This window comes from Microbacterium sp. MMO-35 (assembly GCF_037147555.1).
Classification (GTDB): domain Bacteria; phylum Actinomycetota; class Actinomycetes; order Actinomycetales; family Microbacteriaceae; genus Microbacterium.
Map to the genome: position 1 here is coordinate 1 of NZ_JBBCVH010000014.1, position 56,739 is coordinate 56,739.

Genomic DNA, 56,739 nt, shown 5'->3' on the forward strand with positions numbered 1-56,739 from the left:
CACTTCCCTCGGCAACCTCAGCCCCGTGGAGTTCGAACGACTTCACATCCCCGCCGCCACCGCGGCATGATCAACACAAACAACCCGTCCGGAAAAGCGGGTCAGGCTCCCGTTGCCCAAATGCTGCTCGTTGAATGGAGGTCAGCATGTTCTAGCACCCGACTCAAGTGGCAGTCCTTCGCTTCTGGGATGATCTGACGGCGACGCCGGTCGGTTACCTAGGCTCAGAACATGGACGCAATCGAAAGGGACGGGATTTACGGGGAGTCCGATACGTTCCTGCCCGTCGCGGATGTCGAAGCGGCCGAGCGTGAAACCGCGGGAACGACCCAGCCAGTCGATGACGAGTCGTTGCCCGATCTCGATCAGGAACGTGCTCGTCGGCGACCTCGCTAGGCCGCACGGGCGGGAACGGCTCCCCGGAATGCTTGGAGCGCCGAGGCGACTCTGTCTCGCAGGGTCGGTGGCTTATCTGCGCCCGGCGTCTGGGTGAGTTCTCGGATCTCGCGCATGGTGCTCACGTAGGTGGAGGAGACCGATTTGGCCGCGTACCCGGTTGCGGCGCCCTGAAGGGTCCAGTTCAGCAGGAACTGGGACGTCCGCTTTCGTGGCCAGAACGTCGAAGCGGCAGAGGATGCGACGACGGCCAGCACGCTTGCTCCTGCGGCAACGCCGGATGTGGTGAGTACCTCGAGGGCGAGCATGAGGCCTGCCAGGTAGAGCCCGGAGGGGATCATCCAGGCCATGACCTTGCTTGTTCGGTCGCGTGCGGTGCGGAAGGTGTGTAGACCGTGCACGCTCGCGAAAGCGAGCCCGAGCGCGATCAGCCCGTACAACAGGAACAAGACCACGATCGATCCCGTCGGGCGAGTAAGAATCAGCGTCATCCCGATCCCGATCAGGCCGCCGGTGAGGGTGTGGACGGTGACGACGAGCAACATAGGTTTCCGGGACCGCCGGCGGAGGGTGTTCAGGCGGCCCTTCGCCCAGTCGCGCGAGCGTTCCGCAGAGGCCAGGCGTAGTTCTCGTTCGAAGACGATGAACCCGCCGAGCTGGATGGCGAGGAAGAACATCACCCCCGCGACGGGCAGGATCACGAATAGCGCCCCCGCCTGGGACGGGTCAGCGATGCAGGCGGCGAGGATCAGGACGAGAGCGGGAACGAGGGCGCCTGTCATCGCCTCGGCGACGAACCCGAGAATGCGGCGGGTCCTGGCAGCGGTCGCCGGGTCAGCGACGAGTTGCCCGCCGATCACGATCGCGTAGAAGCCGAGCAGGATCGGAATGTAGGCGCCGAATGCCCAGCCGATGTGCTGCAGAACCACCGCACCCGCCGCGGGGGCAAGACCCATGGCACGGTAGACGCCGTCGTTGCCACCGGGAAACGCAGCCAGGACGAACACGATGAACAACCCCAGGACACTCATCCCGATGATCTCCGTCACGGCTTCTTTCACCGGACGGGACGGCAACAGATCTTCAACACGCGATGCGCTCATGCCCAAAACGCTATGAACGACCACAGACATCGCGTCCCTTCCACGCTGGAACAGAGAAGGAAATCGGAGTGTAATGATGCGGCAAGCGGCGGTGTATCTGCGGATCTCGCAGGACCGCACCGGCCTGCAAGCCGGCATCCAACGCCAGCAAGAAGACTGCGCCGCCCGCGCCGCGAAGCTCGGCTTCACTGACCCGCAGGTGTTCATCGACAACGCCGTCTCCGCGTTCGATGGTGGCCGGCGGAACGGGTACGAAGCACTCGTCGCCCAGGTGCGGGCGGGGGTAACGCACATCATCGTCTGGCACGTCGACCGCCTCTACCGACAGCCCCGCGAGCTCGAAGACCTGATCGACCTGGTCGAGCAGCACCCGGTGCGGATCGAGGCCGTCCGCGGTGGCGGGTTCGACCTGAACACCACCGAGGGCCGCCTCATGGCCCGCCAGCTCGTCGCGATCGCCGCGTACGAGTCCGGGCACAAGTCCGACCGCGTCAAACGCGCCAACAAACGCCTCGCCGAGCAAGGCGCCTGGCACGGCCCTGCCCGCTACGGATACAGACCCGGCGGCGTCCTCATCCCGGAACAAGCGGCGGTGATCCGACAGATGGCCGACCGGTTCCTCGCTGGCGAATCCCTCCGCTCCATCACCGCCTGGCTCAACCGCTCCGGCATCCCGCCCCTGCGCGCGGGTTCCGGGACGTCGGGGCTGTGGCATCCGTACACGGTGCGCAGCGTGCTGTCCTCCGCCCGCATCTCCGGGCAACGCGCCTACGCCCCCGACACCCGAACGGACCCCGCGGGCGGGCGGGAGATCCTCGGCCCGGGTGATTGGGAACCGATCATCACCCCGGAGGAGACCGCGCAGATCCGGGCGATCCTCGCCGATCCCACCCGGCGCCGTACCACAGCGGCACGCCCGACCCTGTTGGGCGGGATCGCGCGCTGCGGGAAGTGCGGCGCCGGGCTCACCATCACGGGGAAGCTCTCCGCGACCGGTGACTCGCAGCGGTACACCTGCCAGAAGGATCCATCGCGTCCGGAGCGTGGCGGGTTGAGCATCAACGCCGCCCACCTCGACGACTACGTCACCGAACGCATCCTGCACCGCCTCAGCCATCCGAGAGCCGGCGTGGACAGCGCCTCAACCAGCGGGCTGCTGCGGCAGATCGTGGGGATCAACGCCCGGATGGCCCAGCTCGATCAGGACTACCAGGACCGCCTCATCACCCGCCGCGAGCACCGCACCGGGGTCGAGGCTGCCACCACGGCGCTGCGCGACGTCGAGCGGCGCCTCGTCAACGCTAACGGGGCGATCGCGCTCTATGCAGCGCCGATCGGGAATCGGCACGCGCTGGAGGTGTGGTGGGATGCTCTCGATGTCATCGACCGGCGCGCGGTGGTCACGACGCTGATCGCCCGCCTCCGGATCGCTCCTGGCCGGCCTGGGCGAAGCTTCGACCCGGGCCGGGTCCGCATCTCTTACCGCCCCTGATCATCACCGTCCGCGGCCCGGCGCGGTCATCGCACGTCTGCGAGGCTGACGTGCTGGCTGTGCCGCACCGGAGTGCCCCATCGCAACGACGACTGCTCTGCTCTACTTACGGATCTCTGCGAACCGCACCAGCGAACACGCTTCCATCGAGCAGCAGCGAGCCGACTGCACTGCCCTGGCCGCCCAGCTCGGCTACGCGCGCACGGTCGAGTTCGTCGACGAAGCCGCCTCCGCCTACCAAGACCGCACACGCCCCGCCTACCAGCAGCTCCTCCGACACCTCGAGGCATCCGAACGGGAACCGTGGTCGTGTGGCACCTAGACCGCCTCTACCGCAAACCCCGAGAGCTCGAACAACTCCTCGACCTCCTAGACGTCCGCCCCATCCGGGTGGAGTCGGTACAGGGCGGGTCCTTCGACCTCAACCGGCATGAGGGACGCTTGTTCGCCCGGCAGCTCGTCGCGTTCGCGAACTACGAATCCGCCCACAAAGGCGCCCGCGTCGCCCGCGCCCAGCAACACCGTGCCCACAACGGGTTCCTGCACGGGGGAAGCCACTACGACGGGTACCGCGACGACGGCTCCTTGCATCCGGTCGAGTCCTCCGTGGTCCGCCGAATGGTCGAGGACAACCTCCTGGGGCTGTCCCCGACTGTCATCGCCCGAGCGCTCACCACCGACGACATCCCCGCACCCCGGGCGGACGGATGGCACGCGACCACCGTCCGGAACATGCTCGACAGCGACCGGCTCCACCAGCGACGGCGCAACCACGACGCCGCCCGGCCCGTTGCCGGGGGCTGGGAACGCCTCCTCACGGAAGACGAATCTGCGCTCGTCCAGGTGAGCCTGCTCGTGCCACGTCGAGACGGTACCCGCTCGTCCACGACCCTCCTCGGCGGGATACTCCGCTGCCGGCGGTGCGGCAATCGCATGGTCTCCGGCGCCACCCGCCATGGCAAACGCGTCTACATCTGCAAGACGGCCACCGGGCGATGCCACAGTCCCTGCCTGCCCGCCGACGACCTCGACGCCGAAACCGAGGCAGCCGCACTGACCCGATTCGCGAACGCCGACAGCCCGAAGCCGCCGCGTCCACGCAACATGCTCGAACGTGCTCTCACGGCCCGCCTCCAACTGACCGCCCTGGCCGCCAGCTTCGGCCGCGGAGACCTCGCCCATAGCGAGTTCCTCACGCGGCGCCGCCCTCTGGCAGACGATCTCGACCAGGTCGGTCGTGAGCTCACCGCTCACAACCGACTGCGGATACTCGCACTCCACCCGTCCGACCTCGCGCGGCGTTGGGCGTCCCTGTCATTTCGCCGCGCCGCGGTCTGTGCACTGTTGCCTTCGACCAGACAGCGGCGAACTTGACGTTCTTCGTCGAGGCGAGACCTGCGGCGCTTCCCATCTGAACCGGGCGCTCAGCTCAATCGTTGCCGAGTGAGCAGAACTGACTCGAAGGGTTCTGAGGAGAGTCGCCATCGCCACGGGGGCATCACAGCCAGGATTCGCGATTCTGCTGACGTTAGTGGCGCTTCCTCTTTCCGCGCAGCCTCTTGGTTGGCCGGCGCGCGGACGGTGGGGTGGGCCTGCTGGCTCGCCCAACGGGCTGCAGGCCCATCGCTACCACCAATCGGTCGAGACCCGGATCGGAACGCGGAGGATTCGTCAGGTAGATGAACTCGAGAAGATCCCCTTCTGCGCTGAAGAGCAGACCGTACGCGCGATCGGACTGCAGCTGGTACCCCTTGACCCGCACGTACTGAGACAGCTGATCGCGGTAAGCAAGGCTGTTCCCGGTCTCCGGAGCTACTCCAACGAACACGGTGGGATGCCCCCACATGCCCGCGAAAGACATGAGCATGTCGTGGTAGCTGCGGTCCGCGGAGGTCCTCCGACAACACTCGCGGATGCCCTTCACAAGCCGTGTCTGCGCTTCACCGGCAAGGCCGAGCAGATCAGTCGTGCATCGCAACCAGCCGGGCTCACCCAGGTCAGCGATCGAATCGAGAACCGGGACGATCTCGGCAGCGATGTTGAAAGTGGGTTTCGCGGGTCGCGGTTCAAACTCGGGAATCTGATCACGCAGGTACCACTCGCTCAGCGGTTGGCAGTGATCGGCGACCATCGTCCCGACTGCGCTCTCGTCGCGCCGCCTTCTGTCCCGGGCCTTCGCTGGAGGGGCGGATACGTGTTCACGCCGCACTTCGTCCGGATCATCGTCGACGTATAGGTCTCCGCCGAGGAACAACATGAAGAGATCGAGTTCATCGGCCCCGCGGTAGAACGTGGCGACTCCGCTGTCAGTCCGGCGTCGCAGATACAGGAGAAACTCACTGGGCCGATCGCAGATCTCTGCGATCACCATCAGGTCATGCAATGACGCAACCCAGGGAGGCCGCTGCTCAGCGAGCAGTCCGGCGGCCTGAAGATCTCCGATGGCGACACCGAGCGGACCGACGTCGTCCAGCAAGACAATGACTGAACGCACTTCGCGGACCTGCGACAGGTCTAGCCATGAGTCCGGCGTGAGCCAGACGCCTCCGTTCAGTTCGATCAGTCGTTGCAGTCGCACGGCTTGATTGTTGGCGTCGCCGATTGTCGCCTTCAGATCGGATTCGAGTCTGCGAACGTCGCCACGTCGAGACTGACTAGCAACGGACTTCGCCTTCACCTCGACAACGATCGCGACGTCGTCGACCAAGAAGAGACCGTCTCCCTCGACGCGGTCCGCCACGAGGTTCACGTCGCTGCATCCTGCGTCGAGCCCAGCCTCGCTCCGTCCCTTCTTCGGCGCGTAGTAATGGAACCCCGAATAAAGCGCCGCGCACCCGAGAACACGTTCGAGACTCGCGATGGCAAGGCCCTCGCTGACCGACTGCCGAGCCCGCTGATCGTAGCGCCGCATGTCGGACGCGTGCGGCGCGAGTGCTCGCTCAAGTACACGGCGGAGCGAATCGAGCCCAGGATCGTTGACCGTGGACACGAAGCCACCTGCACCGTCCGCGATGAGCGGAGTGATGAGGAACGGGTTGGTGGCTGTGAGGAGATCGAAGACTCTCGTCCCCGCAGCGACCGAATCGTCGAAGACTTGGGAGTACGAGTTCAGGACGGTGAGAGCTTTCGCCTCGTCTAGCTGTCCAGCTTCGGCAAGTTCGCTGGCGCGGATCGTCGCACGCTCCCCGGGCAGGAACATGAAGTCGATCATCGCTTCTCGAAAGCGGGCGATCACTTGTTCTGGCATCTCTTCCGCAGAGACGCCCTGGTACTCGAGGATGATGTCGCCGGTCTCATCACGGAGACTCGTCATCCGATCTGCAGAAATAGCTTTCAGCGCATCACGGACACCCACCACGTCGTCGTAGCCGTAGCCTAGGTGCTGATTCATGAGCCCCTCGGCCACAGGATGCTGGAAGAGACGACGCTCCTGCTCATCTCGGATGTGGTCGTACTGAAGGTTTCGAATGTTTAGCACGGCCGCCTGGTACTCCGACGCAAGACGCGCCAAGACATGCTCGCTGAGATAGGCCTCATACTGCTGCCGGTATGTCGCCAGTCGCGCGAGCCGCTTGGCGCGCGCGTGCAGCTCTGCGATCTGCTCGTGCGGACGGGTCTCCTCACGCGGGACATCGCTCGGCTTCCGACTAGAGCGAGAAAGCAGCATCGCAGCCACCAACTCCACGGCCAACGCAGACCCCCCTGGCATCGTCACTCGTGGATCGGGAACCGGGGGGAACTCACGCATCCGCATCAGCTCAATCACATCGAACGCGTCAGCCTCCGCAACAAGATCAAGCATCGCGGAAGTCTCAAGCTCCACCTGCTCGCGAAGAACCGATCGCACGTCCGCGACGGACTCGCAGCCAGAGAACAGAGACAGCTCTCGCGCCGGGTCCCCGAAGTCCTCGACATCGATATCACCAAGCACTCGCCCGAGCCTTGCCGAGCCCCCACTCGCTCCAGCCCCGATCATGCCCGTCCCTTCCAGCCCGCCTCCGCGTGGCGGCGGTGATAGAGCTAGTCAAGCTGCACCCCAGCCCCGACCGCTTTGACACGCTAGGCGTGTCAAAGATCCCATGTGGTATTCCCGGCATGGGTCGGACCCGAGATGATCACGCTGCGCCCGCCCCGCATCGCCTCGGCGAGCAGTGCGGCCGTCGCCGGGGGCAGCATCCCCTGCGCGACGAGGGACTCCAGGCTCCGATAGCGCGGCACGAACTTCCGGATGTTCACCGCCCAGCCGTCGCGGACCACAAACCATCGCGTGTTGCAGTGAATGCAACTGTTCACGTTTGCAAACGACGCCTATTCGTCTTGTTCGGTGCCGAACTGCTCTGACCATAACAGCGCGATCTTGCGGATGCCGAGTCCTGAGTTGACATGGTGATGCACTGTCCCATACTTTGTTGCATCTAATGCAAGACTTTGGGGCTTCTCCAGCGGCGCTTCGACTGATCACTTCAGCTTCGAACGTCGCGCTGGCGAACCCTGAGGAGCAGGTCTTCAACGCGATGATCGAGGGCTGGCGGAACCAGCAGTTGTCACGGGGGCTTCGTGATCAGACGATCCGAAATCGGACGGCGACGGTGACCCGGTTCCGTGATTTCGTGGACAAGCCGCCGTGGAAATGGACGGTGGCGGATGTGGATGAGTTCACTGCGGAGTCCGGTGGCCGGACTCGGACGCTGTCGACGATGCGCGCCAATCATGGGTCGATCCGTGGGTTCTGTGACTACCTCACGAACCCGTTGTACGACTGGATGGAGATCTGCGATCGCGAGTTCGGGGACGTCCCCTCGCAAGTGTGTCTGCCGTGGAACACAGTGGCGCACCGGTTCGAGTTCGAAGGCGATGGGAAGCGTCGCCCGTTCACGTATGACGAGGTGGAGCGCCTGTTCGACACGGCCGACGCCCGCGTTGAGCTGCTCGTGGCGTCGGGCCGCAAGGGCGCGCTCGGCGCGCTGAGGGATGCCCAGTTGCTGAAGACGGTGTACGCGTTCGGTCTGCGCCGCACCGAGGCGGTGATGCTCGATACCGTCGATCTGCACCACAACGCGAAGATGCGCCAGTGGGGGCGCTTTGGTGCGATCCATGTGCGGTGGGCGAAGGCCGCGGGCGGCGGCGCACCACGACGGCGCACGGTGCTGCTGGTGCCGGAGTTCGATTGGTGGGTGCCCGGCATGCAGCAATGGCTCGAGCAGGCCCGGGAGCGCTTCGCGCCCGGAGATGACCTCGACGCGCTCTGGGTGACCGAGCGCCGCACGCGTCTGTCCGCCGGTTATCTCGACCGAAGATTCGCGGAGCTGCGGGACGAGGCCGGCCTGTCGAAGGATCTGACGCTGCACAGCCTCCGGCATTCCTATGTGACGCACCTGCTGGAGTTCGGCTACGCCGATCGATTCGTCCAGGAGCAGGTCGGGCACATGCACGCGTCGACGACCTCGATCTACGCCTCTGTCTGTTCGGACTACAAGAACCGGGTGCTCGCCGAAGCCCTGAAGGCCCTCATCGAAGGAGAAGCTGATGACCATTGAGCTCGATACCGGATGGAATCTGCGCAGTGTGATGGCCTCGCGCGGGATCTTCCAGACCTCCAAGCTGAAGCCTCTGCTCGAGGACCGCGGCATCGACCTGTCCCGAGAGCAGGTGTATCGGCTGGTGACGCAGCCACCCCAGCGGGTGCGTCTCGACGTCCTCGCTGCTCTGTGCGATGCGCTGGAGTGTTCACTCGACGATCTCGTGACGATCACTCGCCGGGAGGCCTCGGCCCCGGTTGCCGTGGGCGAAGAAGCGACGCGCGGGTCGATTGGCGATCTCCGCCCCGTTCGCGCGACGATCCGCCGGCCGCGGACGAAGTAGCCGCGGTGGCGAAGCCTCCGCAGCAGCCGCGAGTCGCGGAAGTCGTCGACCTCGTACGCCCCCTTGTTCCCGAGATCTCGCCCGAGCGTCTCGTCGAGATCGTGCATTCAGTCGCGCCGGTGCCGCTGACGCAGCGGCTTCTTGAGCTTGCGCTGATCAAGCAGCCGGGGGTCCTCGAGGGGCGGCATGCGAACGTGCCGGTGACTGTTCAGGACCTGGCCCGTGCGCTCGTCGACGACGGAGCAGGCATGGTCGTCCTGCCGACGTGCGAGTCGTGTGGCCGCGCGGTCCGTCTGCCACACAAGACACCGAACGGTGGTCGGCACTGCTCCCGATGCGAGCGGAACGCCCGGTCGGTTTCCTGCGCTTCCTGTGGCCGGGTCCGACCCGTGCAGCGCACGATCGACGGGCAGCGCTTCTGCCGCGACTGCTGGCGAGCCGACCCTCGATCGTTCGGCGACTGCTCGCGGTGCGGTCAGCATGCGACGATCATCGTCCGCCGCCCGGAACTTGTCTGCCTGGCCTGTTACACCGCACCGATCAAGACCTGCGGTCTCTGCGGAGAGCCTGGCCGCGTCGCCTCCCACCTTGACGGGCGACGGGTCTGCGCGCGTTGCTACTACGCGATGCGCAGACCCCAGCCCTGCCCCGAGTGCGGGCGCAGGGTGTTCCTCACCGGGTTCATGAATGATCAGAAGGTCTGTGCTGACTGCGCGGGTGCGCCGGTAACGATGGCTTGTCCTGGCTGCGGCTCGATCGAGGAGATCCGCAAGCATCACCTCTGCGTCGAGTGCCGCAGGCCCATCGCGATCCAGCAGCTGCTCGCCGACGACACGGGAGAGATTCGGACGGATCTTCACCCTCTTGCGGACTACCTGCTCACGCATCACAGCAAGGCGGCGTCGCTGGAACGCTGGCTGCACAAGAGTAAATGCGCGAGCGTACTCCGCGAGCTCGCGGACGGAGCCCTGCCGCTCACCGCCGAGGCGATCATTACCCGAGCCCAGTCAGGACAGGCCGTCGCGTTCCTCCTCTCGCTTCTGGTCCGCTCAGGAGTGCTCCCGGCGCTCGACGTCGAAGCAACACGCTTCAACCACTGGCTCAACGACTGGCTCGACGACATCGACCACCCCGAGGACCGGCTGATCCTCCGCCGCTACTGCACCTGGGAGCTCCTCCGGTCCACTCGAACCCGCAGCCAATCCAGCCCCGCCGCCGGCTTCCAGAGGCAACGAGCCGCGCTGAAGTACTGTGCCGCGCTCCTTGGGGAGATCCGGGCGCAACAGGAGACACCGGCGACGTTCCCGCAGCGCCGGCTCGACGCCTATCTGACCGGTTCGCCCAGCCAACGCGACGCGCTGGCACCGTTCACTCGCTGGCTCCGAAAGCACCGGCTGAGCACCCTTCGGGTCGAATTCCGAGCCCACCGCCTCGAAGGGCGAGACTACGCCTCCGACCACCGCTGGCAGATGGCCCGCAGGTTCCTGTCCGATCCTGACCTGGACCCGAAGACCCGGGCCGCAGGTCTCCTCGTGCTGCTCTACGGAATACAACTGACCCGCATCGTCACGATCACACGGACACAGGTCAATACGAGCTCGCAGCCCGTAACACTCACCGTCGGAGCCGGGCCGATCGAGCTCCCCGAGATCCTCGGCGACGCCATCGTCGAACTTGTCGATGCTGCCCAGCACCACCCAGAAGGATGGCTGTTCCCCGGCAGGAACCCCGGCCGTCACCTCACCCCGGGCCCGCTGAGCCGCCGTCTTCGCACCGAAGGTTTGCTTGCCGGGAGCGCCCGCACGACAGCGCTCATCGAGCTCACCCGGCAATTGCATCCCCGGATCGTCTCGGATCTCCTCGGCATCACGACGGCGTCCGCTGCATCATGGTCGCGTCTCGCCGGCGGTGAATGGTCCGACTACCCGGCGCTTCGTTCCACCCACGCCTGAACGAGCATCACACGTCCGAGCCGGGGCCGGAAATCGCTTCGCGCAGCTGATCGACGGTCGGTGACCCTGCCAGCCCGGCAGGGGTGCGGAACACTCGACAGGCGAGCCCCACCGGCGCACCCTCCTCCGCGAAGGGGTCCACGCCGTTGACGAGGACGGTCGGAGACCCGTGAAACCCGAGGCGGGCGGCGTCCTCGGCGGTCTCGACTCGCTGATGGGCGACGCGGACATCCGCTCGACCCTCGACGACCTGAGCAAGCCGGTGATCGAGCACCTCCCAGTTCGGGCAGCCGTCGAAGTACTGCAGTGTGATCTCCATGAAGGTCCTCTCAGTTCTCGGTGCCGCGGATCATCAACAGCGCTCCGGCGATCGCGGCGGTGACGATCACGATGTCGGCGACGTTCCCGATGAACCAGTTGCCATAGGCGAGGAAGTCCACGACGTGCCCCCGAGCGAATCCTGGGGCACGGAAGAGCCTGTCGCCGGCGTGCGAGGCGGCGGCCCCGCCGAGCGCGCCGATGACGATCGCCCACCCAGGGCGTCGGACGCGGAACGCGAATACGATCGCAGTGACGGTGGCCGCGACGGCGATGAGAGCGAACACCCAGGTGGAGCCCTCGCCGAAGGAGAACGCCGCTCCGGGGTTGTACGCGAGCTGCAGGCCCAGCAGGTCGCCGACCAACGGGATCCGCTCGTGCTCCGACAAGGCGGCCTCGGCCCACGCCTTCGTCCCCTGGTCGACCAGGACGACGAGGACGGCGATCAGCAGCGCCCAGGCCGTGAGCCGCCAGCGCCCTCTCTGCGACTGCTCTTCCGACGCCCGCTCAACGTCAGTTTTCGCGTCCGGGGTCATGCGAGGACCTCGAAGAGGCGGACAATGACGCCGGATTCGATCAGGATGAACAGGCCCAGGCCGATGAAGACGACGGGAACGAGCCAGTGCTCGACGCGCTCGAGCGTCTCCGTGACGGCCTTGTGGGTCCCGATCAGTCGGCCAGCGGCGCACCAGACGGCGACGAGGATCAGGAACACGACGATCATGATCGCGACGTCGCCGGGGGTGCTGGTGCGGAAGATCGGCGTGTAGAGGGAGATGTTGTCCGCCCCGTTGGCGATGGTGATCCCCGCTACGCCCCACAGCCCGACCGCAGTGATCTTGTGGTCGTCGTCATCGTCGTCTCCGTTGCGGCGCAGGCCGCGCACGAGGGTCCAGATGCCGATGCCGAGCGGGATCAGGCCGAGGAACCCGACCCATTCGTCCGGGACGATCGTCAAGCCGAGGGCGGCGACCACGCTGATCACGACCAGGGTGATGAACCCGAGGTACTGGCCCGCGACGATCTGCCAGGGTCGTGGGCTCCCGCGCCGGGAGGCGAGGAAGAGAACGGTGAGCACGACGATGTCGTCGATGTTGGTCGCCGCGAACAGACCGATCGCGGAGCCGATGGTCGCGAGCATCAGCTCTCCAACCGTGGGGTGCGGGTACGGGCGGCGCGCAGCCCGTTGAGGATCACGATGACCTCGGCGATCTCGTGGACAAGGACGACGGCGGCGAGACCCAGGACCCCGAACAGGGCGAGCGGGAGCAGCGCGGTGATGATCAGCAGCGACAGGATGATGTTCTGGTTGATGATCCGCCGTCCCCGGCGGGCGTGGTCGAACGCCCGCGGGATGAGGCGCAGGTCGTGGCCGGTGAAGGCGACGTCGGCGGACTCGATCGCGGCATCGGAGCCGGTCGCGCCCATCGCGATGCCGATGTCGGCGGCCGCGAGGGCCGGAGCGTCGTTGATGCCGTCGCCGATCATCGCGACCGATCCCGCCTTCGACAGCTCGCCGATCGCGGTCGCCTTGTCCTCAGGACGCAGTTCCGCGCGCACGTCATTGATCCCGGCCTGCGCAGCCAGTGCACGAGCGGCGCGGGCGTTGTCGCCGGTGAGCATGGTCACCTCGATGCCCTGATCCGCGAGGGTGCGGACGACTTCGGGGACTTCTGGTCGCAGTTCGTCACGGACGCCGATCGCGGCAACAGGTGCCCCGTCACGGTGCACGATCACGACAGTCATCCCTTTCTCCTCGAGAACCGCCACCCGGTCGCCGAGCCCAGCGGCGTCAAGCCAGCGGGGGCTGCCGACTATGATCCTCGCCCCGTCGACGGTGCCTTCGATGCCGTGCCCCGCCTGCTCGGTCACGCCGGCAGCCGCCGGAACACCCGGCGCTGCCGCGGTGATCGCCGCAGCGAGAGGATGCGTGCTGTGCTGTTCCAGCGCTGCCGCCCAGGCGAACGCCTGCGTCTCGGTCACGCCGTCGGCGGTAAGGACGGCGGTAACCGTCGGCTCGTTGCGGGTCAGGGTGCCGGTCTTGTCGACAGCGACGTGCCGGACAGCACCGAACCGCTCGAACACCGCACCCGACTTGATGATCACGCCGAACTTGCTCGCCGCGCCGATCGCGGCCACGACCGTCAGCGGCACCGAGATCGCCAGCGCGCAGGGAGAGGCGGCGACCAGCACGACGAGCGCGCGGGTGATCCACACCTCCGGGTCGCCCAGCAGCGACCCGATCAGCGCAACCAGCGCAGCGAGAATCAGCACGCCCGGCACCAGCGGGCGCGCGATCCGGTCCGCGAGACGCGCCCGCTCGCCCTTCTCCGTCTGCGCCTGCTCCACCAACTCGACGATGGTCGTGAGCGAGTTGTCTGTGCCCGCCGCCGTCGTCTCGACCTCCAGCGCGCCGGAGCTGTTGATCGCGCCGGCCGACACCGCATCCCCGGGCCCGACCTCGACCGGGATCGATTCCCCGGTGATCGCCGACGTGTCCAGGCTGGAACGCCCCGCACGAACGATCCCGTCGGTCGCGATCCGCTCGCCCGGACGAACGACCATGACCTGGCCGACCGTCAGCTCCTTCGCCTGCACCTCCACGGACCCGCCGTCGCGCAGCACGGTCGCGGTCTCCGGAACGAGCTTCAGCAACGCCCGCAGACCCCCGCGGGCCCTGTCCATCGCCTTGTCCTCCAGGGCCTCAGCAATCGAATACAGGAACGCCAGCGCTGCGGCCTCCTCCACGTAGCCGAGGATCACCGCGCCGACAGCGCTGATCGTCATCAGGAGTCCGATGCCGAGCTTGCCCTTGAACAGCTTCCGGATCGCACCGGGCGTGAACGTCGACGCACCCAGCAGGAGACCGATCCAGAACAGCACCAGCGCCGGGATCGCGAGGCCGGACCACTCAAAGACCAGACCGGCCAGGAACGCGACACCGGAGAACACCGGCACCATGACCCTCCGGTCCCTCCACCAGGGCCGCTCGGCCTCCTCGTGTTCCTCGCCCGCCGTGGCGGCAGGCTCATGCTCGCAGCCGCACGCCGCGCTCACGCGTCAGCCCCCGCTCCGCAGCACCCCGGCACCGTGCACGCCGAGTCCACGCACGGAGCGTGCTCGTCGACAGCCAAGGTGACATCCACCAACGCGACAAGCGCGGCGGCGAGGTGCGGGTCGGCGATCTCGTAACGGGTCTGACGACCCTCCGGTTCGCCGACCACGATCCCGCAGTCACGCAAGCACGTGAGATGGTTCGACACGTTCGAGCGCGTCAGCTCCAGCTCGCGCGAGAGCACAGCCGGGTAACTCGGGCCATCGAGCAGGGACATCAGGATCCGGGAACGCGTCGGGTCTGCCATGGCCCGGCCGAGCCGGTTCATGACATCGAGGCGTGAAGCAATGGTCAGCATGCACTGAACTATACAGTATGCGCTGATCAATCACGGATCGGCCGGTGGCCAGCCACCACCCGGAAGCCAGCCGACATCTGGTCAATTCGCGACTCAACAACAATCGGCGCTACCAGTATCCGCGATCGCGACGTGCAGACGGGATCCGTCGGGGAGCGATGCGTCGACGAACGGCTGCCCGATGTCCACACGGCGCCCCGCGGTGTGCAGCATCCGTTCGACCACGTCGCGCAGCTGCGCCTCGCTCACGGCGATCGGCACGCGTTCGCTGCGCCCCGCGCGCGCGACAAACACCTGCGACGGGCCGTTCAGCCAGATCTCCTCGACCGTGTCGTCGTCGAGCAGCGGCTGCAGGGGCCCGTACCCCGCGACTCCCGCCAGGACATCGCGCACGCAGGCGTCCTCGTCATCGATCGTCGCCGTGCCGCGGGCGAGGGCCTGATCGTTGTGCCGGCGCACCTCGAACTGGGCGATCCGACGCGCCTCGCCGGGATGGAGGGACGGATCCGTGCGCTCGGCGCGCAGGCGTGCACGCACCCTCTCGGTGACGGCGGCGGTGGTGAGGCTCACCCCCGCATCGTGGCAGGATCCGCGGATCCGCCTCGGAAGTTATCCACAGGCCTCCGCGGACGGAGGCTCAGCCGGCGCGGGCGACGTCGTGCAGCGCGTCGACCATCGGCAGCAGCTCCGGCTGCTCGGCGGCATCCGCGAGGACGCGCTCCAGGGTCTCGTCGTGCACGGGACGGGCGCGCTCGTACAGCTCCTGCCCGCTCGGAGTGAGCTCGGTGTAGATCCCCCGACGATCGTCGAGGCACAGGATCCGGGTCAGCAGCCCGCGGTCCTCGAGACGGTTCACCAGGCGCGTGGTCGCGCTCGGGCTCAGGGCGGCGGCGCGGGCGAGCTGCTGCATGCGCATATGCCAGCCGTCCTGGCGGCTCAGCGCCTCCAGCACCGTGTACTCGACCACGGAGAGCCCCGCCTCCGCGGACAGGGCGCGCTCCAGCTCCGCCTCGATCATGGCGTGCAGAGCGGCCATCGTGCGCCATCCGCGGGCACGGATCTCGACGGCGTCATCGGCGATGCCCATGGATCCTCCAAAGTAGTTGCTTGCGCTTTTTATTTGCGCGTGCAAGTATTGTCATCACCGACGCAAAAGACCGCGTCTGCAACTATCTCAACGGTACCAGGAGTCCTCCCATGCCTCTCGGCCTGATCGCCCTCGCCCTCGGCGCCTTCGGAATCGGCCTCACCGAGTTCGTCATCATGGGCCTGCTGCCCGAGGTGGCCGCCGACTTCGGCGTCACCGAGGCCGCCGCCGGCTGGCTCATCTCCGGCTACGCGCTGAGCGTCGTCGTCGGCGCGCTGTTCCTCACCGCCGCCACCACGCGCCTCCCCCGCAAGCCCGTGCTGCTCGGCCTCATCGTGCTCTTCATCATCGGCAACGCGCTCACCGCCCTCGCGCCCGGCTACGGCCTCGCCATGGTGGGCCGCATCATCGCCGCCCTCACGCACGGCGCGTTCTTCGGCATCGGATCCGTGCTCGCCGCCTCGCTCGTCCCGGCCGCGAAGAAGGCCGGTGCGATCGCGATCATGTTCACGGGCCTCACCGCGGCCAACGTGCTCGGCGTGCCCTTCGGGACGTTCCTCGGCCAGCAGCTGGGCTGGCGCGCCACGTTCTGGGCGATCGCCGTCATCGGGGTCGTGGCCTTCGCCGGGATCGCACTGCTCGTCCCCGCCACCCACGACATCCCGCCGACCCGCCTGCGCGATGAGCTCGGCGCCTTCCGGTCAGGGCAGGTGTGGCTGTCGCTCATCGTCACCGTGCTCGCATACGGAGGCATGTTCGGGGCCTTCACCTACATCGCCTACACGCTCACCGAGGTCAGCGGCTTCGCATCGAGCATGGTGCCGTGGCTGCTCGTCCTGTTCGGCGTGGGTCTCTTCCTCGGGAACTGGGCCGGCGGCAAGGCGGCGGACCGGTCGATCGACATGACCCTCATCATCTTCATCGCTGCCCTCGTCGTCGTCCTCCTGGGCTTCGCGCTGGTCGCCGCGAACGGGCCGGCCACCGTCGTCGCGCTCTTCCTCATGGGCGGCTTCGGGTTCGGCACGGTCCCCGGCCTGCAGTCGCGGATCATGGGCTATGCCGCATCGGCCCCGACGCTGGCCTCCGGAGCGAACATCGGGGCGTTCAACGTCGGCAACGCCCTGGGCGCCTGGGCCGGCGATGTCGGCATCGCCGCGGGCCTCGGCTACACCTCCCCCATCTGGATCGGCGCGGGAATCACCGCGCTGGCCCTCGTCGTGATGGCCGTGGCAGCCGTGGCCGCCCGCCGAGGCGGCGCCGGCGCGCGCCGCGACGCCGGCCACCACCACGACCGCGACTCCGGTCCCCGCGGGCGCCGGACGCTGATCCCGCTCCCCCCTCGGCGACGCCCCCCTCGCCACATCGACACTCTTCGCAAACCGACAGAAGGACGAACGACATGACCGTTCCCACCATCACGCTGAACAACGGCGTGGCCATGCCCCAGCTCGGATTCGGGGTCTTCCAGGTCCCCGACGACGAGACCACCGCCGCCGTCGCGAGCGCCCTGCAGACCGGCTACCGCAGCATCGACACCGCGGCGATCTACGGCAACGAGCGCGGCGTCGGTCGCGCGATCGCCGAAGCCGGCATCGCGCGCGACGACCTGTTCATCACCTCGAAGGCATGGAACGCCGAGCAGGGCTACGACGCGACCCTGCGCGCCTACGACGCGAGCCTGGAGAAGCTGGGCCTGGACGCCCTCGACCTCTACCTCATCCATTGGCCCGAGCTCGGCGACGGCGACTACGCCGGCACCTGGCGCGGACTCGAGGCGCTCTACGCCGAGGGCCGGGTGCGCGCGATCGGCGTCTCCAACTTCGAGCCGGTCCACCTCGCGCGGATCCTCGAGACCGGATCCGTCATCCCCGCCGTCAATCAGGTCGAGCTGCACCCGGCCTTCCAGAACCGCGCGGTGGTCGCAGCGGACGCCACCGCCGGCGTGGCGACCGAGGCCTGGAGCCCGCTCGCCCAGGGCGCGGTGCTGCAGGATCCGGCCGTCACCGCGATCGCCGCCCGGCACGGCCGCACGCCGGCGCAGGTCGTGCTGCGCTGGCACCTTCAGCAGGGTCGCGTGGTGATCCCGAAGTCGGTGACGCCGAGCCGCATCGCCGAGAACTTCGACGTGTTCGGCTTCGACCTCGACCCCGCAGAGCTCGCCGCCGTCGACGCGCTCGACCGCGACGGACGCACGGGCCCGCACCCGCACGAGTTCCACGGCTGATCGCCCGACGAAGCGGGTGGATCCGGTCTCAGTAGACTGGATCCACTCGCGGGAGTGGTGAAATTGGCAGACACGCAGGATTTAGGTTCCTGTGCCTCCGGGCGTGTGGGTTCAAGTCCCACCTTCCGCACATGAGCGCCGGGGCGGCCGCAGGCCACCCGCCGGCGCCCTTTCCGTCCCGTGCGCCGCACTCCCAGCCGGACGAGACCTGGCCGCTCTAGACTGCAGAGCAGCCGGCATCTCGGCATCACTCCAGCGACGACTCCACGGACGGGAATCACCTGTGCACCACGCCGCCCTCATCCCCTGGCTCGACCCGAACGTCATCATCAACGGCGCCGGCCCCTGGGCGCTCGCCGTGGTGCTGTTCATCATCTTCGCCGAGACCGGTCTGCTCATCGGATTCCTGCTTCCGGGTGACACGCTGCTGATCATCTCGGGTCTGCTCACCCACACGAACCACGTGTTCGGGGTGGACATCTGGGCCGTCGGCCTGCTGATCGCGCTGGCGGCGTTCCTCGGCGGCGAGGTGGGCTATCTGATCGGGCACAAGGGCGGTCCCGCGGTGTTCGAGCGCAAGGAGTCCGGCCTGTTCAGCCGGAAGAACGTCGAGCGCACGAACCACTTCTTCGAGCGCTTCGGCGGACTGACCGTGATCCTGGCGCGCTTCGTGCCCGTGGTCCGCACCTTCGCGCCGGTCGCGGCGGGCGTCGGGCACATGCCGTGGCGCAAGTACAGCCTGTACAACCTCATCGGCGCGCTGATCTGGGGCTTCGGGCTCACCTACGTCGGCTACCTGATCGCGTACATCCCCTGGATCGCCGACCTCGTCACCAAGTACATCGACGTGATCCTGCTCGGCGTCGTCGCCCTCACGCTCGCGGTCACCGTCTGGCACTACCTCAACGAGCGGCGCAAGGCGAAGAAGGAGTCCGCCGCGGGGATCCCGGCCGTCGAGCCGGAGATCTGAGCCGGGCTCAGCCCGCGTCGCGGACGCCCGCGTCGCCCTTCTCGGAGGATGCGGCGCGTGCGGCCTTCGACTTCTCGACGCTGGCCCGCAGGGCCTCCATGAGGTCGATGACCTCGCCGCCCTTCTCGGCCGGCGCGAACGTCTCCTCCGTCTCGAACGCCTCCCCCTTCTCGATCTTGGCGTCGATGAGGGTGCGCAGCTCGACCTGGTACTCGTCGACGAACGCGTTCGGATCGAAGTCGCCCGAGAAGCCCTCGACGAGGCTCGCGGACAGCTCCAGCTCCTTGTCCGAGATCGTGACGTCCTCCGTGAGCGCGGGGAAGTCCGCCTCGCGCACCTCGTCGGCCCAGAGCAGCGTCTGCAGCACGAGCACGTCGCCGCGCACCCGCAGCGCCGCCAGGCGCGTCTTCTGCCGCAGCGTGAACCGCACGATCGCCGTCCGATCGGTGGCTTCGAGGGTCTTGCGCAGCAGCACATAGGCCTTGGGGGACTTCGAGTCCGGCTCCAGGTAGTACGCCTTGTCGAGCGTCAGCAGATCGACCTGGTCCGAGGGCACGAACTCCACGACGTCGATCTCGCGGCTGCGCTCGGCGGGCAGCGACTCCAGGTCTTCCTTGGTCAGGACCACGGTCTGCGTCTCGTCCTGGTAGGCCCGGTCGATCTCGGAGTAGGCGACGGTCTCGCCGCAGATCTCGCACACCCGCTTGTACCGGATGCGCCCGCCGTCCGCATCGTGCACCTGGTGCAGCGCGACATCGTGGTCCTCCGTCGCCGAGTACACCTTGACCGGCACGTTGACCAGGCCGAAGGTGAGCGAGCCCTTCCAGATCGTCCTCATGGCACCAGTACACACCACGCGCACGGGGGCGGGATAGCCTGACGGCATGGCAGAGGGCCCGCAGTTCGTGCGCATCGGCGAGCGAAAGCTGCGCGTCACGAACCTCGACAAGGTCGTCTATCCCGAGACCGGCACCACCAAGGGCGAGGTCATCGACTACTACGCGCGGATCGCCCCGCTGCTGCTGCCGGTCGTCGAGGGACGCCCCGTCACGCGCAAGCGCTGGGTCGAGGGCGTCGGCACCGAGGCGGATCCGCAGGGCTCGTTCTTCGCGAAGCAACTCGAACCGGGCGCCCCCGGGTGGATCCGCCGCCAGGAGATCCCGCACTCCGGCGGCGCCAAGGACTACCCGCTCGTCGACGAGGTCGCGACCCTCGTCTGGATGGCCCAGGTCGCCGCGATCGAGCTGCACATCCCGCAGTGGCGCTTCGCCCCCGACGGAGGCCGGGGCAATCCCGATCGGCTCGTGCTCGACCTGGATCCGGGCCCCGGCGTGACGCTGGCGCAGTGCGCGGAGGTCGCCTTCCTCGCCCGCGGGATCCTGGACGGGATGAGCATGGACGCGGTGCCCGTGACGAGCGGCAGCAAGGGCATCCACCTGTACGCGCCGCTTCCCGGCGACCGCACGAGCGACGAGATCTCCGCCTTCGCGCACGCCCTGGCGCGGGCGATCGAGACCGATCGGCCCGACCTCGTCACGAGCGTCATGACCAAGACCCTGCGCGCAGGGAAGGTCTTCCTCGACTGGAGCCAGAACAACGGCAAGAAGACGACGATCGCGCCCTATTCGCTGCGCGGCCGCCCCCAGCCCTGGGTCGCGGCCCCGCGCACCTGGGAGGAGTTGCAGGATCCGGACCTCCGCCAGCTGCGGTTCGACGAGGTGCTGGAGCGGGCCGAGCGCGGGCTCGATCCGTTCGCCGCGATCACGACCGCGGCTCCGATGCGGTCCGCGGTCTCGACCCGGGCCGCGACGCCCCGTTCCGGGGCATCGGACGCCGGGGAGTCCGGCCCCGCTCGCACCCGCAGCACGCCCCCACGCCTCGACGCTCCCGAGGCGGAGACGCCGGACACCCCCGTCCCCGTCTACTCCCCCATGCTCGCGGAGCACGGCACGCCCGGCACGGCGCGCGGGCTCGGCTGGGCCGAGATCAAGTGGGACGGGATCCGCGCGATCGGCACCTGGTCGGGGGGCCGCTTCCGGCTCCGGGCCCGCAGCGGCACCGACATCACGGACCGCTATCCCGAGCTCACCGCCGACGGCGCACCGGGCTTCCCTGTCGGGGAGGCCGTGGTCGACGGCGAGATCGTGGCGTTCGACGCGGCGGGCCGGCCCAGCTTCCACCGCCTGCAGGATCGGATGCACCTGACCCGGGCGCGCGAGATCGAGCGCGAGGTCGTCCGCACCCCGGTGCGCTACCACCTGTTCGACCTGCTGCGCCTCGAGGGCCACGACCTGACCCGTCTGCCTTTGCGGGATCGCCGGGAGCTGCTGGAGCAGATCGCGACGGACCTCCCCGCACCGGTGATCGTGCCGCCCGTCTTCGACGATGTGGACGCCGCCCTCGCGACCAGCGCCGCGCTCGACCTCGAAGGAGTGGTGGTGAAGGATCCCGCCTCCGGGTATCTTCCCGGCGGCCGTTCCCCGCGGTGGCAGAAGCTCAAGCTCACCCGCACCCAGGAGGCGGTGATCGTGGGGATCCGGCCCGGCAAGGGCGACCGCGCGGGGCGCATCGGGTCGCTGCTGCTCGCCATCCCCGAGCCCGCGCTGCCGTCGGGGCTGCGCTACGTCGGACGCGTCGGGACCGGCTTCACCGACCGGGCGCTGCACGACCTCGGCGCACGGCTGGAACCGCTCCGCTCCTCCGCGCCTGCCGTGGACGGCGTGCCGGTCGCCGACGCCTCGGACGCGCTCTGGGTGCGCCCCGAGCTCGTCGGAGAGGTGGAGTTCGCGAACTGGACCGACGACGGCGTGCTGCGGCACGCGCGATGGCGCGGACTGCGGCCCGACAAGCGCCCGGACGAGGTGGTCGTGGAGGGCTGAGACCCTGCGAAGCCCTCAGGCGTGCACGGCCTCGCAGTCGCCGGCGCTGCCGGATCCCGAGGCGTCCGGCTCGATCTGGAACGTGGAGTGCTCCACGTCGAAATGATCCGCGAGGCAGGACTGCAACTGCGCGAGCAGACCCGACGCGCCCCCGTCGGCGAGTGCCGCGGGCTGCACGGACACGTGCGCGGTGAACACGGGCGCCCCGCGGGTGAGCTGCCACACGTGCACGTCATGCACGCCGGTCACACCGGGGTAGTCGAGAAGGTGCTGACGGATCTCGCTCACCGCGGTGCCCTTCGGCGCCGACTCGGCGAGCACCGAGAACACCTCGCGCAGCAGCGAGACCGCCCGCGGGATGATCATCGCGGCGATGATGAGCGAAGCGATGGCGTCGGCGGGCATCCAGCCCGTGGTGATGATGACGATCGCGGCGACGATCACCATCGCGGAGCCGATCAGATCCCCCATGACCTCCAGGTACGCGCCGCGCACGTTGATGCTCGTGCGCTGCGCGGCGCTGAGCAGCCACATCGAGACGCCGTTCGCCACGAGCCCGACGGCGGCGACGGTCAGCATGAGGGGACCGGCGACCTCGACCTCGGACGGATGCAGCAGCCGCGAGACGCCCTCGAACGCCACCCAGGCAGAGAGCAGGATGAGGATGATCGCGTTGACGAGCGCTCCGAAGACCTCGGCGCGCTGGTATCCGAAGGTGCGCCGGTCGTCGGCGGGACGGGCGGCGACCGCGCTCGCGATGAGCGCGATGACGAGGGCGGATGCGTCGGTGAACATGTGCGCCGCGTCGGCGAGCAGTGCCAGCGACCCGCTGAGGATCGCCCCGACCACCTGCACCAGCATGATCGTGCTGGTCAGCGTGAGGGAGATCGCGAGCAGGCGACGGTGACCTGCGGAGCGGATCCCGGAGGCGGGGGCGTGATCGTGCATGCCTCCAGGGTAGAGCCGAGATCCCCCGGTCGGAGGCGTTTTCGCCTAGTCGGGAATGGGGATGATTCTCACTAGCGACCGACGCGGCCCTGCCGGGCCGCGACCGCCGGGCTCAGAGCTCGGCGAGCAGCGGCACGAGCGCCACGAAGGCGCGCGCGCGATGCGACTGCGCCTGCTTCTCGTCGGAGGTGAACTCCCCGACCGTGCGCTCGGGATCGGACTGCCCCTCGGGCACGAACACCGGGTCGTAGCCGAATCCGCCCTCGCCGGCGGGGGCGTGCGCGAGCCGGCCCGGCCACTCGCCGCGGACGGTCCATTCCCGCAGGTCGGGCAGGGCGAGCGCGATGACGCTGACGTAGCGGGCGGCTCGGTGCGGATCCGCGATGTCCCGGAGCTGGTCCAGGAGGAGCTCCCGGTTCGCGACGTCGTCCTTCTTCTGCCCCGCCCAGTACGCGGAGAACACCCCGGGCGATCCGCCCAGCACGTCCACCGCGATCCCCGAGTCATCGGCGAGCGCCGGGAGTCCCGTGTGCGCGGCCGCGGCGCGCGCCTTGATGAGCGCGTTCTGCTCGAAGGTCACGCCGTCCTCGACGGGCTCCGGTCCGTCGTAGCCCACGACCTCGAGATCGGGCCGGGTCGCGGCCACGATCTGGCCGAACTCGGCGACCTTGTGCGCGTTGTGCGTCGCGAGGACGATCCTCACGCCCGCTCCTCCGCGAGGGTCGCCACCTGGCGGTCGCGCAGGTCGGCGCAGCCGTTCACGCCGAGCTCGAGCAGGGCGTCGAGCTCGCGCTTGTCGAAGGGGGCGCCCTCGGCGGTCCCCTGCACCTCGACGAAGAGACCGCGTCCGGTGACGACGACGTTCATGTCGGTCTCGGCGCGCACGTCCTCGACGTAGGCCAGATCGAGCATGGGCTCGCCGTCGATGATGCCGACCGAGACCGCCGCGACGGAGTCGTGCAGCACCTGGGCCTTCTGCCCGATGAACTTCTTGCGCCGACCCCACTCGATCGCGTCGGCCAGGGCGACGTACGCCCCGGTGATCGCCGCGGTCCGGGTGCCGCCGTCGGCCTGCAGGACGTCGCAGTCGATCACGATGGTGTTCTCGCCGAGCGCCTTGGTGTCGACCACGGCGCGCAGGGCCCGGCCGATCAGGCGGGAGATCTCGTGCGTGCGTCCGCCGATGCGGCCCTTGACGCTCTCGCGGTCGTTGCGGTCGTTGGTGGCCCGCGGCAGCATCGCGTACTCGGCCGTGACCCAGCCCTTGCCCTTGCCGGTCAGCCAGCGCGGCACGCCGTTGGTGAACGACGCCGTGCACAGCACCTTGGTGTTCCCGAAGCTGATGAGGGCGGATCCCTCGGCCTGGGCGCTCCAGCCGCGCTCGATCGTGATCGGGCGGAGCTGGTCGACGGTGCGGCCATCGGCGCGGACGGTGGACTCGGTCATGGGATCTCCTTGAGGTGGGGAAGGTCGATGACGCCGGTCTGCACCAGCCGCACGCCGCGCACCTCCTGGCCCATCAGGCGGTTGGCGAGGGCGGTGAAGTCGTCGGCCGAGGCGCCGGTCGCCTCGTACACGTAGCGCGGGCGGGCATCGGGCGAGGCGAGCAGGTCGCCGCGGACGAGCTGCCGGTACACGTCGCCGGCGGTCTCGTCGTCGCTGGAGACGAGCGAGACGCCCTCCCCCATGACGTAGCCGATCGCGCCGCGCAGGAACGGATAGTGCGTGCAGCCCAGCACGAGCGTGTCGACCTCCGCATCGCGCAACGGCGCCAGGTACTCCTCGGCGACCCGGAGCACCTCGGGGGTGTCCGTGATCCCCGCCTCGACGAACTCGACGAAGCGCGGGCATGCCGCCGTGAACACGGCGAGGTTCTCATTCACCTCGAGCATGTCCTGATACGCGCGGGATCCGATCGTGCCGATCGTGCCGATCACGCCGATCCGGCCGTTGCGCGTGGTCGAGATCGCCCGGCGGACGGCCGGGCCGATCACCTCGACGACGGGCACGTCGTAGCGCTCGCGGGCGTCGCGCAGCATCGCCGAGGAGGCGGTGTTGCACGCGATCACGAGCATCTTCACGCCCTGGTCGACAAGGGTGTCGAGCACTTCGAGCGAGTAGCGGCGCACGTCGGCGATGGGCTTCGGCCCGTACGGCGAATGGGCCGTGTCGCCGATGTAGACGAAGGACTCCCGGGGCAGCTGCGCGCGGATCGCGCGCGCCACGGTGAGGCCGCCGACTCCGGAGTCGAAGATCCCGATCGGCGCGTCGTTCATGATGATCCAGCCTAGTCGGCGCACGCGTCCCCACGCGCAGGTCGCGCCCCGCGCCCGTATGCTGATCGCCATGACCGCGTCCAGCGCCCTCAAGACCGATCGCTACGAGCTCACGATGCTGGAGGCGGCGCTGCGCGACGGCACCGCCTCGCGGCAGAGCGTGTTCGAGCTGTTCTCCCGGCGTCTGTCCGGCGGACGCCGCTTCGGAGTGGTGGCCGGCACCGGGCGCCTGCTCTCCCTGCTTCGCGACTTCCGGTTCGGCGACGAGGAGCTGCGCTACCTCCGTGACGCGAAGGTCGTGGACGCGGAGGCGCTCCGCTACCTCGAGGGCTATCGCTTCTCCGGCACGATCCGCGGCTACCGCGAGGGCGAGCTGTACTTCCCCGGATCCCCGATCCTCACCGTCGAGGGCACCTTCGCCGACGCCGTGATCCTGGAGACCCTGGCGCTGAGCGTGCTGAACCACGACTCGGCCGTCGCGACCGCGGCCTCGCGGATGAGCATCGCCGCCGGAGAGCGCCCGCTGGCCGAAATGGGGTCCCGGCGCGCCGCGGAGGACTCGGCCATCGCGGCCGCTCGGGCCGCGTTCATCGCGGGCTTCGGCGCCACCAGCAACCTCGAGGCGGGGCGCACCTGGGGCATCCCCACGATGGGCACCGCGGCGCACTCGTGGACCCTGCTGCACGACAGCGAGGAGGACGCCTTCCGCGCCCAGATCGCCGCGCTCGGCACCGGCACGACGCTGCTCGTCGACACCTACGACATCCGGCAGGGCGTCGAGACGGCCATCCGCGTGGCGGGCACGGAGCTGGGCGGGGTGCGCATCGACTCCGGCGACCTGCCGATCATGGCGGCCGAGGTGCGCGCGCAGCTCGACGAGCTCGGCGCGACCGGCACGCGGATCACCGTGACCAGCGATCTGGACGAATACGCGATCGCTGCCCTCGCCGCGTCGCCGGTGGACGCCTACGGGGTCGGGACCTCGGTCGTCACCGGCTCCGGCTACCCCACCGCGAGCATGGTCTACAAGCTCGTCGCCCGCCAGGGCGCGGACGGAGGCTGGGTCGCGGTGGCCAAGGCTTCGGCGGACAAGGCCTCGAAGGGCGGGCGCAAGGCCGCGTTCCGGGTGCTGGCCGACGGGGTCGCGCAGTCCGAGACCGTGCTCGTGGCCGACGGCTTCGAAGAGCTGGGTGCGCAGGACCACCCCGACGGGCGTCCGCTGCAGGTCACCCTCGTCGAGGGCGGCGAGATCGACACCGCGTTCGAGGGACCCGCCGGCACCGTCGCGGCCCGCGAGCACCACCTCCGGGTGCGGGAGGAACTGCCGGTGCGCGCCCTCGCGCTCAGCAAGTCGGATCCGGCGATCCCCACCGTCTTCGAGGACGTCCGCTAGACCCGGGCGTTTCCCGATCGAGAGGCGGAGCGACGCGTCGAAAGGTCGTCAGCCGACCATCGACTCGTAGATCTCCTTGCAGGTGGGGCACACGGGGAACTTCTCCGGATCACGACCCGGGGTCCATTTCTTTCCGCACAGGGCCCGCACGGGCTTGCCGGTCAGAGCGGACTCGAGGATCTTCTCCTTCTTCACGTAGTGGGAGAACCGCTCGTGGTCTCCCGGCTCCTGGAGCTCCTCGTTGAGGAGCTGCTCGAGTTCGCGATCGAGGGTGGCGACGCCGCCCTGATCCGGGGCGTCCAGCGGGGTACTCATGACGGCGAGTCTAATCGCGCGGCGCCGCTCGGGCGCCGCGCGATCGAGGATCCGTGATCCGCTCAGACCGTCTCGACGAACTCCATCAGCTCGGCACCGCGTCGATCGAACGCCCAGGCGCCCGTGCGGACGCCCGCGGCGAAGACCAGCACGCCGGTGACCAGCCCGGTCCACAGCGCCGGCGCCGTCGACGCCGTGTCGTCGGTGAGCGCGTGCCACGCCAGCAGAAGGGTGGGCAGGCTCAGCACCACGGCTCCGATCAGGGCCCCGGCCTGGCCCAGCGCGCCGCCGCGCGAGCGCTGCGGCTGCTGGAACGGGCTGTCGCCGGGACGGGACACGCCGTACGGCGCCACCGCCGAGACCACGCTGGAGATACCGAGGCCGGTCAGCAGCAGGCTCGTGACCACGCCGATGAGCACCGGGAGCAGCGACCAGCGTCCGATCACCGCGAGGGTGACCGGGATCGCCACCGCGAGCGTCGGGACGGCGATGAGCACGACCGGAACGAGGCGTCCGAGTCGATCGGGCACCCCGCGGACGCCGCTGGCGACGTGGATCCAGAACGCCGTGGAGTCGTAGGCGACGTCGTTGTGCGGCAGCCATCCGAAGAACAGGGCCATCACCGCGACCGGCAGTGCCGCGGCGACCGAGATCGGCACACCCGCGACGAGCAGCGGCACGGCGGTGAGCACTCCGGCGACGGGCACGATCACGACGTTGATGATGTAGCGGCGATCACGCAGCCAGTACACGAGGCTCCGTGCCGCCACGGCGCCGAACGCGTTCGACGGCAGCAGAGCGAACCAGCCGAGGCCGGGTCGCTCGCGCACCGCAGTGGGCCGCTCCCGGGTGGTCAGGGCACGGTGCACGAGCGCGAGCCAGCCTGCCGCGACACCCACGACGCTCAGCACGGCGACGACCCCGGCCACCCAGGCGGCGCCGGTCTGCCCTGCGGTGACCAGGAACGGGAAGGCCGCGGAAGCGCCGAGGGGCGTCATTCCGAGCACCGCGGCCGCCGAGTGCAGGAGCGGCGGAACCGCGCCGGCCCAGCCGAGGGAGGCGACGAACACGCCCACCGGCACGGCCACCACGATCACGGCGAGCGCGAACAGCGCGGTGAGCTCCCGCGAGCGCCGCTCCGGCAGCAGTCGAGCACTGAGCGCCATCCCCGCCCTCGCCGCCAGCACCGCGGTGGCGAGTGTGACCAGTCCGGACAGCACGGCGACCGCCCACGGCGCGCCGAACGAGATCGCGACCCCGACCACCGCCCCCTGGACCAGCAGCAGGGCCAGGCTCGGCACGCTGACCAAGGCGGCGAGCGCGAGGATCGCCGGGAGCCGCCGCTCGTCGACGCCGAAGACGGCGAAGCGGCGCGGATCCAGCTGATCCACCGAGCCTGCGAGGATGGGCGCGACGAAGAAGCCCAGCACCACGGCCGAGCTGCCCAGCACGATCACCGTGTGCGCGGCAGCCTCCGAGGTCTGCGACAGGCTGCGGATGGCGATGACGGCGACGGCCGTCGCCGCGGCGGTGAGCAGCAGCGCCGCCACCGTCCTGGCCACCCGGCTGCGATCGCCGCGCAGGGCGCCGAGCGCGAGCATCAGCCTCAGGCGGAGAACGTGTGCAACCACTCCAGGCCCTCCACCTCGCCGGCCGAGCCGGACAGCTCGACGAACCGCTGCTCGAGGGTCTGGCCCGCCCGCACCTCGTCGACGGTGCCCTCGGCGAGGACCTCTCCGCCCACGATGATCGCGATCCTCTCGCAGACCTGCTCGATCAGGTCCATGCCGTGACTGGAGAGGATGACCGTGCCGCCGTGGGCGACGTACGCACGGAGGATGTCGAGGATGACGCCGGACGACACCGGGTCGACCGACTCGAACGGCTCGTCCAGCACCAGCACGCGCGGGGAATGGATCATCGCACCGGCGAGCATGATCTTCTTGGTCATGCCGGCGGAGTAGTCGGAGACCACCCGGCTGAGCGCGCCGGTCAGATCGAAGGCGCGGGCGAGATCGGCGACGCGCTTCTCGACGACATCGGCGGCGAGGCCGCGCAGCAGCCCGTAGTAGTGCAGCAGCTGTCTGCCGGTGAGCCGGTCGAAGGTGCGCAGCCGGTCCGGCAGCACACCGAGCGCCTTCTTCGCCGCGGCGCTGTCGGTCCTCTGGTCGATGCCGCTGATCAGCACCGTCCCCGCGTCCGGGCGCAGGAGCCCCGCGATGATCGACAGCGTGGTGGTCTTGCCCGCGCCGTTGGGGCCGACGATGCCGTAGAAGGATCCCGCGGGGGCGGTCAGGTCGATGCCGCCGACCGCGACGGTGTCCCCGAAGCGCTTCACCAGCCCGCGGACGACGAGCGCCTGCCCCTCGTGCGACGCCGATACCCGGTCGTCTTCGCCCGGAGCATCAGGCTCGGGCGCCGCCGGCGCCGGAGCGGCCGCGCTCTCGGCGCCGATCCCGACGGGGTCGGACGGCTCGTCCGCCACGGCCGGATCCGATGCCGTCGTGCTCTCCGGCGCGGTCGGTGCGACCGGCGCCTGCTCGGCATCCGTCACCGCTGCGTCCGCCGTCGCCTCCGCCGCCCTCGACGTGGCTTCCCCCACCGGCCCAGCCGCCCCAGAATCGCTGTCCACAGAAGCATCATGCCCTGCGGCATTCCCTTCAGGCGAGGGGTTCTCGACGGTCTCGTCCGCCGCAGGGGCCGCCTCCTCCGCGGAGGAGGTCGCCTCGTCCGCGGAGGTGGTCGTCTCCTCCGCGGTGGTGGTCACCTCGTCTGCGGTGGTGGTCGCCTCGTCCGCGGAGGTGATCGTCTCCGCGGTCGTGGTCGTCTCGTCGACGGTCGTTGCCGGCTCGGCGGGGGCGGTGGGCGCCTCACCCGCGGTCGCGGTCGCGGCCGCAGCAGCAGCGGCAGCGGCAGCGGCAGCCGTCGGAGCCTTCCGTGGCGCCCGCCGGGCAGTCGTGGCCTTCGGGGTGGTGCTCTTCGCCGGGGTGCGCTTCGCGGCCGCGGTCCTCGACGCGGTGGTGCTCTCCCCCGCGGCGGCGCTCTTCGCGGCGGCGGTGGTCTTCGCGGACGTGGTCTTCGCGGACGTGGTCTTCGCCGTCGTGGCCTTCGCGGCGGTGCTCTTCGCGGTCGTGGTCCGCGGTGTCGTGGCCTTGGCCGCCGTGGTCCGGGCCGTCGAGGTCTTCGCGGCTTGCCGCTTCGGCGCAGCGCCGGCACCTTCGTCCGCGGCGCCCCCCGACGCTGCGGCGGGTGCCGTCGCACTCTTCGCGGCCGTCGCCTTCTTCGTCGTCGTGCGCGCCGTCCGCGCGGGAGCCGGCGTCGCGGCCTTGACCGCCGCGACCTTGGCCGCCTGCGCCTTGGCGTTCTCGGAGGCGGCCTGCGCCTTGGCGGCGGCCGCCTTCTCGTTCGCGGTCTTCGTCGCGGCGGTGCGCGCCGCGGTCGTGCGCGCTGCCGTGCGCTTGGCCGTGGCCGAGCGCACGGCAGCGGCCTCCCCTTCGGCCTTCACGCGCGCGGTCTACGCGGCCGTCTCCTTTGAGGTGCCGGAGGCGGTCCGGCGAGGCCTCGAGGGAGGAGAGGAATCCTTGGGCGCACGGGGGTCATGGGATGCTCCGGTCATGCCTTTCACGGTATCAACCGACGGCGACGAGGACGGGGGCGACGACCCGAACCGACGTGATCGGGGCCGGAACCGGATCCTCTGACGAACCTGGGAATGCACCGAGCACTCGATAACGGAATGGCATCTCGCCCCTCCTCCGCATGTCCCGCGCGGGGCGGATCGATACCATGGCTTCTGGCACGAGGAAGTGTCCCATCGGTGACTTGACCGTGAACACACGTAACAGGAGCATTTCTGTGACTCTTCAGACCATCATTCTGGCTGCCGGGATGGGCTCGCGCCTCGGGCGCTCCCTCCCCAAGCCGCTGACCGAGCTCAACGACGGACGCTCGATCATGCAGCAGCAGCACGACAACATCCATGCGGCCTTCGGCGAAGACGTGCGCATCACGACCATCGTCGGCTACCGCGCCGAGACGATCATCGAGGCCTTCCCCGATGTGAACTACGTGCACAACGAGCGCTACGACCAGACCAACACGTCCAAGAGCCTCCTGCGCGGTCTCTCCGCGACCGGACGCAGCGGCGTGCTCTGGATGAACGGCGATGTCGTCTTCGACCCGCGCATCCTCGGCCGCGCGATCGCGTTCATCGAGCGCGACCAGTCCTTCGTCACCGTCAACACCGCCAAGGTGAGCGACGAAGAGGTCAAGTACACGGTCGACGCCGAGGGATACATCAAGGAGCTCTCCAAGACCGTCAAGGGCGGCATCGGCGAGGCCGTCGGCATCAACTACATCTCCTCGCGCGACAAGCAGGCGTTCCTGCGCCAGCTCCAGCGCGTCGACGACCAGGACTACTTCGAGCGCGGCCTCGAGCTGGCGATCGTCGAGAACGGCCTCCTCCTGGAGCCGATGGACATCTCCGACCTCTACGCGGTCGAGGTCGACTTCGCCGAGGACCTGGAGCGGGCGAACCTGTTCGTCTGACCCCTTCCCTCCGAGCGGGCCCGTGCGATGAGCACGGGCCCGCTCGCGTTAACGGCCGATCTTCAGACGGAGCCGTCCTAGGCTCTGGTCCATGGGGAAGAGCGATGCGAAGCGCAGCAAGCGCGACCAGTCCGTGCAGCGGATCCACTCCCTGCCCGACGACGCCCCGTGGGCCGGCGGGCTGCCTCCGGCGGGATCCTCCGAGCACCCGATGCACATCCGCGGTCTCGACCGGGTCCTCGCCGTGCAGCGTCCGCTCGTGCTCGCGCACATCCGCAGCATCCGGCTGCGGCACCCCGACGCCACACCGTCGCAGATCATCACACTGCTGGAGCGCCGTTACCTCGCCGCGGTGACGACCGGAGGAGCCGCGGTCGGCGCGACGGCCGTGATCCCCGGCATCGGCACCGGGGTCACCCTCGCGCTGTCCGGCGTCGAGACCGCCGGGTTCGTCGAGACGACGGCGCTGTTCGCCCAGTCGATCGCCGAGGTCCACGGCATCACCGTGGAGAATCCCGATCGCGCCAGGGCGCTCGTGATGACCCTCATGCTCGGCAAGGAGGGCGTGGATCTGATCCGCCAGCTCGCCGGGCAGGCGACGGGCAAGGGCGCAGGCCGTCCCGCCTACTGGGGCGAGCTCGTGACCAAGTCCCTCCCCCGGGCGGCGGTGGGTCCGCTGGCCGACCGGCTCAAGAGCATGCTGATCAAGCAGTTCGCCGGCGTCGGCGGCGCCTCGTTCCTCGGCAAGGCGCTTCCCTTCGGCGTGGGGGCGGTGATCGGCGGCGCGGGCAATCACGTGCTGGGGCGGCGCGTGCTGACCAGTTCCCGTCGCGCCTTCGGACTCCCGCCGCAGACGCTGCCCGCCGAGCTCGAACCGCAGGAGGGCGCCCAGCGCATCGAGCGCAGGATCGCCCGGGGTGCGCAGCTCGCAGGCGCCGCCGTCGCCGGAGCGGCCGGATCCGCGGCGCGCGGCGTCGGCGTGGTCGGCCGACGCGCGGCGGAAGTCGTGCGACGCCGCCCCGCGCCGGTGTCGGCACCCGAGGCGCCCGGCCCGGAACTGCATCCGACGGCGCCGGATCGGGAGCTCTGAGCGGTCCGCACAGCGGCGCTTCCGGAGGAGTTCTGCACAACCGTCGTCGCGACCGCGTCCGACGGCGCCGAGCCGTCGGCACCCGCTCTTATCGTGGCGCCATGACCCGCCCATCCGATCCCCCGTCGGCACGGTTCCCCGACGTCTCGTACCCTGTGCCCTGGCGCGTCGATCGGCGCGATCGCACGCATCCGGTCGTGACCAACGCCGACGGCGGCCTCGATTTCGTGCGCGCCTTCGCCCGCACCTCGACGAATCCGGGGCGCACCCTGCTCTGGGGAAGGGTGCGCCCCGGCGAGCAGATGGAGATCTGCCTGTGCGACACCGACGTGGACGACGTGGTCGTCACACTGGCCTGGTTCCGCCCGGAAGACGGCCTGGAGTACGTCTGGCGGTTCGTCGTCTGAGCGCCGCGGACGCCGCGGTACTCTCGAATCCGCTCCCCGGGGAGCGCCGAGAACGAGGACGGGATCATGAGCTCTGCACTGACCGGCAACAGCCGCACCACACGGCTGGCGCTGCTCGTGGGCGTCGCCGCCGCAACCGTGGGCATCATCTACGGCTACGACTCCTCCAACATCGGCGGGGCGATGCTGTATCTGGCCAAGGACTTCCACCTCGATCCCGCCGCGCAGTCCTGGGTCACCACCACGGTGGTCGTCGGCGAGATCCTCGGGGCGCTCTTCGGCGGCGCGCTGGCCAACCGCATCGGCCGTAAGCCGACCATGGTCGCCGTCGCCCTGGCCTTCGCCGTGTTCTCCCTGCTGTCCGGTCTCGCCCCGGCCCTGTGGGTGCTGGTCGCCGCCCGCTTCCTGCTCGGACTCACCATCGGCGTCTCGGTCGTCGTCGTCCCGGTGTTCGTCGCCGAGTCCGCGCCCACCCGCTCGCGCGGCGCGTTCCTCGTGCTGTACCAGGTCGCCACCGTCTCCGGCATCATCCTCGGCTACCTCGTGGCCATGGCCCTCGCGCCGACCGAGAGCTGGCGATGGATGCTGGGCCTCGCGGCGATCCCCGGTGTGGTCATCACCCTGGTCCTGCTGCGCCTGCCCGACACCGCGCGCTGGTACGTCATGAAGGGCCGCACCTCGGAGGCCCGTGCCACCCTCGCCCGCATCGAGGGCCCCGAGATCGACGTCGACGCCGAGATCGAGACGATCACCGCGGGCTTCGCCTCCGCGCACACCGCGTCGTGGCGCGATCTGCTGCGCAAGCCGTTCCTCCGCGCCACGCTGTTCGTCGTCGGACTCGGGTTCTTCGTGCAGCTCACCGGCATCAACGCGATCGTCTACTACAGCCCCCGGATCTTCGAGGCGATGGGGTTCACGGACGACATCGTGAAGCTGGGACTCTCCGCCCTGGTCCAGGTCGCCGGGCTCGTCGCGGTCTTCATCGCCCTGCTCGTGATCGACCGGATGGGGCGCCGCCCGGTGCTGCTGATCGGCATCGGGACCATGATCCTGGCGAACCTGCTGCTCGTGATCGTGTTCGCGATCGGGGGCGGCCACTTCGACGGCGCCCTCACGATCGCCGGGTTCATCGGACTCGTGCTCTTCACCGCCGGCTTCACGTTCGGTTTCGGTTCCCTGGTCTGGGTCTACGCCGGCGAGGCGATGCCGGCGCACCTGCGCTCGCTCGGTGCGAGCGTGATGCTCACGAGCGACCTGGTGGCGAACGTCATCGTCGGCGCGCTCTTCCTGACGATGCTCAACGCCCTCGGCGGCGCGGGCACCTTCGCCGCCTTCGGGGTGATCGCGATCCTCGCCTTCTTCTTCGTGGTGTGGCTGGCTCCCGAGACCAAGGGGCGCCCGCTCGAGGACATCGGCCAGTACTGGCAGAACGGCGGACGCTGGTAGCCCGACGCGCCCGGACGGCCCTCCCGCCGGTCTTGCAGGCCGGACGTGCAAGGATCGACGGGTGAGCCACCCCGACCCGTCCTCCCCCGGCGCGGATGCCCCGCTGTCCGGCGCGGGCGTGTCGTTCGTGATGCCGGTGCTGAACGAGCGCACCTATCTCGAGCACGCCGTGGAGTCGGTGCTCGCGCAGGACGTGGACGGCCCCACGGAGCTCGTGCTCGCGCTCGGCCCGTCCTCCGACGGCACCACCGACCTCGCCGAGCGCCTGGCGGCCCGCGAGCCGCGGCTGCGGATCGTGCACAACCCGGCCGCCGACATCCCGGTCGGCCTCAACGCGGCGATCCGCGCCAGCGCGCATCCGACCATCATCCGGGTCGACGCGCACTCCGAGCTCTCCCCCGGGTACGCCCGGCGCGCGATCCAGACGCTGGAGCGAACCGGCGCCGCGAACGTCGGAGGGGTCATGCGTGCCGACGGCCGCACCCCGTTCCAGGCGGCCGTGGCCCGCGCGTACAATTCGCCGGTCGGTCTCGGCGGCGGCAGCTACCACGGGGGGACCAGGGAGGGAGCCGCCGAATCGGCCTACCTGGGCGTCATGCGCCGCAGCGTGCTGGACGAGGTCGGCCTGTTCGACGAGTCGATCCGCCGCGGCGAGGACTGGGAGCTCAATCTGCGGATCCGCCAGGCGGGGTACGCGGTGTGGTTCGATCCGCAGCTCGCGGTGACCTACTGGCCGCGGGAGAGCTGGATCCGTCTGGCGCGGCAGTTCCGCTCGACCGGAGCCTGGCGCGGCGAGCTGGTACGCCGCTACGGGCGCAGCAACGGCGTGCGCTTCTTCGCGCCCCCGGCGCTCCTCGTCCTCCTCGCGCTCGCCGTGGTCACGGGGGTGCTGCAGCTCACGGGCGTCCTCTCGGGCGTCGCCGGCGTGATCGCGTCGGCGGTGTATCTGCCGCTCGTCGCCTATGCGCTGCTCGTGATCGCGATGGCGCTGGCTCCGGGGCGCCCGACCGATCCGCCGCGGAGCCCGCGGGAGCGCATCTGGACGCTCGCCGTGCTGCCGACGATGCACCTCTCCTGGGGGCTCGGGTTCCTCATGGGCGTGCTGCGCGGCGCGCACGACACGGTCGACACCTCACGGCTCGGCACGCGGAACACCCCGCTGCCCTGAGCGGCCTCCGCACTCGGCGGGCCCCGGGCGGGACGGCTCAGCCGTCGAGCCAGCCGAGATCCAGGATCCGGTCGACGACCCGCGCGGACGCGGACCCGTCGTCGCGGCCGTTGAACTGCGCCTGCCAGGCGACGTAGGACGCGGCGTGCTCCGCGACCGCCGACACGTCGGAGAGCGCCGCCACGAGCTCCTCCTGCGTGCGCACGAGGGGGCCGGGCGCACGGGCCGGGAGGTCGAAGTAGAAGCCGCGGAGCTTGCCGCGGTAGTGCTCGAGATCCGGCACCAGGAAGTAGATGGGCTTGCCGGTGGCGCTGAAGTCGAACATCACCGACGAGTAGTCGGTGATCAGCGCATCGGCGGCGAGCAGCAGCTCCGCGGTGTCGGGATAGCCGGTGACGTCGATGACCCGGGATCCGGCCTGGTCGCGGCCGGGGCGGATGGTGCGGGAGTGGCCGCGGACGAGCACGACCGCGTCGGCGGCCTCGGCGAGCGCGGTCGGATCCAGGAAGTCGACCATCTCCGACCGGTCGTCCCGCCAGGTCGGCGCGTACAGCAGCACCCGCTCCGACGGACCGATGCCGAGCGCATCGCGGATGCGCGCGGCATCGCCGGTGACGAGCACATCGTTGCGCGGGTAGCCGTCCACCCACACCGGCCGCTGCAGGAAGGCGTAGGCCTTGCGCAGCACCCGCTCCGCGTACGGGTTCTGGGCGAGCAGGGCGTCCCAGCGTCGCGATTCGCGGAACACGGCGAGCCAGCGCCGCGGGTGCAGGCCGGGGCGATGCAGGGCGAGACGCTTGAGGGGCGTGCCGTGCCAGGTCTGGAGCACGCGTTGCCCGGGCTTGCGGTCGAAGCGGCGGCGCAGCCAGTCGTTCACCACGAGCAGCCGTGCATCGGCACGCGCCCGCCACCACTCCGGCGATCCTTCCACGACCGCGATCGCCCCCTCCGGGACCGGGATCGAGAGGTCGACCACGCTCCAGTACCGGGTCACTCCTGGGGCGCGCGCCGCGAGCTCGCGGTCGATCGCGCCGGGGTTGCAGCCGCTGGACTGCCCGTAGAAGGACTCGAAGAACACCGCGTTCTCCCCCGCGCCGGGAAGCGCGGCGTAGCGCCCCTCCAGGGCGAGCCGTCCCTCGGCGGTCTCGTACACCGGGTCGACCGGCGGGTCGATGCGCACGGCGCCGTCCGCGCCGACGCGGAGCCCGGCCAGCACGACGGTCTCGAGCGCGGGCACGTCGACCGCGCGTCCGTCGAGCAGAAGCGCATAGTCGCCGCTCGGCAGCGGAAGCACCGGCCCGCCCCATCGCGCAGCCTGCAGCGGCAGCACGGCGCTCCAGCCGCGGTCGTCCCGGTCCGCATCGACGCCGGCCCGGGAGACGGCACGGCGGCCGGCGAGCTCGATCTCGGCGGGAGCGGTCCCCTCTCCGCCGATCAGCAGCGCCTGCTGCTCCTCGTCGACGCGGACGCTCGTGACGCGGCTCGTCATGGGGTTCCCTTCGCTGCGGGGGTCGGGCGGGCGGCGCTCGTGGCGTCGCCGGTACGGGCGAGGATCGCGCCGAGGACGCGGGCCGTGTTCCGGCCGTCCCGATGGGCGTGCATGCGCACGCTGAGCGCGCGGGAGAGCTCGGCGCGGCGGTCGCGCTCTGCGACGTCGGAGAGGGTCGCCTCGAGCTGACCCCCGGCCTCCGCCCAGTCGCTCGCAGGGTCGCCGCCGGCGACCTCGGCGTACGTCCCGTAGAAGCCGCGGGCGGCGGCGTACTCCTCGGGATCCGGGGCGAGATAGACGACGGGCATGGACAGCAGCCCCACGTCATAGGCGAGTGACGAGTAGTCGGTCACGAGCACATCGACCGCGGGCAGCACAGGCGTGATGTCCGCGACGGTCGAGGAACCGATCATCCGCACGCGGTCTGTGGGGACCGGCGGGCTGTAGTCGCCCTCGCCGAGCGGGTGCGAGCGCACGAGCAGCACGCTGTCGGTGCGCTCCAGCACACCGAGCAGATCCGCCCACTCCGCAGCGGTCGGGACCGAGGGGTCCGGCGCCCCGTCCCGCCAGGTGGGCGCGTACAGCACGACGCGCACGCTGTCCGCGATCGGTCCGACCGCGGTGTCCCGTCGCGCGATCGCGCGCGCTCGGCGTTCCTCCGGATCCCCGGCGGAGAGCACGTCGACGCGCGGCTCGCCGGTGACGAGAACCTGCCGGACGCCGAGGCCGAACGCCGATTCCAGGCGCCCGCGGGACCGGTCGGATGCGGCGGGGAGCACCCGGATGCGCCGGGTCTGGCCGCGGTACAGGAACCCGAGCAGGCGCTGCAGCGGGACGAAGCCCGGCAGGAACGCGCTCTGCACGGTGGCCGGGGAGTCCAGCCCGACGCGCTTGAGCGGGATGCCGTGCCAGAGCTGCACGATCACAGGAGGGCGTGGGAACGCACCCGAGGTGGCGTACCGGTTGACGTCGCCGAAGCCGTGCGTGACCACGACCACTCCGGCCCGGGCGGTCGCCCACCAGCCGCGCAGACCGCTCTTCGGGATCGACCTGATGCCGAGTTTGTCCGCATCGCGTCGCTCGCGCTCGGACCCCGTCAGCCAGAGCGGCTCGAGACCGCTCTCCACGGCCGCGTGCCAGAGGGCGAGGGCGCCGTCGCCGATGCCGGCGCCGCACCCGATCACCCAGCCCCGCCCCCGAGGGACGACGAGGGTTCCCAGCCTGCCGAGCAGATACAGCGGGATCCTCAGCAGCTTGCCGGCGTTACCCGCACGGAAGGAGAAGGACGCCACCCCGCGAGCCTACCGGCCGGGGACTCGGTGCGGAAAAGGAGAGCACCGCCGTCCCGGCCGCAGCGCGGATCCGTGCCCCCGACGAGGAAGACGCCACCCGCGACGTGTCGCGGGTGGCGTCTTCCTCAGCGCAAGGATCAGGAGCGGCGGCTCACGGGGCGAGGGTCCCCAGGGTGACCTTGATCTCCTGGCTCTGACCGTTGCGGACGACGGTCAGCGTGGCCGTGCTCCCCCCGGCGACGGAGCGCACCTGCGCGGTCAGGTCGCTGGCGTCGGTGATCGGGTTCCCGTTGAAGCCCGTGACGACGTCGCCCGCCTGGATGCCGGCGTTCGCCGCGGCGCCCCCGTTCGTGACCGACGCGATCGCCGCGCCGACGACCGTCGCGCCCTTCTGAGCGCTCGCGTCCTGCACCGTCGCACCCAGCAGGCCGTGCGTGGCCTTGCCGTCGGCGATGATGTCGTTCGCGATGCGCTTGGCGATGTTCGACGGGATCGCGAAGCCGACCCCGATGTTGCCGGACTGTCCCGACGAGGAGGACGAGGATCCGGCGCTCGCGATCGCGACGTTCACTCCGATGAGCTTGCCGTCGCTGTCGACGAGCGCACCGCCCGAGTTGCCGGGGTTGATCGCCGCGTCGGTCTGGATGACCGAGATCGAGATCGTCGCGGCGGAGCTCTGCGAGCCGGAGCCTCGACCCGGGATGTCGAACTGGAACGGCTGCTGCGAGCCGTCCTGGTTCGGGCTCTGCTGCTGGTCGCCGCTCGAGCCCTGAGACGGGGCCGCCGAGGACTGGATCTGGATGCTGCGGTTGAGCGCGCTGACGATGCCGGTCGTGACCGAGTTGGAGAGCCCCAGCGGCGCGCCGACGGCGACCGTCATGGACCCGACGTTGAGCTTGGACGAGTCGGCGAACTCCATGGGAGTCAGGCTCGAGCCGTCCTTGACCTGGATCACCGCCATGTCGTAGGTCGCGTCGATCCCGACCACGGTGGCCTCGAGGATGCGGCCGTCCGAGGTCGTCACCGTGATGGCGGGGTCGGAGACCTCGCCGTCCAGGGTCACCACGTGCGCATTGGTGAGGATGTGCCCCTGCTTGTCGAGCACGATGCCGGATCCGGATCCTGCGGCGCTGGATCCCGAGACCTCGATCGTCACGACCGACGGCACGGCCTTCGCCGCGATCGCCGTGGCCTCCGACACGGACTCGGGGTTGTTCACGGTCACGGTGCTGGGCCCCGTCACGCCCTTCGAGGACGATGAGCTCGAGGCGGTCAGCGAGCCGTAGCCGACCGCGCCGCCGACGCCGGCGATGCCGCCGACCAGGGCCGCCGCGATGATGATGGCGGCGATCTTGCCGCCGCCGACGCCGCTCTTCGCCTTGTGCTCGATGGTCGGGGTCGCGGCCGCGCCGAAGGCGGCGCCGGTGTGGACGCCCGGGTGACCGGGGTTGCCCGGCTGTGCCGGGTGGGCCTGCCCCTGCGGCGCGTACATCCCGGTGGGCGGGAGGGGAGTGGTGGGAGCCGTCGCGCCGGCCTGTGCGGCGGCGTCGGCGGCGGGGGTGGACGAGAACGCCGGGGGCACGGAGTGTCCGGCGTCGGGGTGAGGCGTCTGCTCGTTCATGTCTGCTCCTTCGAACCTTGCCCTTACAGACTGACGGCCGTTTCTGTGTTTTTCTTATGCCCGCTGGGAGATTCCGCTATGGCGTTACCCTGGGCGCCATGGGAATCCTTCCGGGCGCATGGCGCCGCACCGCGGCCGGGGCCGGCCTGCTCTCCGAGGCCGGCGAGGTCGCCCCCACCATCTTCGCCGAGATCTCCGCGCTCGCGGCCCGCACCGGGGCGATCAACCTCGGGCAGGGCTTCCCCGACGAGGACGGGCCCGCGGAAGTGCTCGAGGCCGCGCGCACCGCCATCCTCGAGGGCGCCAACCAGTACCCTCCGGGGCGCGGCGTGCCCGATCTGCTCCAGGCGATCGCCGAGCATCAGCATCGTTTCTACGGTCTCGAGGTGGATCCGGATCGCGAGGTCCTGGTCACGGCGGGTGCCACGGAGGCGATCGCCGCGGCGCTCCTCGCGCTCGTGGACGGGCCCGCCGACGAGATCGTGGTGTTCGAGCCGTACTACGACTCCTACGCCGCCATCGCGGCGCTGAGCGGCGCGACGCTGCGCACCGTGCCGCTGCGCCTGCCCGACTTCCAGCCCGACCTCGAGGAGCTCGCCGCGACGGTGACGGATCGCTGCCGCGTGATCCTCGTGAACGATCCGCACAACCCGACCGGCGCGGTGCTCAACGACGCCGCGCGGGCGGAGATCGTGCGCCTCGCACACGCGCACGACGCGATCATCGTCACCGACGAGGTGTACGAGCACCTCTCGTTCACGGCGCCGCATGTGCCGATCGCGACCCTGCCGGGCGCCGCCGAGCGCACGCTCACGATCTCCTCCGCGGGCAAGACCTTCGCGGTCACCGGATGGAAGATCGGCTGGATCCACGGGCCGGCCGAGCTCATCACGGCCGTGCTCAGCGTCAAGCAGTTCCTCACCTACGTCAACGGAGGCCCGTTCCAGCCGGCGGTCGCCGTCGGATTGCGCCTGCCCGAGACGTTCTTCACCGATGCGGCGGAACGACTGCGGGCGAAGCACGACCTGCTCGCGGAGGGCCTCGCCGCGGCGGGCTTCGAGGTGCACCGCCCTGACGGCGGCTACTTCACCGTCGCCGACGCGACCGCGATCGGGGGCGCCGATGCGGATGCGTTCTGCCGGACCCTCCCCGAGCGGATCGGCGTGGCCGCGATCCCGCTCACGGCGTTCGTGCGCCCCGAGCACCGCGACGCCTACCGGGGCCTCGTGCGTTTCGCCGCGTGCAAGCGGCCCGAGGTGATCGCCGAGGCGTCGGAGCGACTGGCCGGGCTGCGGTAGTCCGCGCGCCGCGATCAGCGCGGCGAGACCCGGTAGCGCCGCAATCGCAGCACGGGGTTGACCTCGCGCACCCGTGCGACCGCGGCGGGATCGAGCTCGGCGACCGCGATCCCCTCCCCCGTGCCGACCCCGGCGACGACGACGCCCTGCGGATCGACGACCGCGGAATGACCGACTCCCACCGGCACCGGGTGATCGGCCGCGACGACGTAGGCCGTGCTCTCGATCGCCCGCGCCGCGAGGAGAGTGGTCCAGTGGTGCTCCTTGAGCGGACCGCGCACCCACTCGGCGGGGATGACGAGCACATCGGCCCCGGCGTCGACGAGCGTGCGCGCCACCTCGGGGAAGCGCAGGTCGTAGCAGGTCATCAGCCCGAACGTCAGGGCGTCCACGACGAACGTCGCCGCTCCCCCGACCCGGCCCGGCTCGATCCACCGCGACTCGGTCTGCCCGAACGCGTCGTACAGGTGCTGCTTGCGGTAGACCGCCAGGATGCCCGTGGCATCCACCGCGACGACCGCGTTGCGGATCCGCCCCTCGTCCGCGCGCTCCACCAGCCCCGCGACGATCACGACGTCGTGCCGCCCGGCGAGGCGGCGCAGCTCACCGGTGAACTCGCCGTCGAGGTCCTCCGCGTTCGCGGCGAGGGTCTCGTCGAACGGGTCCACGAAGTAGCTCGAGTACTCCGGCAGCACGACCACCCGCGCCCCGCGCGCCGCCGCGCCTGCGACGAGCGCGCCGATGCGCTCGCGGTTGGCGGAGCGATCCGCCACGGGCGAGAACTGGCAGACGGCGACGATCACGGATCCGGAGGACATGGATCCATCATCCCGTACGGGCGACGACCGCGCCCGGCCGGGACGGCGCCCGCGTCAGAGCTCCCAGCGCCGCATGATCGGCACCCCGACCCGCGAGGCGAGCGCGCCGAGCGCTGTGATCGCGCGGCGCGTGGCCGCCGGGAGATGGGCGGCCTGCACGGCGCTGTACTCGATCGCCGGCTCCCCTCCGCGGAGCCGCTTGAACTGCGCGGCGCCCGCGCTGAGGTTGAGCTCGGCGCCCCGCTGCCGCGTCGAGCGCAGCACGTGCGCCATCAGCAGACGGTAGAGGCCCGCCTGCTGCGGCCAGGACGTGTCGTAGCCCACGACGGTGCGGTGAGCGCCGCGCCCTGCCCGAACATGCCCACCACCGCCCGGAGGGTTCCCTCCGCGTCGCGGAAGCCCGCGAGCTCGAGCAGGCCGGCACGATGCCAGGCTCGGAGGAACGCGGCGCTGTAGCGCGGGTTCAAGGTCGAGTACTTGTGCAGGTAGAGCTGCGCGTACAGTCGCTCGGCCTGCGCGAAATCCTCCTCCGTGAAAGCGTCGTGGTGGACCGCGGTGAGCTCCGTGCGGTCGAGAAGCCGCAGATCGCGGCGCAGGTCCCGGCTCGGGCGCGCCGCGGAGAGATCGCGGAACAGGTAGACCTGACGGCTCGGGATGAGCGTGAAGCCCGCCTCCGCGGCCGCGCGCAGCCAGTCGGGGTGCTGGACGGCGTTCAGCGAGCGGATCCAGATCGCGTGCTCGGGCCAGCGCTCCCGCGCCTCCCGGACGAGCCGGTTCAGGTCGATCCCGGCGAGGTCGGGATGCAGGTTCGTGCTCAGCAGCCAGTTGTCCACCGCCACGGCCCGATCCAGGCGTCGGCGCCGCATGCCGCGGTCCACGCCGGCGATCGTCGCGCGCAGCGGAGGACGCAGCAGCCCGGGAAGAAGCCGCTCCGATTCCTCGAGCGCGTACCGCCCGTAGGTGGTGGTGGGCGAGCACACCCAGGCATTGCCCGGAGGCTCTGATGCGTCGTTCACGGTGACGGGGAGGATCAGGTCGCCCGCCGTCACCGCGTCGATCCGGGTGACGAGATTGCCGGCGAAGTACGTGGAGTCCTGCCCGCGGTGCACGTCCAGGAACGCCCGCGCCTTCTCCGCGAAGAGCGCGTGCGGCACGCTGCCGGGACGGCTCACACCGGACCGCCGGGAACGGAGGCAGACGGCGCCCCCGAGAGAGCCGGCCGCGCCTCATCGCCGTCCCACTCGATGTCCGCCGTCGCAGCCTCACGCAGACTCTGCCGCGCGGCGCGCGCCCGCCTGGCATGCCCGGCGAGGTCGTGCAGCCCGCCCCGCAGCGGCGCGCGATCCCCGGCGACCGCCAGCACATCCTGTGCGGCCCGCCGGTCCGCCGCCCACTGCGCGATCCGTCCGGTTCGCACGGCCTCGCGCAGGCCCTCGGTGAGCATCATCGGCGCGATCATCCGCGGCCGCGGATCGATCGGCTCGATGCAGCCGTCGAGCTCGCCGGCGAGCGCCGCGGGCAGCGGGTCGTCCGCCCCGAACAGGTGCAGGCCGCTCGTCGCGCGCGGATTGCACTCGAGCGGGCGGATCCGGCCGTCGGCCTGCCGGATCCAATCCAGCGAGATCTGCCCGGTGAAGCCGATCCCGGCCACCAGCCGCCGTACCGCCGCACGGATGAGGTCGTCCCGAGCGGGGGCGAAGTAGAAGCTCGCGCCGCCGGGCATCGACCATCGCGGGCGATACACGGCGTGGGCCAGCACGCGCCCCCGATGGGCCACGGCGTAGGAGCACCGTTCATCGCCGGTGAGCAGCTCCTGCACGACCCAGGCGCCGCCCTCCCCCAGCTCCGGCGCGTCCTGCGGGATGCCCGAGGCATACCGCCGCACGTGCACGCCGAACCGGGAGAACTCCGGTTTGAGCACCACGCCGCGTCCCTGCGCCCATGCGCGCGCCTCGCGCAGCGTGCGCACCCGGGCGGTCTCCGGAACGTCCAGCCCGTGCTCCGCCGCGAGGACCGGGAACTCCGCCTTGCTGTGCAGGCGGCGGAGCGTGCCGAGCTCTTCGGCGAGCACCGACACGTGCTCGGGCAGCCGGTGCCGCCACCGCGCGACGTGGAAGACCTCCTCGCACGTCGGCAGGACCAGATCGATCGCGTGCGCGCGCACCGCCCCCTCCAGGTCGGCGGCGAAGCGCTCGGGCTCGCGCCGGGGCGAGGCGAGTCGCACGACCGAGGCGACCGACACCGAGGATCCGCTGATCCGGCAGGGCGCGCTGTCGGCGACCCGCGCGGTCCAGCCCGCGTGCGCGAAGCGGCGGGCGAGATCGAGCGCGACCGGGGTGCGACCGCCCAGGATCAGCACGTTCGGCATGTGCGGCGATCCCTTCGAGCCGGCGCCGTCGCGGAGCGCGCGGCGGGTCCGGCCAGTCTAGGCGCGGCCCGCCCGCGGACCTGCGTCGATCCCGCCCCCGAACGGCGCCGCCGTCCGCGAGCGGGAGGAGAATGGGAGCACGGCCCGCGGCACGTCACCGGAGCCGGAGGAGGCGGTCCCCATGACCCCGCTCATCATCCTCAGTGTCGTGGTGATCCTCGCGATCATCGCGTTCTTCCTGTCCGCGCGGATCGTGCGGCAGTACGAGCGCGGCGTGGTGCTGCGCTTCGGCCGTCTGCACAACGTGCGCGAGCCGGGGATCCGGTTCATCCTCCCCCTCGCCGACGTGCTGATCCCGGTGTCGCTGCGGATCGTGACGATGCCGATCCAGTCGCAGGGCATCATCACCAAGGACAACGTCACCGTCGGCGTCTCGGCGGTCGCCTACTTCCGGATCCAGGATCCGGTGAAGTCGGTGATCGCGATCGAGAACGTCCGCGCCGCGATCGATCAGATCGCGCAGACCACGCTGCGCCGGGTCGTCGGCCAGCACCACCTCGACGAGATCCTCTCCGACACGGCGGCGCTGAATGCGAACATCCGCGAGATCCTGGACGTCACGACGGTCGAGTGGGGCGTCGAGGTGACCCTCGTCGAGCTCAAGGACATCCTGCTGCCCGACTCGATGAAGCGCGCGATGGCCAAGCAGGCCGAGGCCGAGCGGGAGAAGAGGGCCAAGATCATCGCCGCGGAGGGCGAGGCGCTCGCCGCCGCTCAGCTGGGCACCGCGTCGGACACGATGATGTCGCACCCCCTCGCACTCCAGTTGCGCACCCTGCAGACGCTCGTCGAGATCGGCGTGGACAAGAACACGCTCGTGATCGCGCCGGCCCCGCTCGTGAACTCGATCGGCGACGTGATGAACCTGATCGATCGGGAGGCGGCGGTCGCGCAGATGCGCGCGCACTAGCGACGGCGGCCGCGATCCGGTCTCCGAAGCGCTGAAGAACCCGGGAAAGCCGAAGGCCCCCGATCGGGATTTCTCCTGATCAGGGGCCTTCTCTTGTTGCGGGGACAGGATTTGAACCTGCGACCTCCGGGTTATGAGCCCGGCGAGCTACCGAACTGCTCCACCCCGCGGCACAAGAAATGAGCCTAGCACGGGATTCGGCAGTGCGCGAATCGGGACCCCTTCCGACTACTTCCCGGGCGTGTTGGCGTTGCCCTGCAGCTGGATCAGCTTGTTCACCGCATCGGTGAGCTGCTGATCCGCGGTCGCGAACGCCGCGAGGTCGCCCGCCTTGAGCGCCGCGTCGCGGGCGAGCATGGCCGCCTTGGCGTCGGACAGCGCGGCCTGGAACGCCGCATCCCCCGTGGGAGTCGTCGTGCCCGTCCCGCTCCCGGTGCCGGGCGTCGGCGTGGGCGTCGGGGTGACGTTGCCGTCACCGCCGGTCGCGCCGGCGTCGCCGCCGAAGAGCTGATCCAGCGCCTCGGTGAGGGTGTCCGCGAAAGCGATCTTGTCGCCGAACGCGACCAGGATCTTCTGCAGACGCGGCACCTGCGTGCCGCCCGAGGACTGCACGAACACCGGCTGCACGTAGAGGAAGCCGCCGCCGACCGGCAGGGTCAGCAGGTTGCCGTGGGTGACCTTGGACTGCCCCTGCTTGAGCAGGTTCAGCTGCTGGCCGACGGTCGGATCCGAGTCGAACGAGTTCTGCACCTGGCCGGGGCCCGGCACGGTCGTATCCGCATCGATCTCCAGCATGCGCAGCTTGCCGTACGAAGCCGACTTCTTGCCCGACGTCGACCCCGCGTCGGCATCCACCGACAGGTATCCCATCAGCACGTTCCGGCTGTTCGCCCCCTGTGATGCGGGGATGAACGTCGTGTACATCGAGAACTGCGTCGCGTCCTGTCCCGGCATCTTCATGCTCAGGTAGTACGGCGGCTGCAGTTCGGGGTTCGCCGAATCGCTCTGCGGGTCGTTCGGGGTCTCCCAGAGGTTGTCCTGGCGCGCGAAGGACGCGGCGTCGTTGACGTGGTAGGTGCCGAGCATGGCGCGCTGCACCTTGAACAGGTCCGTGGGGTAGCGCACGTGGCTCATCAGCTGCGACGACATGTCGCTGATCGGCTTGAGCGTCGACGGGTAGATCTTCTGCCACGTCTTCAGCACCGGATCGGTCGGATCCCAGGCGTACAGGGTCACCTTGCCGTCGTAGGCGTCGACGGTCGCCTTGACCGAGTTGCGGATGTAGTTGATGTCGTCCGTGACGAACCCGGGCTGCGTGTTGACGGAGTCGCTGATGGCCTTGGGCAGGTTCACCGTCGTCGAGTACGGGTAGCTCGAGCTCGTGGTGTAGCCGTCGACGATCCACACGATCCGACCGTCCACGATGCTCGGGTACGGGTCGCTGTCGAGCGTGAGGTAGGGCGCGGCCTTCTGCACGCGCGTCGCCGGGTCCCGGTCGTAGAGGATCTGGGAGTCCGGGTTCACGCTGTCCGAGAAGAGGATCTGCTCGGACTGGAACTTCAGCGCGTACAGGAGCTTCGTGAAGAAGTTGCCGATGCGCGGTCCGCCGTCGCCCGTGAAGGTGGTCTTCGTCTGGTTCTCGCTCGAGTCCTGACCGCGCGGGTAGTCGATCTCGATCGGGGACGTGCCCTTCGGGGCGCCCACGATCGAGTAGGGCGGCGAGTTCTCACCGAAGTACACCCGCGGCTCGAACTTCTCGCTGTTCGTCAGCGCGCCCGAGGTCGGGATGCCCCGCTCCAGGAACACCGGCTCGCCGTCGTCCGTGCGCTGGTTGCCCGCCGCGGCGACCAGGCCGTAGCCGTGCGTGTACACGAGCGTGCTGTTGTTCCAGGTCGGGCTGGGGATGCGGTTCGTGTCGATCTCACGGACCGCGACCACTGCGTCCTGCGTCTTGCCGTCGATCGCGTAGCGGTCGACGTCGAGCTTCGTCGGGAACTTGTAGTAGCTGCGGTACTGCTCCAGCTGCTGGAAGGTGGGGCCGATGACGTTCGGATCCATGATCCGGATGGACGCCGTGGTGTCGGCGTCGCTGCGCAGCTGCCCCGTCTCGGCCGTCGTCTGCGCCTTGAACGGCGTGGTCTCCACTCCGTCGATGCCGTAGGCGGCCTTCGTCGCCTTCAGGTTGCGCTCGTAGTACTGGGCCTGCAGCTGGTTCTGGTTCGGCTTCACCTGGAACGTGTTCACGGCCCACGGGTAGGCGATGCCCAGTACGAGCGCGGCGACGATGAGCAGTGCGGTCGCCGCGAGCGGGAAGCGCCAGCGGCCGATCACCGCGGTGACGAAGAACAGGACGGCGACGAGCGCAGCGATGATCGCGAGGATCGCGAGGCCGGGGATCGTCGCGTTGACACCGGTGAACGCCGCACCGGTGATCTTGTCCTCGGGCGCGGTCAGGGTCTTGTACCGGTCGACCCACAGGCTCACGGCCTGGACCAGCAGGTACACGCCGGCGATCACGGCCAGCTGCACGCGCGCGGCCTTGGAGATCCGCAGCTCCCCCTGGCCGATGCGCACCGAGCCGTAGAGGTACAGCACCAGGGCCGACACCAGCAGGCACAGGATCAGGACGGCGGAGACGAAGCCGAGCAGCGCCTCGTAGAAGGGCAGGTCGAACAGATAGAACCCGGTGTCGAGATGGAACTGGGCATCGGTCTGCCCCGTGGCGGTGCCGTTCGCCCACTGCCACACGATCTCCCACTGCCCGGCCGCGGCAAAGCCGGCGAACAGGCCGAAGAACACCGGCATCCCCCACATCGCGAGGCGCCGCAGCGGCTCCACGACCTCCTGATAGCGGTCGAGCTGCGAGCTCAGCCGCACGTACACGGGGCGCAGGCGATAGGCCAGCTGGATGGCGACGAACATCGGCGCCGCCATGCCGAGGAAGCCGACCACGAACATCGTGGCCGTGGCGATCCACCGGGTGGTGAGCACCTGGGCGAAGTTCAGCTGGTCGTACCAGAGGAAATCGGTGTACATCGTCGCGAACACGAAGAACGCGGCGATGAGCACGGCGAGGATCACCACCGTCGCGAGGACGATGCGTCGGGCAGTTCGGGGCGCGGCCGGTGCGGGTGAGGTCACCGTTCCATCCTAGGTCGGCGGATTCCCGTCGTCCTGAGCGCAGCCGCGGCCGGCTTCGCCCGTCGCGAACGCACCCCCGCCTGCGGCGGCTACTTCTTGACGTCGGCGGCGGTGCAGGCGGGGAGCTTCGCGACGTCCCCGCCGTCGGCGATGACCTTCAGCGCATCCAGCGACTGGCTCAGGCTGTCGGTGCGCACGACCGTGAGACCCGAGGGGATGTGCCCGTAGACCTCGTCGCAGTTGGATCCCGGGGCGAGGAAGTAGGTCGCCCCCGCGGAGCGGGCGCCGTAGAGCTTCTGCCTGATGCCGCCGATGGGACCGACCGTGCCGTCGGCGGTGATGGTGCCGGTGCCCGCCACCTGCTTCCCGCCGTTGAGCGCACCGGGGGTCAGGGTGTCGATGATCCCGAGCGCGAACATCATGCCGGCGCTCGGCCCGCCCACGTTGTCGAGCTGCAGCTTCACGTCGACCGGGAAGCTGTACTCCTGCTGCAGGGTGATCCCGAGCAGCCAGCGGCTCGCACCGTCGACGGTCTGCTCCCGCGGGGTGACCGAGACGTCTTCGCGCTGTCCGTCGCGCTCGATCGTGAGCGTGACCGGGGATCCCTTCGCGTCCTGGATCTCGGCGCGCATCGCGTCGGAGTCGGCGGGGTTGGCGCCGTTCACGGCCACGACCGTGTCGTCCTTCTGCAGGATGCCGTGCGCCGCGCCGTCATCGGTGACCGAGGCCACCTGGATCGTCACCGGGACCGTGTAGCCCAGCTCGCGCAGGGCCGCGGCCGTCGCCTCCTGCTGCGAGTCGACCATCATCAGCTGGTTCGCCTGATCGCGCTGGGTCGTGGTGACGCCCTGCGGGAACACCGCGTCCACCGGGACGACCGCCTTGGACGAGTCGAACCAGGCCAGCACGATCTGCATCCAGCTCGGCGGCGCCTCCCTGTTGCCCACCACCTGGACGGTGGTGAGGTCGAGCGCACCCTTGGTCGGGTGCGTCTCGGCGCCGCTCACGGAGATCAGCGGCACGCTCTTGCCCTGGGCGTCCTTCACCTCGCCCAGCGTGTTGAAGACCGGTCCCGGCTGCTCGATCACGTACGGGAGCGGAAGGAACGTGAGCACCAGCAGCGCCGCGAGCGAGGCGATGAACGCGATGAGACCGATCCGACCTGCGCGGCTGGAGCGCGTGCTCGTCACTGTGTCTCCCCGGGGTCGTGGATGCTCGTTCGCGAGCGGCGTACAGCGGGGCGGCCCGGTTCGGGGCACTCCCACTGGTGGTGCAACTAGCGTAGTCAGCACGGGCTATACACGTGCTGAGAGGGCTCCCCATGGCTGACAACGACCCGAACCCCGACGACTTCATGGAGATGCTGCGCCGCATGCTCGGCGGATCGGCGGAGGGCCTCGATCTGAGCGCCCTGCAGGGCATGGAGGGGCTGAACATCGACCCCGCCATGATGCAGCAGCTGATGCAGCAGATGCAGCACGCGATGAGCGGCGACCCCTGGGAGACCGCGCTGCGCCAGGCGCTGCACATCGCCAACCGCGACGGACTGGGCATCGACTCCGGAGCGCGGTCGTCGATCGCCGACGCGTTCGCCCTCGCGGACCTGTGGGTCGGCGAGGCGACCACGATCTCCGAGCTGGGCTCGCCTCCGCGCGCGCTCACCCGCGGCGAGTGGGTCGAGCAGACCATGCCGGTGTGGAAGGAGGTCGCGGCCCCGGTGTCCACGAGCATCGCCGACGCGCTGATGAGCGCGCTCGAGGGGCAGACCCCGGAGGAGATGCAGGGCGCCGTGCAGGGCGCGGGCCGTCTCATGCGCGGCATCGGCAGCTCGGTGTTCGCGATGCAGTTCGGCCAGGTGCTCGGCAACCTGTCGCTCGAGGTGGTCTCGGGCGGCGACGTCGGGATCCCGGTCCTGCCCGCGGGCACCGCGGCCGTCATCCCGCAGAACCTGTCGGCGTTCGGCGAGGGCCTGGAGATCCCCGAGGACCAGATCGCGCTGTACCTCGCGGCCCGGGAGATCGCCTACGCCCGCCTCTACCGGCACGCGCGCTGGCTGCACCTGCACGTGATGACCCAGATCACCGAGTTCGCGAAGGGCGTGACCGTCGACGTCGCCAAGCTCGAGGACGTGGCGGGACGACTGGACCCGTCCAACCCGGAGGAGCTGCGCGAGGCGATCGAGGGCGGCGCCCTCCTGCCCGAGCTCTCCGAGGTGCAGCGCGAGGCGCTGGAGCGCCTGGAGAACCTCATCGCCACGATCGACGGCTGGGTCGACGTGGTCACCACGCAGGCGACGTCGCGCCTGCCCGACAGCGTCCGCATCGCGGAGGCCGCCCGGCGGCGCCGCGCGGCAGGCGGTCCGGCCGAAGACGCTCTCGGCGCGCTGGTCGGGCTGAAGATCCGTCCCCGCCGGCTGCGCGAGGCCGCGGCGATGTGGCGCGCGGTCACCGACGCGGTGGGCGTGGAGGCCCGCGACGCCCTCTGGGACTACCCCGATCTGATGCCGGACGCCTCGGACATCGACGACCCCGCCGCACTGGTGGCGCGCCTGCAGGCGCGCGCCCGGGGCGAGCAGCCGGTGCAGGACGAGATGGACGAGGCGCTGGAGCGCCTGCTCCGGGGCGACGACTTCGGCGGCCCCGATGCCCCCGGCGACGACCCCGCACCGGACGCACCGGCGTCGGACGGCCCGGACGGCGGATCCGGCGAGAAGCCGGTCTGAGCGAGTTCTCCACCGATTCCGGAACGGGATCCGGCCGCGGCGGCGATGCGGTCATGATCGGGACATGCCCACGATCCGACTCGACCCCGCGCTGCCCGTGCTGTGGCGCGATGCCGACTGCGTGCAGCTCGGCGCCGACGCCGCTCTGATGCTGTCCGTGGACGGACCGTGGATCCCGCGGATGCTGCAGAAGCTGACGCACGGGATCGACGAGCGCGCGTTCGAAGTGGTCGCCCACGGCCTCGGCGCGCCGCTCCCCGCGGCACGCCGGCTCCGCGCCCTGCTCGGTCCGGCTCTCGTCGGCGATCTCCCCCGGTCCCTCGTGCGCCTCGACGCCGCCGCGGTCGGCGTGCGCACAGCGCTGCGGCTGGAGGAGGCGCTCGCGGACGCGGGCGTCGACGTCACCGACGCCCGCGACGCCGTCACCGTCGTGGTGCGCCACGGTGCGGTGGCGGCGCGGGATGCGATCGGACTCCTCGCCGACGACCGCCCTCATCTCCCGGTCGCCATCGACGCCGGAGGATCCACGGTCGGCCCCCTGGTGGTGCCGGGGAGCACGCCGTGTCTCTCCTGCCGCGACGGCCACGATCGCGCGCGGGACCCCGCCTGGGCGGCCCTGCACGTGCAGCTGCTGGAGCGCGATCCGGGACGGGTGCCGTTGCGTGCCGTCGCCGCGGCCGCGGACGCGGCGGCGGACCTCCTCGCCGTGCGAGCCGAGTCGGAGCGGGACGGATCCGGCCGGCGGATCAGGATCCGCCGCGACGGGACCCGATCATCGCAGACGGCGGAATTTCACGCAGACTGCCTCTGCCGATCTCCGCGAGGAAGCGCGAGGGACGCCGCCCTGCCCGATCCACGTCGCGCGACCAGGTCAGCGTCAGCGCTCGCGCGGCCCGCGTGACACCGACGTACGCGAGGCGCCGCTCCTCGTCGATCGCCTCGAACCCGCTCGCGTACGAGATCGGCAGGAGCCCCTCCGAGCACCCCACCAGATACACCTCGGGCCACTCGAGCCCCTTCGCGGCATGCAGCGTGGACAGGGTCACGGTGCGCAGCACGGGTTCGTGCTGGTCCTTGGCCCGCGCGAAGAGGTCATCGGCGAAATCGCGCATCGTGGTGCCGACCGGCGCATCCTCGGCGAGACGCAGCACCGCGCGTCGCGCCTCCCAGGCGTCGCGCAGGGCTCCGCCGGCCTCGGGAGGGTCGTCGCTGTACCCGAGACCGCGCAGCACATCCCGCACCGCGTCGAGGAAGGAGTGCTGCTGCGGGGCCACGGCGGCCGCCCGCAGGGCCTGCACGGCCTGGCGCACCTCCGGCAGGTCGAAGAAGCGCTTGCCGCCGAGCACGGTAGCGGCCACGCCGGCGGCGGCGAGCGCCTGCAGCAGCGCCGCGGACTGCGAATGCGCCCGGTAGAGCACCGCGATCTCCTCGGGCGGCACGCCGGACGCGATGCGGCCGGCGATCGCGGCCGCGACCCCGCGGGCCTCGTCCGCGTCGTCGTCGAACGCGACGACCACCGCGGTCTCCGCCACCGCGCGCTCCGCGGGCGGCCCGGCCTGCGACGCGGCCGGCTGTGCCGCAGGGACGAGCTCGAGGGCTCCGGGGCGTCCCTTCATCAGAGCGTTCGCGACGTGCAGCACTCCCTCGGCGGAACGGTAGTTGGTCTCCAGCCGCACGACCGTGGCATCCGCGTGCCGCCGGGCGAAGTCGAGGAGGTAGCCCTGATCGGCGCCGGCGAACGAGTAGATGGTCTGGGACGCATCGCCCACGACGCAGAGGTCGCCCCGATCGCCGAGCCACAGCTCCAGCAGACGGTGCTGCAGCGGCGAGACGTCCTGGTACTCGTCCACCGTGAAGTGCCGGTATTGCTCGTGCACGGCCGCCGCCACCCGCGGTTCGGCCTCCAGCATGCCGGCGCACGCGAGGAGCACGTCCTCGAAGTCGAGCTGATGCCGGTCGTCCTTGAGGGTCTCGTAGGCGCGGGAGAGATCGGCGACCTGACCGGGATCCAGCCGGCCGATCGATCGGCCGCGGGCGGCCGCCTCCTCGATCGAGAGCATCGAGACCTTGCGCCACTCGATCGCGGACGCCAGATCCCGCAGCGTCGCCGTGTCCGGCCGCAGCCGCAGCATGTCGGCGGCCTGCGCGAGCAGGCGGACCTTGTTGTCGACGATCGCCGGGGCCGGGGCACCGGCCAGCTGCGGCCAGAAGAAGCCGAGCTGCGCGAGCGCCGCCGCGTGGAAGGTACGCGCGGAGACGCCCTGCACCCCGAGGCCGCGGAGGCGACCCCGCAGCTCACCGGCCGCCTTCGCGGTGAACGTCACCGCCATCACCCGTGCCGGGGAGTACGCGCCGGTCTCCACGCCGTGCGCGATGCGATGCGTGATCACGCGCGTCTTGCCGGTCCCTGCCCCTGCGAGGACCGCCACCGGTCCGCGCAGCACCGATGCGGCCTCCCTCTGGCGTTCGTCGAGTCCGTCGAGCGCGCTCACCGCCGATACCAGTCGACGATGAGGCGATGGGCGATGGACGCCTCGCCCGGAAGCCCCACGGGCCCGTCTCCGGCGAGAGCGGATCCGATCTCGGCGCGGCTCAGCCAGCGCACGTCGATGATCTCCTCGCCGTCGCCGTGCACCTCGGCGTCGTCGACGGCCGTCGCGTGGAAGCCCACCATGAGCGAGCGCGGGAACGGCCACGGCTGCGACGAGAAGTACGTCACATCACGCACGCGCACCCCCGCCTCTTCGAACAGCTCGCGGTGCACGGTGGTCTCCAGCGCCTCCCCCGCCTCGACGAAGCCGGCGAAGCAGGAGTAGAAGCGGCCCTTCCACTGCGCGTTGGCCCCGAGCAGGAGCCGCTCGCCGTCGGCGCTCTGCACGGCGACGATGACGGCCGGGTCGGTGCGGGGGAAGTGCTCGCGTCCGCAGGATCCGCAGTGCCGGGACCAGCCGCTCTGCCGCAGCTCGGCCGGGCTGCCGCACGCGGGGCAGAAGCCCGCGTCGCGCAGCCAGCCGGCCAGGGCGATCGCCGCGACGACCAGCTCGCCGTCGGCCGCGTCGACGAGGGGAAGCGCCTCGCGCAGATCGCTCCAGCGCGGAGCCCAGGATCCATCGGCGTCGGTGTCGTCCTCCGGCTCCTGCAGCGCGAGCAGCAGCCCGCTGCCGTCCGGCCTGCGGCCCAGCAGCGCCCACTCGCGGGTGCGGGCCAGCACGGCGTCGTCGGCCGGCACCAGGATGAGGCCGTCGCCCAGGGGCACCCGGCGCTCGCGCACCACCAGGACCCGGGTGCGGGGATCGGCGCGCAGGCGCGGCAGCGTCTGCGGATCGTCACGCCACTCCGCCGCGCGGTCGAGCGATGCGCCCTCGGAGGCGGCGTCGGCGAGAGGCGCCACGCCGACGGCGGATGGTTCGGGGACGGTCTCCGGCACGGTCACGACTCCCCTTCTCACAGGCGTGGCGGGCCCTGTGCGGACGAGGCTCGACCTACCCTGGTGACATGGCTCGCTCACCCTTCACTCTAGCCGCGGCGGTCACGGCGGCGGTGCCCGGAGCCGATGTCGTCGGCGTCCGCGCCCTGTCATCGGACGGCGACGCCCGTTTCGACTCCGCCGTGGCGACCCTCGCGGACGGCACGGAGGTCGCGATCCGCGCCTCGAACGATGACGAGACCGCCTCCGAGCTCGCCCGGGAGAGTCTGGCGCTGCGCGCGCTGACCCCCGGCGCCCGCTCGATGCTGCGCTTCGACGCGCCGGAGCACCTGGGCGACGGCCGCGTCGGCGACGCCCGCGCCCTCGTCACCACGCTGCTCCCCGGCTTCCAGATCGACGCCGCCGACGTGCCGCCGGGTCCCGGCGCCGCGGTGGCGATCGGCAAGGCCATCGCCGGCGTGCATGCGCTGCCGGCCTCCGTGGTGCGCGGGGCGGGTCTCGCCGAGCGCACTCCCGCGGACGCCCGCGACGACGTCCGGGTGCTCATCGACCGCGCCGCGGCCACCGGACGCGTCTCGGCGCGGCTCACCGTGCGCTGGCGCGAGGCGGTCGACGCCGACGACCTGTGGCGGTTCGAGTCCGCGGTCACCCTCGGCGGCGCGCATGCGGAGTCGTTCCTCTTCGCCGATGACGACGAACGCGGTCCGCGCGTCACGGGGGTGCTCGGCTGGCACGCGCTCGCGATCGGCGACCCCGCCGTCGACCTCGCCTGGCTCACCATGGCCGCGGACGCCCGCGACGACGTGCTGGACGCGTACGCGTCCGCGACGCTGCGCGCCCCCGACGCCGGCCTCGGCATCCGCGCCCGCCTGCTCGCCGAGCTCGAGCTGGCGCGCTGGCTGCTGCACGGCCACGACACCCACCGCCCCGACGTCGTCGACGATGCCGCGCAACTGCTCGATGCCCTGGCGGACGGGATCCACGACGACCTCGCCCCCCGGGCGAGCGCGGGGGCGGGGGTCGACGAGGCGATGTCGGCGCTGGACCGTGTTCCGGCGACGGGGGCCACGCGCGTCGACACCTCCATGCAGACCGACGCCTACGACGCCAGCGCCTTCGTGGGGATCACGATGGACGACACGTCCGCGTTCGGTCCGCGAGGGCTGTCGTCCGAGCGCGACTCCGCCGCGGCGGCGGACGAGCACCGGGACTCCGCGGACGCGGCCTCCGACGACGACGCCGACCGGGACGCGCAGGATCTCACCGCGACCGGTGCGCTCGAGGATCTGGATCCGAACGCCACCGAGGACCTCAGCGACCTGCGCCCGTCCGCCGAGGCGCGCGACGACCGCGACTCCCGGGGCGACGAGGACGACCGTCCCGCCCGCTCCGGCACGCTGCTGCCCAGCGAGGGCGGGATCGCCGGCTCGGAAGCGGACGTCGCCGACGCTCACCGTGCGGCGCGCGCCGCGTTCCAGCGCTGGACCAGCGCCTCCTCCGAGTAGACCGTGTCGCCGCGGAGCACGAGGTCGTCGGCGACGTAGAACAGCGCGACGTCGATCTCCTCGAGCGGCACGCCGTAGCGGCGGTGGTACGCGAGCCGATACAGCGCGAGCTGCAGCATGCGCTCCTCGCGCTCCGCCGCAGTGGCCGGCGGTCGCCCCGTCTTCCAGTCGACGATCTCGATCCGCCCCCCGCGATCCGCACGACGATAGACCGCGTCGAGCTTGCAGATGACGATGCGCGGCGGCTCCCCCTCGCCCACCGGGAGCGCGAAGTCGATCTCGGTCTCGACCGCGATCGGCTGCAGCTGCGCCCACTCGCTCCGTTCGAAGACGGCGCGCAGACGGGCGAGGTCCTCGGCGTCCGCACGGGCGATCTCGTCATCGGCCGGGGCGTCCATCCCGCCCGATGCCCCGGGAGCGGCGAAGTCGTCGTCGAGATCCCAGAGCGCATCGTCCAGCGAGGTGCCGACGCCCACGGATCCGGACCGGTGCTCGACCCAGGCGTGGAACAGGGTGCCGAGTCGGGTCTGCCGATAGGGCCGCTCGGGCATCGGCCGGGTGAGGGCGCTGATCGTGCCGCGGTAGTCGGAGACGTAGTCCTTGAACCGCGACGCGGGAACGCGCGTCGGGGCGTCCGCCGCGGTTCCGCGCTGACGGGCCGCGCGCTCGGCGAGCAGTCGCTCGAGCTCCTCCGTCGGCGTGGCGCGCTCCGCATCGGTCATCGCCCGGCGCACCTCTTCGGCCGCCGCGGTCACCCTGCCCCGGCGGGCGCCGAGCGGATCCAGCGGCCAGGCGCTGGTC

51 protein-coding genes and 2 tRNA genes (1 of these 53 only partly in view) are annotated in these 56,739 nt (G+C 70.4%); 22 read left to right on the forward strand and 31 right to left on the reverse strand.

Annotation, left to right across the window (positions count from 1 at the left end):
• Positions 1-231 precede the first annotated feature (231 nt).
• A complete protein-coding gene (locus tag WFJ01_RS17940) occupies positions 232-396 on the forward strand; it encodes a hypothetical protein (RefSeq protein ID WP_336629900.1) in 165 nt (54 codons plus the stop codon).
• Here WFJ01_RS17940 and WFJ01_RS17945 read toward each other — a convergent pair.
• Positions 393-1,499: a hypothetical protein gene (locus WFJ01_RS17945; RefSeq protein WP_336629901.1), complete on the reverse strand. Its 1,107-nt coding sequence runs from the start codon at positions 1,497-1,499 to the stop codon at positions 393-395. The genes WFJ01_RS17940 and WFJ01_RS17945 overlap by 4 nt on opposite strands.
• A gap of 73 nt (positions 1,500-1,572) precedes the next feature.
• On the opposite strand from WFJ01_RS17945, the gene WFJ01_RS17950 reads away from it, so the two are divergent.
• The 3 genes from WFJ01_RS17950 (at position 1,573) to WFJ01_RS17955 (ending at position 4,365) form a co-directional block, all read left to right on the forward strand.
• Positions 1,573-2,991, forward strand: a complete 1,419-nt coding sequence (locus WFJ01_RS17950; RefSeq protein WP_336629902.1) for a recombinase family protein — start codon at positions 1,573-1,575, stop codon at positions 2,989-2,991.
• 97 nt (positions 2,992-3,088) lie between these two features.
• The gene (locus WFJ01_RS19100; protein WP_442928066.1) at positions 3,089-3,313 is read left to right on the forward strand and encodes a recombinase family protein; all 225 of its coding nucleotides are present in this window, start codon (positions 3,089-3,091) and stop codon (positions 3,311-3,313) included.
• Positions 3,295-4,365 (forward strand): recombinase family protein, encoded by a 1,071-nt coding sequence (locus WFJ01_RS17955; protein ID WP_336629903.1) that lies wholly within the window; start codon positions 3,295-3,297, stop codon positions 4,363-4,365. Before WFJ01_RS19100 ends, WFJ01_RS17955 begins: the two co-directional genes overlap by 19 nt.
• Positions 4,366-4,519: 154 nt before the next feature.
• On the opposite strand, the gene WFJ01_RS17960 is transcribed toward WFJ01_RS17955, so the two are convergent.
• Positions 4,520-6,922 carry a hypothetical protein gene (locus WFJ01_RS17960; protein ID WP_336629904.1) on the reverse strand — a complete coding sequence of 801 codons (2,403 nt, stop codon included), beginning with the start codon at positions 6,920-6,922 and terminating at the stop codon, positions 4,520-4,522.
• 137 nt (positions 6,923-7,059) lie between these two features.
• Positions 7,060-7,227: a hypothetical protein gene (locus WFJ01_RS17965; protein ID WP_336629905.1), complete on the reverse strand. Its 168-nt coding sequence runs from the start codon at positions 7,225-7,227 to the stop codon at positions 7,060-7,062.
• A 182-nt stretch (positions 7,228-7,409) separates the two neighbouring features.
• Between WFJ01_RS17965 and WFJ01_RS17970 the strand changes: the two genes are divergently transcribed.
• The 3 genes from WFJ01_RS17970 to WFJ01_RS17980 are packed head-to-tail and all read left to right on the forward strand — an operon-like array spanning position 7,410 to position 10,805.
• Positions 7,410-8,528 (forward strand): tyrosine-type recombinase/integrase, encoded by a 1,119-nt coding sequence (locus WFJ01_RS17970; RefSeq protein ID WP_336629906.1) that lies wholly within the window; start codon positions 7,410-7,412, stop codon positions 8,526-8,528.
• A complete protein-coding gene (locus WFJ01_RS17975) occupies positions 8,518-8,853 on the forward strand; it encodes a helix-turn-helix domain-containing protein (RefSeq protein WP_056207187.1) in 336 nt (111 codons plus the stop codon). Before WFJ01_RS17970 ends, WFJ01_RS17975 begins: the two co-directional genes overlap by 11 nt.
• Positions 8,854-8,858: 5 nt before the next feature.
• Entirely contained in the window at positions 8,859-10,805 is a 1,947-nt protein-coding gene (locus tag WFJ01_RS17980) for a hypothetical protein (protein WP_336629907.1), read from the forward strand.
• 7 nt (positions 10,806-10,812) lie between these two features.
• On the opposite strand, the gene WFJ01_RS17985 is transcribed toward WFJ01_RS17980, so the two are convergent.
• The 7 genes from WFJ01_RS17985 to WFJ01_RS18015 form a co-directional block, all read right to left on the reverse strand.
• On the reverse strand, positions 10,813-11,124 hold the full coding sequence (locus WFJ01_RS17985; RefSeq protein WP_056207192.1) for a DsbA family protein: 312 nt from the start codon (positions 11,122-11,124) through the stop codon (positions 10,813-10,815).
• 10 nt (positions 11,125-11,134) lie between these two features.
• Positions 11,135-11,659, reverse strand: a complete 525-nt coding sequence (locus WFJ01_RS17990) for a signal peptidase II (RefSeq protein ID WP_082483053.1) — start codon at positions 11,657-11,659, stop codon at positions 11,135-11,137.
• The gene (locus WFJ01_RS17995; RefSeq protein WP_056207194.1) at positions 11,656-12,264 is read right to left on the reverse strand and encodes a cadmium resistance transporter; all 609 of its coding nucleotides are present in this window, start codon (positions 12,262-12,264) and stop codon (positions 11,656-11,658) included. Before WFJ01_RS17995 ends, WFJ01_RS17990 begins: the two co-directional genes overlap by 4 nt.
• On the reverse strand, positions 12,264-14,180 hold the full coding sequence (locus tag WFJ01_RS18000; RefSeq protein ID WP_336629908.1) for a heavy metal translocating P-type ATPase: 1,917 nt from the start codon (positions 14,178-14,180) through the stop codon (positions 12,264-12,266). Before WFJ01_RS18000 ends, WFJ01_RS17995 begins: the two co-directional genes overlap by 1 nt.
• Positions 14,177-14,536, reverse strand: coding sequence for a Cd(II)/Pb(II)-sensing metalloregulatory transcriptional regulator CmtR (gene cmtR, locus WFJ01_RS18005; protein ID WP_056207198.1), 360 nt, complete (start codon positions 14,534-14,536; stop codon positions 14,177-14,179). The genes WFJ01_RS18000 and cmtR overlap by 4 nt, the downstream gene beginning before the upstream one ends.
• A gap of 93 nt (positions 14,537-14,629) precedes the next feature.
• Positions 14,630-15,106 carry an ATPase, T2SS/T4P/T4SS family gene (locus WFJ01_RS18010; RefSeq protein WP_295034374.1) on the reverse strand — a complete coding sequence of 159 codons (477 nt, stop codon included), beginning with the start codon at positions 15,104-15,106 and terminating at the stop codon, positions 14,630-14,632.
• Between the two features lie 67 nt (positions 15,107-15,173).
• A complete protein-coding gene (locus WFJ01_RS18015) occupies positions 15,174-15,623 on the reverse strand; it encodes a MarR family winged helix-turn-helix transcriptional regulator (RefSeq protein WP_251447140.1) in 450 nt (149 codons plus the stop codon).
• A gap of 110 nt (positions 15,624-15,733) precedes the next feature.
• On the opposite strand from WFJ01_RS18015, the gene WFJ01_RS18020 reads away from it, so the two are divergent.
• From WFJ01_RS18020 to WFJ01_RS18035, 4 genes are all read left to right on the forward strand, one after another.
• Positions 15,734-17,026 (forward strand): MFS transporter, encoded by a 1,293-nt coding sequence (locus tag WFJ01_RS18020; RefSeq protein ID WP_336629909.1) that lies wholly within the window; start codon positions 15,734-15,736, stop codon positions 17,024-17,026.
• Positions 17,023-17,847, forward strand: coding sequence for an aldo/keto reductase (locus WFJ01_RS18025; protein ID WP_336629910.1), 825 nt, complete (start codon positions 17,023-17,025; stop codon positions 17,845-17,847). Before WFJ01_RS18020 ends, WFJ01_RS18025 begins: the two co-directional genes overlap by 4 nt.
• Before the next feature lie 48 nt (positions 17,848-17,895).
• Positions 17,896-17,977 (forward strand) — tRNA-Leu (locus WFJ01_RS18030).
• A gap of 153 nt (positions 17,978-18,130) precedes the next feature.
• The gene (locus WFJ01_RS18035) at positions 18,131-18,817 is read left to right on the forward strand and encodes a DedA family protein (protein WP_292888612.1); all 687 of its coding nucleotides are present in this window, start codon (positions 18,131-18,133) and stop codon (positions 18,815-18,817) included.
• A gap of 7 nt (positions 18,818-18,824) precedes the next feature.
• Here the strand turns inward: WFJ01_RS18035 and ku are convergent, their stop codons facing one another.
• A complete protein-coding gene (gene ku, locus WFJ01_RS18040) occupies positions 18,825-19,655 on the reverse strand; it encodes a non-homologous end joining protein Ku (protein ID WP_251447127.1) in 831 nt (276 codons plus the stop codon).
• A 46-nt stretch (positions 19,656-19,701) separates the two neighbouring features.
• Between ku and ligD the strand changes: the two genes are divergently transcribed.
• Complete coding sequence (gene ligD / locus WFJ01_RS18045; protein ID WP_336629911.1) at positions 19,702-21,696, forward strand: non-homologous end-joining DNA ligase; 1,995 nt, start codon at positions 19,702-19,704, stop codon at positions 21,694-21,696.
• Between the two features lie 15 nt (positions 21,697-21,711).
• Here ligD and WFJ01_RS18050 read toward each other — a convergent pair whose 3' ends face one another.
• The 4 genes from WFJ01_RS18050 to murI all read right to left on the reverse strand — a co-directional run bounded on the left by WFJ01_RS18050 (position 21,712) and on the right by murI (position 24,920).
• A complete protein-coding gene (locus WFJ01_RS18050; protein ID WP_292888617.1) occupies positions 21,712-22,644 on the reverse strand; it encodes a cation diffusion facilitator family transporter in 933 nt (310 codons plus the stop codon).
• A 112-nt stretch (positions 22,645-22,756) separates the two neighbouring features.
• A complete protein-coding gene (gene rdgB, locus WFJ01_RS18055; RefSeq protein ID WP_336629912.1) occupies positions 22,757-23,347 on the reverse strand; it encodes an RdgB/HAM1 family non-canonical purine NTP pyrophosphatase in 591 nt (196 codons plus the stop codon).
• Positions 23,344-24,090, reverse strand: coding sequence for a ribonuclease PH (gene rph, locus WFJ01_RS18060; RefSeq protein ID WP_251447115.1), 747 nt, complete (start codon positions 24,088-24,090; stop codon positions 23,344-23,346). Before rph ends, rdgB begins: the two co-directional genes overlap by 4 nt.
• Positions 24,087-24,920, reverse strand: coding sequence for a glutamate racemase (gene murI / locus WFJ01_RS18065; protein ID WP_292888621.1), 834 nt, complete (start codon positions 24,918-24,920; stop codon positions 24,087-24,089). Before murI ends, rph begins: the two co-directional genes overlap by 4 nt.
• 70 nt (positions 24,921-24,990) lie before the next feature.
• Here murI and WFJ01_RS18070 point away from each other — a divergent pair, with 70 nt between their 5' ends.
• Complete coding sequence (locus tag WFJ01_RS18070) at positions 24,991-26,313, forward strand: nicotinate phosphoribosyltransferase (protein WP_336629913.1); 1,323 nt, start codon at positions 24,991-24,993, stop codon at positions 26,311-26,313.
• 48 nt (positions 26,314-26,361) lie between these two features.
• Here WFJ01_RS18070 and WFJ01_RS18075 read toward each other — a convergent pair whose 3' ends face one another.
• The 3 genes from WFJ01_RS18075 to WFJ01_RS18085 form a co-directional block, all read right to left on the reverse strand.
• Positions 26,362-26,628, reverse strand: a complete 267-nt coding sequence (locus WFJ01_RS18075; RefSeq protein ID WP_045272272.1) for a DUF3039 domain-containing protein — start codon at positions 26,626-26,628, stop codon at positions 26,362-26,364.
• A 62-nt stretch (positions 26,629-26,690) separates the two neighbouring features.
• Positions 26,691-28,259, reverse strand: coding sequence for a hypothetical protein (locus tag WFJ01_RS18080; protein WP_336629914.1), 1,569 nt, complete (start codon positions 28,257-28,259; stop codon positions 26,691-26,693).
• The gene (locus tag WFJ01_RS18085; protein ID WP_336629915.1) at positions 28,235-30,133 is read right to left on the reverse strand and encodes an ABC transporter ATP-binding protein; all 1,899 of its coding nucleotides are present in this window, start codon (positions 30,131-30,133) and stop codon (positions 28,235-28,237) included. The genes WFJ01_RS18080 and WFJ01_RS18085 overlap by 25 nt, the downstream gene beginning before the upstream one ends.
• Positions 30,134-30,483: 350 nt before the next feature.
• Here WFJ01_RS18085 and WFJ01_RS18090 point away from each other — a divergent pair, with 350 nt between their 5' ends.
• From WFJ01_RS18090 to WFJ01_RS18110, 5 genes are all read left to right on the forward strand, one after another.
• Positions 30,484-31,176, forward strand: coding sequence for a phosphocholine cytidylyltransferase family protein (locus WFJ01_RS18090; RefSeq protein ID WP_292888629.1), 693 nt, complete (start codon positions 30,484-30,486; stop codon positions 31,174-31,176).
• 91 nt (positions 31,177-31,267) lie between these two features.
• A complete protein-coding gene (locus tag WFJ01_RS18095) occupies positions 31,268-32,266 on the forward strand; it encodes a hypothetical protein (RefSeq protein WP_251447100.1) in 999 nt (332 codons plus the stop codon).
• Between the two features lie 101 nt (positions 32,267-32,367).
• Positions 32,368-32,673, forward strand: coding sequence for a hypothetical protein (locus WFJ01_RS18100; RefSeq protein WP_251447098.1), 306 nt, complete (start codon positions 32,368-32,370; stop codon positions 32,671-32,673).
• Between the two features lie 66 nt (positions 32,674-32,739).
• Positions 32,740-34,119, forward strand: a complete 1,380-nt coding sequence (locus WFJ01_RS18105) for a sugar porter family MFS transporter (RefSeq protein ID WP_292888632.1) — start codon at positions 32,740-32,742, stop codon at positions 34,117-34,119.
• Positions 34,120-34,249: 130 nt separating this feature from the next.
• Positions 34,250-35,287, forward strand: a complete 1,038-nt coding sequence (locus tag WFJ01_RS18110; protein WP_251447282.1) for a glycosyltransferase family 2 protein — start codon at positions 34,250-34,252, stop codon at positions 35,285-35,287.
• Positions 35,288-35,324: 37 nt separating this feature from the next.
• On the opposite strand, the gene WFJ01_RS18115 is transcribed toward WFJ01_RS18110, so the two are convergent.
• The 3 genes from WFJ01_RS18115 to WFJ01_RS18125 all read right to left on the reverse strand — a co-directional run bounded on the left by WFJ01_RS18115 (position 35,325) and on the right by WFJ01_RS18125 (position 39,689).
• A complete protein-coding gene (locus WFJ01_RS18115) occupies positions 35,325-36,776 on the reverse strand; it encodes a CDP-glycerol glycerophosphotransferase family protein (RefSeq protein ID WP_295034221.1) in 1,452 nt (483 codons plus the stop codon).
• Positions 36,773-38,068, reverse strand: coding sequence for a CDP-glycerol glycerophosphotransferase family protein (locus WFJ01_RS18120; RefSeq protein ID WP_336629916.1), 1,296 nt, complete (start codon positions 38,066-38,068; stop codon positions 36,773-36,775). Before WFJ01_RS18120 ends, WFJ01_RS18115 begins: the two co-directional genes overlap by 4 nt.
• Positions 38,069-38,219: 151 nt before the next feature.
• Positions 38,220-39,689, reverse strand: a complete 1,470-nt coding sequence (locus tag WFJ01_RS18125; protein ID WP_251447089.1) for a S1C family serine protease — start codon at positions 39,687-39,689, stop codon at positions 38,220-38,222.
• A 98-nt stretch (positions 39,690-39,787) separates the two neighbouring features.
• Between WFJ01_RS18125 and WFJ01_RS18130 the strand changes: the two genes are divergently transcribed.
• The gene (locus WFJ01_RS18130) at positions 39,788-40,987 is read left to right on the forward strand and encodes an aminotransferase class I/II-fold pyridoxal phosphate-dependent enzyme (protein ID WP_336629917.1); all 1,200 of its coding nucleotides are present in this window, start codon (positions 39,788-39,790) and stop codon (positions 40,985-40,987) included.
• A gap of 14 nt (positions 40,988-41,001) precedes the next feature.
• On the opposite strand, the gene WFJ01_RS18135 is transcribed toward WFJ01_RS18130, so the two are convergent.
• Genes WFJ01_RS18135 through WFJ01_RS18150 form a run of 4 tightly spaced genes read right to left on the reverse strand, consistent with a single transcriptional unit; the run spans position 41,002 to position 44,173 of the window.
• Positions 41,002-41,805: a carbon-nitrogen hydrolase family protein gene (locus WFJ01_RS18135; RefSeq protein ID WP_336629918.1), complete on the reverse strand. Its 804-nt coding sequence runs from the start codon at positions 41,803-41,805 to the stop codon at positions 41,002-41,004.
• 54 nt (positions 41,806-41,859) lie between these two features.
• A complete protein-coding gene (locus tag WFJ01_RS18140) occupies positions 41,860-42,078 on the reverse strand; it encodes a hypothetical protein (protein ID WP_336629919.1) in 219 nt (72 codons plus the stop codon).
• On the reverse strand, positions 42,078-42,977 hold the full coding sequence (locus WFJ01_RS18145) for a hypothetical protein (RefSeq protein WP_336629920.1): 900 nt from the start codon (positions 42,975-42,977) through the stop codon (positions 42,078-42,080). The genes WFJ01_RS18140 and WFJ01_RS18145 overlap by 1 nt, the downstream gene beginning before the upstream one ends.
• Positions 42,974-44,173 carry a hypothetical protein gene (locus WFJ01_RS18150; protein WP_336629921.1) on the reverse strand — a complete coding sequence of 400 codons (1,200 nt, stop codon included), beginning with the start codon at positions 44,171-44,173 and terminating at the stop codon, positions 42,974-42,976. Before WFJ01_RS18150 ends, WFJ01_RS18145 begins: the two co-directional genes overlap by 4 nt.
• A 181-nt stretch (positions 44,174-44,354) precedes the next feature.
• Between WFJ01_RS18150 and WFJ01_RS18155 the strand changes: the two genes are divergently transcribed.
• Positions 44,355-45,143 carry a slipin family protein gene (locus WFJ01_RS18155; RefSeq protein WP_251447079.1) on the forward strand — a complete coding sequence of 263 codons (789 nt, stop codon included), beginning with the start codon at positions 44,355-44,357 and terminating at the stop codon, positions 45,141-45,143.
• Between the two features lie 96 nt (positions 45,144-45,239).
• Here WFJ01_RS18155 and WFJ01_RS18160 read toward each other — a convergent pair.
• The 3 genes from WFJ01_RS18160 to WFJ01_RS18170 form a co-directional block, all read right to left on the reverse strand.
• A tRNA-Met gene (locus tag WFJ01_RS18160) sits at positions 45,240-45,313 on the reverse strand.
• A gap of 58 nt (positions 45,314-45,371) precedes the next feature.
• Positions 45,372-48,284, reverse strand: a complete 2,913-nt coding sequence (locus tag WFJ01_RS18165) for a UPF0182 family membrane protein (RefSeq protein WP_292888649.1) — start codon at positions 48,282-48,284, stop codon at positions 45,372-45,374.
• Between the two features lie 89 nt (positions 48,285-48,373).
• Positions 48,374-49,474 carry a YlbL family protein gene (locus tag WFJ01_RS18170; RefSeq protein WP_336629922.1) on the reverse strand — a complete coding sequence of 367 codons (1,101 nt, stop codon included), beginning with the start codon at positions 49,472-49,474 and terminating at the stop codon, positions 48,374-48,376.
• A 131-nt stretch (positions 49,475-49,605) separates the two neighbouring features.
• Here WFJ01_RS18170 and WFJ01_RS18175 point away from each other — a divergent pair, with 131 nt between their 5' ends.
• Complete coding sequence (locus WFJ01_RS18175; protein WP_292888653.1) at positions 49,606-51,006, forward strand: zinc-dependent metalloprotease; 1,401 nt, start codon at positions 49,606-49,608, stop codon at positions 51,004-51,006.
• Positions 51,007-51,752: 746 nt separating this feature from the next.
• On the opposite strand, the gene WFJ01_RS18180 is transcribed toward WFJ01_RS18175, so the two are convergent.
• Complete coding sequence (locus WFJ01_RS18180; protein WP_336629923.1) at positions 51,753-53,498, reverse strand: ATP-dependent helicase; 1,746 nt, start codon at positions 53,496-53,498, stop codon at positions 51,753-51,755.
• The gene (nudC, locus tag WFJ01_RS18185; protein WP_336629924.1) at positions 53,495-54,439 is read right to left on the reverse strand and encodes an NAD(+) diphosphatase; all 945 of its coding nucleotides are present in this window, start codon (positions 54,437-54,439) and stop codon (positions 53,495-53,497) included. The genes WFJ01_RS18180 and nudC overlap by 4 nt, the downstream gene beginning before the upstream one ends.
• A gap of 62 nt (positions 54,440-54,501) precedes the next feature.
• On the opposite strand from nudC, the gene WFJ01_RS18190 reads away from it, so the two are divergent.
• Positions 54,502-55,938 carry a hypothetical protein gene (locus tag WFJ01_RS18190; RefSeq protein ID WP_336629925.1) on the forward strand — a complete coding sequence of 479 codons (1,437 nt, stop codon included), beginning with the start codon at positions 54,502-54,504 and terminating at the stop codon, positions 55,936-55,938.
• Here WFJ01_RS18190 and WFJ01_RS18195 read toward each other — a convergent pair.
• A protein-coding gene (locus tag WFJ01_RS18195) for an ATP-dependent DNA helicase (protein WP_336629926.1) crosses the window boundary here: on the reverse strand, positions 55,884-56,739 show its 3' portion. The gene runs 2,651 nt beyond the window's last position; the window shows 856 of its 3,507 coding nt (coding positions 2,652-3,507); its start codon lies off the right edge, out of view; the stop codon is at positions 55,884-55,886. The two genes, WFJ01_RS18190 and WFJ01_RS18195, sit on opposite strands and share 55 nt — an antisense overlap.

Excerpts from the sequence above, each read along its gene's own strand:
- WFJ01_RS18105 (WP_292888632.1), top strand. The coding sequence starts at position 32,740 with ATGAGCTCTGCACTGACCGGCAACAGCCGCACCACACGGCTGGCGCTG.
- murI (WP_292888621.1), bottom strand. The coding sequence starts at position 24,920 with ATGAACGACGCGCCGATCGGGATCTTCGACTCCGGAGTCGGCGGCCTC.
- WFJ01_RS17945 (WP_336629901.1), bottom strand. The coding sequence starts at position 1,499 with ATGAGCGCATCGCGTGTTGAAGATCTGTTGCCGTCCCGTCCGGTGAAA.
- WFJ01_RS18155 (WP_251447079.1), top strand. The coding sequence starts at position 44,355 with ATGACCCCGCTCATCATCCTCAGTGTCGTGGTGATCCTCGCGATCATC.
- WFJ01_RS18150 (WP_336629921.1), bottom strand. The coding sequence starts at position 44,173 with ATGCCGAACGTGCTGATCCTGGGCGGTCGCACCCCGGTCGCGCTCGAT.
- WFJ01_RS18175 (WP_292888653.1), top strand. The coding sequence starts at position 49,606 with ATGGCTGACAACGACCCGAACCCCGACGACTTCATGGAGATGCTGCGC.
- cmtR (WP_056207198.1), bottom strand. The coding sequence starts at position 14,536 with ATGCTGACCATTGCTTCACGCCTCGATGTCATGAACCGGCTCGGCCGG.
- WFJ01_RS18135 (WP_336629918.1), bottom strand. The coding sequence starts at position 41,805 with ATGTCCTCCGGATCCGTGATCGTCGCCGTCTGCCAGTTCTCGCCCGTG.
- WFJ01_RS17985 (WP_056207192.1), bottom strand. The coding sequence starts at position 11,124 with ATGGAGATCACACTGCAGTACTTCGACGGCTGCCCGAACTGGGAGGTG.
- WFJ01_RS18130 (WP_336629917.1), top strand. The coding sequence starts at position 39,788 with ATGGGAATCCTTCCGGGCGCATGGCGCCGCACCGCGGCCGGGGCCGGC.
- WFJ01_RS18020 (WP_336629909.1), top strand. The coding sequence starts at position 15,734 with ATGCCTCTCGGCCTGATCGCCCTCGCCCTCGGCGCCTTCGGAATCGGC.
- ku (WP_251447127.1), bottom strand. The coding sequence starts at position 19,655 with ATGAGGACGATCTGGAAGGGCTCGCTCACCTTCGGCCTGGTCAACGTG.
- rph (WP_251447115.1), bottom strand. The coding sequence starts at position 24,090 with ATGACCGAGTCCACCGTCCGCGCCGATGGCCGCACCGTCGACCAGCTC.
- WFJ01_RS17950 (WP_336629902.1), top strand. The coding sequence starts at position 1,573 with ATGATGCGGCAAGCGGCGGTGTATCTGCGGATCTCGCAGGACCGCACC.
- WFJ01_RS18050 (WP_292888617.1), bottom strand. The coding sequence starts at position 22,644 with ATGCACGATCACGCCCCCGCCTCCGGGATCCGCTCCGCAGGTCACCGT.
- WFJ01_RS18015 (WP_251447140.1), bottom strand. The coding sequence starts at position 15,623 with ATGGGCATCGCCGATGACGCCGTCGAGATCCGTGCCCGCGGATGGCGC.
- WFJ01_RS17995 (WP_056207194.1), bottom strand. The coding sequence starts at position 12,264 with ATGCTCGCGACCATCGGCTCCGCGATCGGTCTGTTCGCGGCGACCAAC.
- WFJ01_RS18125 (WP_251447089.1), bottom strand. The coding sequence starts at position 39,689 with ATGAACGAGCAGACGCCTCACCCCGACGCCGGACACTCCGTGCCCCCG.
- WFJ01_RS17975 (WP_056207187.1), top strand. The coding sequence starts at position 8,518 with ATGACCATTGAGCTCGATACCGGATGGAATCTGCGCAGTGTGATGGCC.
- WFJ01_RS18140 (WP_336629919.1), bottom strand. The coding sequence starts at position 42,078 with ATGGCGCACGTGCTGCGCTCGACGCGGCAGCGGGGCGCCGAGCTCAAC.
- WFJ01_RS18095 (WP_251447100.1), top strand. The coding sequence starts at position 31,268 with ATGGGGAAGAGCGATGCGAAGCGCAGCAAGCGCGACCAGTCCGTGCAG.
- WFJ01_RS18115 (WP_295034221.1), bottom strand. The coding sequence starts at position 36,776 with ATGACGAGCCGCGTCACGAGCGTCCGCGTCGACGAGGAGCAGCAGGCG.
- WFJ01_RS17990 (WP_082483053.1), bottom strand. The coding sequence starts at position 11,659 with ATGACCCCGGACGCGAAAACTGACGTTGAGCGGGCGTCGGAAGAGCAG.
- ligD (WP_336629911.1), top strand. The coding sequence starts at position 19,702 with ATGGCAGAGGGCCCGCAGTTCGTGCGCATCGGCGAGCGAAAGCTGCGC.
- WFJ01_RS18070 (WP_336629913.1), top strand. The coding sequence starts at position 24,991 with ATGACCGCGTCCAGCGCCCTCAAGACCGATCGCTACGAGCTCACGATG.
- WFJ01_RS17940 (WP_336629900.1), top strand. The coding sequence starts at position 232 with ATGGACGCAATCGAAAGGGACGGGATTTACGGGGAGTCCGATACGTTC.
- WFJ01_RS17970 (WP_336629906.1), top strand. The coding sequence starts at position 7,410 with ATGCAAGACTTTGGGGCTTCTCCAGCGGCGCTTCGACTGATCACTTCA.
- WFJ01_RS18110 (WP_251447282.1), top strand. The coding sequence starts at position 34,250 with ATGCCGGTGCTGAACGAGCGCACCTATCTCGAGCACGCCGTGGAGTCG.
- WFJ01_RS18075 (WP_045272272.1), bottom strand. The coding sequence starts at position 26,628 with ATGAGTACCCCGCTGGACGCCCCGGATCAGGGCGGCGTCGCCACCCTC.
- WFJ01_RS18100 (WP_251447098.1), top strand. The coding sequence starts at position 32,368 with ATGACCCGCCCATCCGATCCCCCGTCGGCACGGTTCCCCGACGTCTCG.
- WFJ01_RS18025 (WP_336629910.1), top strand. The coding sequence starts at position 17,023 with ATGACCGTTCCCACCATCACGCTGAACAACGGCGTGGCCATGCCCCAG.
- WFJ01_RS18190 (WP_336629925.1), top strand. The coding sequence starts at position 54,502 with ATGGCTCGCTCACCCTTCACTCTAGCCGCGGCGGTCACGGCGGCGGTG.